Annotated in this window: 60 protein-coding genes, 5 pseudogenes and 2 riboswitches (2 of these 67 cut by a window edge); of the genes and pseudogenes, 56 read left to right on the forward strand and 9 right to left on the reverse strand. The window is 30.9% G+C overall.

The window, feature by feature from the left end:
* The 10 genes and pseudogenes from DWZ53_RS00270 to DWZ53_RS00330 form a co-directional block, all read left to right on the forward strand.
* Positions 1 to 57: the 3' end of a hypothetical protein gene (locus DWZ53_RS00270; protein ID WP_227158437.1), read on the forward strand. 219 nt of this gene lie to the left of the window's left edge; only the last 57 of its 276 coding nucleotides appear in the window; its start codon lies beyond the left edge, outside the window; its stop codon occupies positions 55 to 57.
* Between the two features lie 722 nt (positions 58 to 779).
* On the forward strand, positions 780 to 2,699 hold the full coding sequence (gene tet(32), locus DWZ53_RS00280) for a tetracycline resistance ribosomal protection protein Tet(32) (RefSeq protein WP_017144211.1): 1,920 nt from the start codon (positions 780 to 782) through the stop codon (positions 2,697 to 2,699).
* Positions 2,700 to 2,780: 81 nt separating this feature from the next.
* Positions 2,781 to 3,236, forward strand: coding sequence for an XRE family transcriptional regulator (locus DWZ53_RS00285; protein ID WP_008788595.1), 456 nt, complete (start codon positions 2,781 to 2,783; stop codon positions 3,234 to 3,236).
* Positions 3,237 to 3,746: 510 nt separating this feature from the next.
* Positions 3,747 to 4,514, forward strand: a complete 768-nt coding sequence (locus DWZ53_RS00295) for a class I SAM-dependent methyltransferase (protein WP_008788596.1) — start codon at positions 3,747 to 3,749, stop codon at positions 4,512 to 4,514.
* A 71-nt stretch (positions 4,515 to 4,585) separates the two neighbouring features.
* Positions 4,586 to 4,734: pseudogene (locus tag DWZ53_RS11235) on the forward strand (sigma-70 family RNA polymerase sigma factor); the annotation flags it as partial.
* Between the two features lie 99 nt (positions 4,735 to 4,833).
* Positions 4,834 to 5,034: a hypothetical protein gene (locus tag DWZ53_RS00305; protein ID WP_008788597.1), complete on the forward strand. Its 201-nt coding sequence runs from the start codon at positions 4,834 to 4,836 to the stop codon at positions 5,032 to 5,034.
* A gap of 134 nt (positions 5,035 to 5,168) precedes the next feature.
* The gene (locus tag DWZ53_RS00310) at positions 5,169 to 5,528 is read left to right on the forward strand and encodes a nuclear transport factor 2 family protein (RefSeq protein ID WP_008788598.1); all 360 of its coding nucleotides are present in this window, start codon (positions 5,169 to 5,171) and stop codon (positions 5,526 to 5,528) included.
* 103 nt (positions 5,529 to 5,631) lie between these two features.
* Positions 5,632 to 6,060: a GNAT family N-acetyltransferase gene (locus DWZ53_RS00315; RefSeq protein WP_008788599.1), complete on the forward strand. Its 429-nt coding sequence runs from the start codon at positions 5,632 to 5,634 to the stop codon at positions 6,058 to 6,060.
* A 104-nt stretch (positions 6,061 to 6,164) separates the two neighbouring features.
* A pseudogene (locus tag DWZ53_RS11240) lies at positions 6,165 to 6,980 on the forward strand (Cof-type HAD-IIB family hydrolase).
* A gap of 12 nt (positions 6,981 to 6,992) precedes the next feature.
* Positions 6,993 to 7,517 (forward strand): hypothetical protein, encoded by a 525-nt coding sequence (locus DWZ53_RS00330; protein WP_008788602.1) that lies wholly within the window; start codon positions 6,993 to 6,995, stop codon positions 7,515 to 7,517.
* A 743-nt stretch (positions 7,518 to 8,260) separates the two neighbouring features.
* Here the strand turns inward: DWZ53_RS00330 and DWZ53_RS11470 are convergent.
* Positions 8,261 to 8,650, reverse strand: coding sequence for an AAA family ATPase (locus tag DWZ53_RS11470; RefSeq protein WP_335673699.1), 390 nt, complete (start codon positions 8,648 to 8,650; stop codon positions 8,261 to 8,263).
* Between the two features lie 87 nt (positions 8,651 to 8,737).
* Positions 8,738 to 8,965 (reverse strand): annotated as a pseudogene (locus tag DWZ53_RS11475) (AAA family ATPase); the annotation flags it as partial.
* A 260-nt stretch (positions 8,966 to 9,225) separates the two neighbouring features.
* Here DWZ53_RS11475 and DWZ53_RS00340 point away from each other — a divergent pair.
* From DWZ53_RS00340 to DWZ53_RS00385, 11 genes and pseudogenes are all read left to right on the forward strand, one after another.
* Positions 9,226 to 11,094 carry a DUF2075 domain-containing protein gene (locus tag DWZ53_RS00340; protein WP_118430872.1) on the forward strand — a complete coding sequence of 623 codons (1,869 nt, stop codon included), beginning with the start codon at positions 9,226 to 9,228 and terminating at the stop codon, positions 11,092 to 11,094.
* Positions 11,095 to 11,135: 41 nt separating this feature from the next.
* Positions 11,136 to 11,456 (forward strand): nucleotide pyrophosphohydrolase, encoded by a 321-nt coding sequence (locus DWZ53_RS00345; protein ID WP_118430874.1) that lies wholly within the window; start codon positions 11,136 to 11,138, stop codon positions 11,454 to 11,456.
* Between the two features lie 137 nt (positions 11,457 to 11,593).
* Positions 11,594 to 12,382, forward strand: a complete 789-nt coding sequence (locus DWZ53_RS00350; protein WP_199588995.1) for an ATP-grasp domain-containing protein — start codon at positions 11,594 to 11,596, stop codon at positions 12,380 to 12,382.
* A gap of 484 nt (positions 12,383 to 12,866) precedes the next feature.
* Positions 12,867 to 13,106 (forward strand): acyltransferase, encoded by a 240-nt coding sequence (locus DWZ53_RS11480; RefSeq protein ID WP_255415276.1) that lies wholly within the window; start codon positions 12,867 to 12,869, stop codon positions 13,104 to 13,106.
* A gap of 55 nt (positions 13,107 to 13,161) precedes the next feature.
* Positions 13,162 to 13,554: pseudogene (locus DWZ53_RS00360) on the forward strand (cupin domain-containing protein); the annotation flags it as partial.
* Between the two features lie 124 nt (positions 13,555 to 13,678).
* A complete protein-coding gene (locus DWZ53_RS00365) occupies positions 13,679 to 14,266 on the forward strand; it encodes a TetR/AcrR family transcriptional regulator (protein WP_118430882.1) in 588 nt (195 codons plus the stop codon).
* Positions 14,267 to 14,279: 13 nt separating this feature from the next.
* Positions 14,280 to 16,199 (forward strand): ubiquitin-like protein, encoded by a 1,920-nt coding sequence (locus DWZ53_RS00370; protein WP_118430884.1) that lies wholly within the window; start codon positions 14,280 to 14,282, stop codon positions 16,197 to 16,199.
* 43 nt (positions 16,200 to 16,242) lie between these two features.
* Complete coding sequence (locus DWZ53_RS00375; RefSeq protein ID WP_118430886.1) at positions 16,243 to 17,013, forward strand: hypothetical protein; 771 nt, start codon at positions 16,243 to 16,245, stop codon at positions 17,011 to 17,013.
* Between the two features lie 166 nt (positions 17,014 to 17,179).
* Positions 17,180 to 17,398, forward strand: a complete 219-nt coding sequence (locus DWZ53_RS11400; RefSeq protein WP_255415267.1) for an SDR family oxidoreductase — start codon at positions 17,180 to 17,182, stop codon at positions 17,396 to 17,398.
* Between the two features lie 110 nt (positions 17,399 to 17,508).
* Positions 17,509 to 17,658 carry an SDR family oxidoreductase gene (locus DWZ53_RS11405; protein WP_255415268.1) on the forward strand — a complete coding sequence of 50 codons (150 nt, stop codon included), beginning with the start codon at positions 17,509 to 17,511 and terminating at the stop codon, positions 17,656 to 17,658.
* Positions 17,659 to 17,735: 77 nt separating this feature from the next.
* Positions 17,736 to 19,676, forward strand: a complete 1,941-nt coding sequence (locus DWZ53_RS00385) for an oleate hydratase (protein WP_118430888.1) — start codon at positions 17,736 to 17,738, stop codon at positions 19,674 to 19,676.
* Positions 19,677 to 19,691: 15 nt separating this feature from the next.
* Here the strand turns inward: DWZ53_RS00385 and DWZ53_RS00390 are convergent, their stop codons facing one another.
* Complete coding sequence (locus DWZ53_RS00390; protein ID WP_255415269.1) at positions 19,692 to 20,333, reverse strand: alpha/beta fold hydrolase; 642 nt, start codon at positions 20,331 to 20,333, stop codon at positions 19,692 to 19,694.
* A gap of 5 nt (positions 20,334 to 20,338) precedes the next feature.
* Entirely contained in the window at positions 20,339 to 20,617 is a 279-nt protein-coding gene (locus DWZ53_RS11410; protein ID WP_255415270.1) for a serine aminopeptidase domain-containing protein, read from the reverse strand.
* 209 nt (positions 20,618 to 20,826) lie between these two features.
* Here DWZ53_RS11410 and pnuC point away from each other — a divergent pair, with 209 nt between their 5' ends.
* The 3 genes from pnuC (at position 20,827) to DWZ53_RS00405 (ending at position 23,459) form a co-directional block, all read left to right on the forward strand.
* The gene (pnuC, locus tag DWZ53_RS00395) at positions 20,827 to 22,053 is read left to right on the forward strand and encodes a nicotinamide riboside transporter PnuC (RefSeq protein ID WP_118430889.1); all 1,227 of its coding nucleotides are present in this window, start codon (positions 20,827 to 20,829) and stop codon (positions 22,051 to 22,053) included.
* A gap of 81 nt (positions 22,054 to 22,134) precedes the next feature.
* The gene (efp, locus tag DWZ53_RS00400; protein WP_118430891.1) at positions 22,135 to 22,692 is read left to right on the forward strand and encodes an elongation factor P; all 558 of its coding nucleotides are present in this window, start codon (positions 22,135 to 22,137) and stop codon (positions 22,690 to 22,692) included.
* 17 nt (positions 22,693 to 22,709) lie between these two features.
* On the forward strand, positions 22,710 to 23,459 hold the full coding sequence (locus DWZ53_RS00405) for an SDR family NAD(P)-dependent oxidoreductase (protein ID WP_118430893.1): 750 nt from the start codon (positions 22,710 to 22,712) through the stop codon (positions 23,457 to 23,459).
* A 26-nt stretch (positions 23,460 to 23,485) separates the two neighbouring features.
* Here the strand turns inward: DWZ53_RS00405 and DWZ53_RS00410 are convergent, their stop codons facing one another.
* Entirely contained in the window at positions 23,486 to 24,745 is a 1,260-nt protein-coding gene (locus tag DWZ53_RS00410) for a methionine gamma-lyase family protein (RefSeq protein ID WP_118430895.1), read from the reverse strand.
* Between the two features lie 170 nt (positions 24,746 to 24,915).
* Between DWZ53_RS00410 and DWZ53_RS00415 the strand changes: the two are divergent.
* The 6 genes and pseudogenes from DWZ53_RS00415 to DWZ53_RS00440 all read left to right on the forward strand — a co-directional run bounded on the left by DWZ53_RS00415 (position 24,916) and on the right by DWZ53_RS00440 (position 29,773).
* Positions 24,916 to 25,779: pseudogene (locus DWZ53_RS00415) on the forward strand (aldo/keto reductase).
* 1 nt (position 25,780) lies between these two features.
* Positions 25,781 to 26,455, forward strand: a complete 675-nt coding sequence (locus DWZ53_RS00420; RefSeq protein ID WP_118430897.1) for a dihydrofolate reductase family protein — start codon at positions 25,781 to 25,783, stop codon at positions 26,453 to 26,455.
* A gap of 109 nt (positions 26,456 to 26,564) precedes the next feature.
* Positions 26,565 to 27,008 carry a MarR family winged helix-turn-helix transcriptional regulator gene (locus DWZ53_RS00425; RefSeq protein WP_118430899.1) on the forward strand — a complete coding sequence of 148 codons (444 nt, stop codon included), beginning with the start codon at positions 26,565 to 26,567 and terminating at the stop codon, positions 27,006 to 27,008.
* Positions 27,008 to 28,351 carry an MATE family efflux transporter gene (locus DWZ53_RS00430; protein WP_118430901.1) on the forward strand — a complete coding sequence of 448 codons (1,344 nt, stop codon included), beginning with the start codon at positions 27,008 to 27,010 and terminating at the stop codon, positions 28,349 to 28,351. Before DWZ53_RS00425 ends, DWZ53_RS00430 begins: the two co-directional genes overlap by 1 nt.
* A gap of 35 nt (positions 28,352 to 28,386) precedes the next feature.
* A riboswitch (SAM riboswitch) is annotated at positions 28,387 to 28,472 on the forward strand.
* An 80-nt stretch (positions 28,473 to 28,552) separates the two neighbouring features.
* Positions 28,553 to 28,888, forward strand: coding sequence for a hypothetical protein (locus DWZ53_RS00435; RefSeq protein ID WP_118430903.1), 336 nt, complete (start codon positions 28,553 to 28,555; stop codon positions 28,886 to 28,888).
* 588 nt (positions 28,889 to 29,476) lie between these two features.
* Entirely contained in the window at positions 29,477 to 29,773 is a 297-nt protein-coding gene (locus tag DWZ53_RS00440; protein WP_118430905.1) for an HIRAN domain-containing protein, read from the forward strand.
* 53 nt (positions 29,774 to 29,826) lie between these two features.
* Here DWZ53_RS00440 and DWZ53_RS00445 read toward each other — a convergent pair whose 3' ends face one another.
* Positions 29,827 to 30,825, reverse strand: coding sequence for a WYL domain-containing protein (locus tag DWZ53_RS00445; protein WP_118430907.1), 999 nt, complete (start codon positions 30,823 to 30,825; stop codon positions 29,827 to 29,829).
* A 125-nt stretch (positions 30,826 to 30,950) separates the two neighbouring features.
* On the opposite strand from DWZ53_RS00445, the gene DWZ53_RS00450 reads away from it, so the two are divergent.
* Entirely contained in the window at positions 30,951 to 31,835 is an 885-nt protein-coding gene (locus tag DWZ53_RS00450; protein ID WP_118430909.1) for a PIN domain-containing protein, read from the forward strand.
* 11 nt (positions 31,836 to 31,846) lie between these two features.
* On the opposite strand, the gene DWZ53_RS00455 is transcribed toward DWZ53_RS00450, so the two are convergent.
* From DWZ53_RS00455 to thiC, 3 genes are all read right to left on the reverse strand, one after another.
* Positions 31,847 to 33,253, reverse strand: coding sequence for a uracil-xanthine permease family protein (locus DWZ53_RS00455; protein WP_118430911.1), 1,407 nt, complete (start codon positions 33,251 to 33,253; stop codon positions 31,847 to 31,849).
* 63 nt (positions 33,254 to 33,316) lie between these two features.
* Positions 33,317 to 33,964, reverse strand: coding sequence for a hypothetical protein (locus DWZ53_RS00460; protein WP_118430913.1), 648 nt, complete (start codon positions 33,962 to 33,964; stop codon positions 33,317 to 33,319).
* 60 nt (positions 33,965 to 34,024) lie between these two features.
* Positions 34,025 to 35,335 carry a phosphomethylpyrimidine synthase ThiC gene (thiC, locus tag DWZ53_RS00465; protein ID WP_118430915.1) on the reverse strand — a complete coding sequence of 437 codons (1,311 nt, stop codon included), beginning with the start codon at positions 35,333 to 35,335 and terminating at the stop codon, positions 34,025 to 34,027.
* Between the two features lie 55 nt (positions 35,336 to 35,390).
* A riboswitch (TPP riboswitch) is annotated at positions 35,391 to 35,501 on the reverse strand.
* Positions 35,502 to 35,650: 149 nt separating this feature from the next.
* Between thiC and DWZ53_RS00470 the strand changes: the two genes are divergently transcribed.
* From DWZ53_RS00470 to DWZ53_RS00590, 25 genes are all read left to right on the forward strand, one after another.
* On the forward strand, positions 35,651 to 36,622 hold the full coding sequence (locus DWZ53_RS00470) for a GGDEF domain-containing protein (RefSeq protein ID WP_118430917.1): 972 nt from the start codon (positions 35,651 to 35,653) through the stop codon (positions 36,620 to 36,622).
* Positions 36,623 to 36,624: 2 nt separating this feature from the next.
* Entirely contained in the window at positions 36,625 to 37,515 is an 891-nt protein-coding gene (locus tag DWZ53_RS00475; RefSeq protein ID WP_118430919.1) for an ROK family protein, read from the forward strand.
* Between the two features lie 52 nt (positions 37,516 to 37,567).
* Positions 37,568 to 38,014, forward strand: a complete 447-nt coding sequence (locus DWZ53_RS00480; protein WP_118430921.1) for a GNAT family N-acetyltransferase — start codon at positions 37,568 to 37,570, stop codon at positions 38,012 to 38,014.
* Positions 38,015 to 38,117: 103 nt separating this feature from the next.
* Entirely contained in the window at positions 38,118 to 39,095 is a 978-nt protein-coding gene (locus DWZ53_RS00485) for a hypothetical protein (protein WP_118430923.1), read from the forward strand.
* A complete protein-coding gene (locus DWZ53_RS00490) occupies positions 39,076 to 39,789 on the forward strand; it encodes a C40 family peptidase (RefSeq protein WP_118430925.1) in 714 nt (237 codons plus the stop codon). Before DWZ53_RS00485 ends, DWZ53_RS00490 begins: the two co-directional genes overlap by 20 nt.
* Before the next feature lie 122 nt (positions 39,790 to 39,911).
* Complete coding sequence (locus DWZ53_RS00495) at positions 39,912 to 40,853, forward strand: GTP 3',8-cyclase MoaA (protein ID WP_118430927.1); 942 nt, start codon at positions 39,912 to 39,914, stop codon at positions 40,851 to 40,853.
* Between the two features lies 1 nt (position 40,854).
* Positions 40,855 to 41,334 carry a cyclic pyranopterin monophosphate synthase MoaC gene (moaC, locus tag DWZ53_RS00500; RefSeq protein WP_118430929.1) on the forward strand — a complete coding sequence of 160 codons (480 nt, stop codon included), beginning with the start codon at positions 40,855 to 40,857 and terminating at the stop codon, positions 41,332 to 41,334.
* The gene (locus DWZ53_RS00505) at positions 41,319 to 42,257 is read left to right on the forward strand and encodes an MOSC domain-containing protein (protein WP_199588997.1); all 939 of its coding nucleotides are present in this window, start codon (positions 41,319 to 41,321) and stop codon (positions 42,255 to 42,257) included. The genes moaC and DWZ53_RS00505 overlap by 16 nt, the downstream gene beginning before the upstream one ends.
* A complete protein-coding gene (gene modB / locus DWZ53_RS00510) occupies positions 42,250 to 42,927 on the forward strand; it encodes a molybdate ABC transporter permease subunit (RefSeq protein WP_118430931.1) in 678 nt (225 codons plus the stop codon). Before DWZ53_RS00505 ends, modB begins: the two co-directional genes overlap by 8 nt.
* Positions 42,928 to 43,575, forward strand: a complete 648-nt coding sequence (locus tag DWZ53_RS00515) for an ATP-binding cassette domain-containing protein (protein WP_118430933.1) — start codon at positions 42,928 to 42,930, stop codon at positions 43,573 to 43,575.
* A complete protein-coding gene (gene modA, locus DWZ53_RS00520; protein WP_118430935.1) occupies positions 43,572 to 44,354 on the forward strand; it encodes a molybdate ABC transporter substrate-binding protein in 783 nt (260 codons plus the stop codon). The genes DWZ53_RS00515 and modA overlap by 4 nt, the downstream gene beginning before the upstream one ends.
* An 11-nt stretch (positions 44,355 to 44,365) precedes the next feature.
* The gene (locus tag DWZ53_RS00525; RefSeq protein WP_118430937.1) at positions 44,366 to 45,379 is read left to right on the forward strand and encodes a molybdopterin-binding protein; all 1,014 of its coding nucleotides are present in this window, start codon (positions 44,366 to 44,368) and stop codon (positions 45,377 to 45,379) included.
* 3 nt (positions 45,380 to 45,382) lie between these two features.
* Positions 45,383 to 45,730: a winged helix-turn-helix domain-containing protein gene (locus tag DWZ53_RS00530; protein WP_118430939.1), complete on the forward strand. Its 348-nt coding sequence runs from the start codon at positions 45,383 to 45,385 to the stop codon at positions 45,728 to 45,730.
* Positions 45,723 to 45,950: a DUF3343 domain-containing protein gene (locus DWZ53_RS00535; protein ID WP_158568137.1), complete on the forward strand. Its 228-nt coding sequence runs from the start codon at positions 45,723 to 45,725 to the stop codon at positions 45,948 to 45,950. The genes DWZ53_RS00530 and DWZ53_RS00535 overlap by 8 nt, the downstream gene beginning before the upstream one ends.
* A complete protein-coding gene (selD, locus tag DWZ53_RS00540; RefSeq protein WP_118430943.1) occupies positions 45,950 to 46,969 on the forward strand; it encodes a selenide, water dikinase SelD in 1,020 nt (339 codons plus the stop codon). The genes DWZ53_RS00535 and selD overlap by 1 nt, the downstream gene beginning before the upstream one ends.
* A 4-nt stretch (positions 46,970 to 46,973) precedes the next feature.
* On the forward strand, positions 46,974 to 47,543 hold the full coding sequence (gene yedF / locus DWZ53_RS00545) for a sulfurtransferase-like selenium metabolism protein YedF (RefSeq protein ID WP_118430945.1): 570 nt from the start codon (positions 46,974 to 46,976) through the stop codon (positions 47,541 to 47,543).
* Positions 47,543 to 48,358, forward strand: coding sequence for a selenium-dependent molybdenum cofactor biosynthesis protein YqeB (yqeB, locus tag DWZ53_RS00550; RefSeq protein ID WP_233541797.1), 816 nt, complete (start codon positions 47,543 to 47,545; stop codon positions 48,356 to 48,358). Before yedF ends, yqeB begins: the two co-directional genes overlap by 1 nt.
* Positions 48,345 to 49,466, forward strand: a complete 1,122-nt coding sequence (locus tag DWZ53_RS00555; RefSeq protein WP_118430947.1) for an aminotransferase class V-fold PLP-dependent enzyme — start codon at positions 48,345 to 48,347, stop codon at positions 49,464 to 49,466. The genes yqeB and DWZ53_RS00555 overlap by 14 nt, the downstream gene beginning before the upstream one ends.
* On the forward strand, positions 49,463 to 50,863 hold the full coding sequence (gene yqeC / locus DWZ53_RS00560; protein WP_118430949.1) for a selenium cofactor biosynthesis protein YqeC: 1,401 nt from the start codon (positions 49,463 to 49,465) through the stop codon (positions 50,861 to 50,863). The genes DWZ53_RS00555 and yqeC overlap by 4 nt, the downstream gene beginning before the upstream one ends.
* Before the next feature lie 134 nt (positions 50,864 to 50,997).
* On the forward strand, positions 50,998 to 52,401 hold the full coding sequence (locus DWZ53_RS00565; RefSeq protein WP_118430951.1) for a uracil-xanthine permease family protein: 1,404 nt from the start codon (positions 50,998 to 51,000) through the stop codon (positions 52,399 to 52,401).
* Positions 52,402 to 52,414: 13 nt separating this feature from the next.
* Positions 52,415 to 53,209 carry a xanthine dehydrogenase family protein subunit M gene (locus DWZ53_RS00570; RefSeq protein WP_118430953.1) on the forward strand — a complete coding sequence of 265 codons (795 nt, stop codon included), beginning with the start codon at positions 52,415 to 52,417 and terminating at the stop codon, positions 53,207 to 53,209.
* The gene (locus DWZ53_RS00575) at positions 53,210 to 53,689 is read left to right on the forward strand and encodes a (2Fe-2S)-binding protein (RefSeq protein ID WP_118430955.1); all 480 of its coding nucleotides are present in this window, start codon (positions 53,210 to 53,212) and stop codon (positions 53,687 to 53,689) included.
* Entirely contained in the window at positions 53,676 to 55,964 is a 2,289-nt protein-coding gene (locus tag DWZ53_RS00580) for a xanthine dehydrogenase family protein molybdopterin-binding subunit (protein WP_118430957.1), read from the forward strand. The genes DWZ53_RS00575 and DWZ53_RS00580 overlap by 14 nt, the downstream gene beginning before the upstream one ends.
* On the forward strand, positions 55,954 to 56,541 hold the full coding sequence (locus DWZ53_RS00585) for an NTP transferase domain-containing protein (RefSeq protein WP_118430958.1): 588 nt from the start codon (positions 55,954 to 55,956) through the stop codon (positions 56,539 to 56,541). Before DWZ53_RS00580 ends, DWZ53_RS00585 begins: the two co-directional genes overlap by 11 nt.
* A 124-nt stretch (positions 56,542 to 56,665) precedes the next feature.
* On the forward strand, positions 56,666 to 57,671 hold the 5' portion of the coding sequence (locus DWZ53_RS00590) for a glycoside hydrolase family 1 protein (RefSeq protein WP_118430960.1). Its footprint extends 395 nt past the window's final position; 1,006 of the gene's 1,401 nt are visible here — the first part of the coding sequence; it begins with the start codon at positions 56,666 to 56,668; its stop codon lies off the right edge, out of view.

Below are 57,671 nucleotides of genomic sequence, written 5' to 3' on the forward strand. Positions count from 1 at the left end.
ATATTTAGTTTAGTAAAAAAAGTACAAATACAGAGGTTCAAAAAATACAGTGACTAACAAAATGATCCTCTGTATTTTGAAAATATTTAAAAAGGTAACTCAGAGTAGTGATTACTGTATTAGCAAGCAACGAAATACAGACCACAACCACACAAAGTACCGAAATCACGAACAGGAGCGATAATATTAAGAAAATTATTGACAATATATATATCACACAATAATCGTAACAGGTTTACGTTTGTAAAAAGACGTAACTATACAGGGAGAAAGCAGGCTATTCTGGCTTTACGGTTGAAACCTTATACGATACATTTATACAGACAACACCCCGAATCAGCTTTTGGTTGGACAATTCCAACCAAACACCACAGCAAACAGCAGAGACTATTCTGAACGCCAAGAAGCCGGTATGATATGTTACATATAAGGGGAAGAAAAATTTCTTTTAGGTACTTGCTTTCCTAAAACTGATGTGATAGAATAATTTTGTTCTAGAAAAGGAGTGAAAAATATGCATCAAGGTATTCTTAAATAAAACTATAATCAAATAGTAGGAACAAAGAATTATGATAGTCCATTTCGTGGGGGGCTTAGTTTTTGTATCCAATTTTAAGAATACTTTTACCTTATCAATTTTGACATATCCAAAAAACAGCAATCATAAATAGGTGTATGCTGTATATGTGTATGTCCGCAAATTATAATCCCCAGTGGTAAAAGTACTTTACTGCTGGGGATTTTTATGCCCTTTAGGGCTGTAAAAGGAGGACAATCACATGAAAATAATCAATATTGGCATTCTTGCCCATGTAGACGCAGGAAAAACAACATTGACGGAAAGCCTGCTATACACCAGTGGAGCGATTGCGGAACAAGGAAACGTGGATAAAGGAACTACAAGAACAGACACTATGATTTTGGAACGGAAACGGGGAATCACCATTCAGACAGCGGTTACTTCTTTTTGCTGGAATGATTATAAAATCAATATCGTGGACACTCCTGGTCATATGGATTTTTTAACCGAAGCATACCGCTCTTTATCTGTCCTTGACGGAGCTGTTTTAGTCATTTCGGCAAAAGACGGCGTACAGGCACAGACCCGTATATTATTCCATGCGCTTCAGAAGATGAACATCCCGACAATTATCTTCGTAAATAAGATAGACCAAAATGGAATCGACCTGCAGCGTGTTTACCAAAGCATTAAAGATAAACTTACCAGTGATATGATTGTCATGCAGGAGGTTGCCTTGTCGCCAAAGATAACCATAACCGATATTTCTGATTTGGACAAATGGGATATTATTATTTCTGGAAGCGATGAACTATTAGAACGATATGTTGCAGAGGATTCTTTGGATATACAGGAATTACAATATGAAAAGTGCAAAAGAACCAGATGCTGCTCTTTGTTTCCTGTTTATCATGGGAGTGCAAAAGACAATTTAGGAACAGAAAAACTGATTGAAGCGATTACAGAAACTTTCATTACAGAAACAGACGATATTCAGTCTGAATTATGTGGATATGTTTTTAAGGTTGAGTATACAGACCGGAAAAAACGGCTTTCTTATTTACGCCTGTATCATGGGACGCTCCATTTACGGGATGCTCTGCCACTGTCAAAAAAGAAAAAAATAAAGATTACAGAAATGTGTATTCCGTTAAATGGTAAAATCGTCCCGGCTGACCATGCTTATCCGGGAGAAATTGTTATTTTAGCTGATGATACTTTGAAACTGAACGACATTCTGGGGAATGAAAAACTCTTACCTCAAAAAACACAGATTGATAATCCCATGCCATTACTTCGGACAACCGTAGAGCCGCAAAAGCCGGAGCAAAGGGAAGCCCTGTTAAATGCCCTCGTAGAGATTGCTGATACAGACCCTCTTTTGCATTTTGAAATTGATACTGTTACCCATGAGATTATGTTATCTTTTTTGGGAAAAGTACAGTTAGAAGTTATTTGTTCGCTATTAGAAGAAAAATATCATGTGGGCGTGGTTATGAAAGAGCCTTCGGTTATTTATCTGGAAAGACCGCAAAAAAAAGCAAGCTTCACGATTCATATTGAAGTGCCGCCGAATCCGTTTTGGGCATCTATTGGTTTGACTGTAACACCGCTTCCTGTTGGAAGCGGAACACAATATAAAAGCGAGGTATCTCTCGGATATTTAAACCAAAGTTTTCAAAATGCCGTCATGGAGGGTGTGTGTTATGGAATGGAGCAGGGCTTATATGGCTGGGGAGTGACAGACTGCCAAATTTGTTTTGATTATGGAGTTTATTACAGTCCAGTCAGTACCCCCGCTGATTTTCGTTTTCTTGCACCTGTCGTGTTGGAGCAAGCATTGAAAAAAGCAGGAACACAGCTGTTGGAACCATACCTTTCCTTTACTCTTTTTGCACCGCAGGAATATCTTTCACGGGCTTATAATGACGCACTAAAGTATTGCGCAATAATTGAATCAACCAGACTTGAAAAAGATGAAGTTATTTTTAAGGGGGAAATCCCTGCCCGTTGTATCGGTGAATATAGGAATGATTTGAATTTTTATACAAATGGAAGAAGTGTTTGTATTACAGAATTAAAAGGGTATCAGGAAACTTCCGGCGAGCCTGTGTTTCAGCCACGCCGCCCGAACAGCCGTTTAGATAAGGTTCGCCATATGTTTCAGAAGATAATGTAATGTCTTGCGCAATGCAAGTGTTCATTGCTTGCTATTGCGAAATATCATTGATAAAATTAGTATCAAAGAGGAGGAACTATTTTGAACCAGAAACAGAGGGATATTACAACAGGAAAGCAAATACGCCATCTGCGGACACAAGCGGGAATGACGCAAGAAGAATTAGCTAGAGAATTGAATGTCACTCGGCAGGCATTATCGAATTGGGAGAGAGATGTTAATGAACCTGATTTAAATATGTTGAAAAAAATTTGTTTTCTTTTTGGCGTTTACATGGACGATTTTGCGAAGGGGGTAATAACAAAAATGGAAACATATGAAAAAAAGGAGAAACAACAATTTAATAGGTACGATATGGCAATTGGACTTTTTTATGCTGTTGGTATATTTCTTGGCATTGGTATTTTCTTTGTTGGCGGTTTTATGACAATGTCGGGTGCAGGGTGGGGAGCATCACTATTTGGCGGTGGCTGTTTTTCTCTTGTATTTGGCTTGATATGCCATGCAGTTATTACATTGAGAAGAAATGACAAATGATGACATATCCTGCTTTCTTAAAAAGAAGCATGGAATGCTGTATTCCCGGAGGCTGATATTTTTAGAAAAGTGCACTGTGCGGCAATTTAGACTTTTCGGCCATATCGCGCAAAAAAGCCGCTACTTTTGGTTTTCCAATAGCGGCGGCCTAATGTAGGTTGGCTCTATTTTTGAGTGTCGATTTATTATACCCTTGTCAAATGTACTAACCTATTTTAAATAAATACCAGATAAATACACCAAATAAAAAACAAGGACTTTCAACATACATTGAAGCATATAAAGAACACATTATGTATACCGTTAATGCTTTTTGCAAAGCTGTTATTCGCTATGCCGCTATTAACTCATAGCGTGACAGGGGCAAACGGCGACAAAGGGAAATATACTTTGAATACCTTACAGAAGAAAAGTTTTACAGTATTACAAAAATAAAAGCCTATACCATTTTGGGAAGAAAAGATATATAATAGCCGAGACGACAACAATCAGAAGTTATGGAGGGTAACAATGGAATATAGTAAGGAAGATTTAATTGAAGCAAAAAGGCAAATTTTGGGAGGGAGAGAGAACATGGGAACAGAGGAAAGTAAAAAAATCTGGGAGAAAAACGCACAATTTTGGGATAATGCAATGGGTGACGAATCTAATGAATTTCACAGAGAGGTAGTACGTCCCAAAGTAACGGAACTTCTATCTCCTAATCCTGCGGATTACATTTTGGATATTGCGTGTGGCAATGGAAATTATTCTTCGTATCTTGCACAAAGAGGCGCTTCGATTGTCGCTTTTGATTACAGCAAAAAAATGATAGAGTTGGCTAAAAGACGGCAATCACAATATGCAAAACAAATTGAATTTTGTGTAGCGGATGCGACCAATAGAGAAAGTATATTAGAATTAAAAAGAAATCGAGCCTTTACGAAAGCAGTTTCTAATATGGCAATTATGGATATTACGGATATTGAACCACTTCTTATGGCTGTTTATGAACTGTTGGAGGAAAGCGGAATTTTTGTCTTTGCAACGCAACACCCTTGTTTTATCACGTTGACTGAAAAATATATGACACCGCACAGTTACTATGGTATAGCGATTGAAGGGCAACCGGAGGAGCAGATTTATTATCATCGTTCCATACAAGATATTTTTAACCTTTGTTTTAGAGCTGGATTTGTCATTGATGGATTTTATGAAGAATGTTTCAAAAACAACAAAGAAATTCCTATGGTAATGATAGTAAGGCTTAAAAAGGTAAAACGTGATAGCTTAAAATAAATTCAAGTTTGTTGGGTAAAAAGCAACTACCAACCAGCCACAGCCCTTTTGGGAGGAAAGGGGGATTTTCCATGACCTGTACAGAAGAATATCGGGAACCATATCGAGTACACTTTCCATGCCTTTTGCAAAGTCGTTATCCGAAATGCAACGATCAACGCAGCGAGGACACGGAGCAGGAAGCACAAAAGAAATATCCCTTGAATACCTTACAGAAAAAAGTTTTACAGTATTACAAAAATAAAAGCCTATACCATTTGGGGAAGAAAAGACATATAATAGCCAAGACGACAACAATCAGAAGTTATGGAGGGTAATAATGGAATATACTAAGGAAGATTTAATTGAAGCAAAAAGGCAAATTGATTCAACATTGCATAAATTACGGGAAACAATAATAACCTTTGAAGCAAAAGAAAATCCAGAGAGATATAAGTCACAAATCACTTTGGCGAAAAGACGAATAAAGGCTTTTGAAATAGCAAATTACTTTATAGGAAACGAAATTGAAAACAGTTAGTAAATTCAAAACTCTGGTTTCGCGGCAAGTGAAATCGTTAGGCAGTATAAATTAAATTTGCAAAGTCAGTAGTGATAGTTAATAGCAAGATGAAAACCAATGGTATTTCTAATCAAAAAGGAGGATAACAATATATGCTAAGTCCGAAAGAAGTAGTAAATAAATGGGTAGACGCTTTTAATGCCAGTGATGTGGACATGATTAGTAGTCTGTATGATAATAATGCAACAAACCATCAAGTTGCAAATGAACCTGTTGTAGGAGTTGTGGCTATTAGAGAAATGTTTGCAAATGAGTTTGCAACTGCAAAAATGGTTTGTATTGTGGAAAATATTTTTGAAGATGGGCAATGGGCTATCTTAGAGTGGAAAGACCCGTTAGGATTACGTGGGTGCGGATTTTTCCATGTTGTAAATGAAAAGATATTATTCCAGCGTGGATATTGGGATAAACTTTCTTTTTTAAAGCAACATAATCTCCCTGTAAAAGAATAATGAGAAGAAAGTTAAAGTATAAGAAAGGGTACAAAAATTGATAAGTTGTTTAACAAGGGACGGTTGCAGGAATAATATTGCAGTTGTAAAGGAGTAGCTGGCTATGAAATATAGCAAAATAATAATATTAAAGAATGGTATGGAATGTTGTTTGAGAAATGCAACTGAAAGTGATGGACAGCTTGTATTAGATAACTTCACTTTAACTCATACCCAAACCGACTATTTACTTACATATCCCGATGAAAACACTTTTGATGCAGCACAAGAAAGCCGGATTCTGAAAGAGAAGGAAAATAGTGAAAATGAAATCGAGATTATTGCTATAATTGATGGCGCAGTTATAGGGACTGCTGGAATCGAGGCAGTAGGGGCGAAATACAAGGTACGGCATCGTGCTGAATTTGGTATTAGTGTTCTGAAAAAGTTTTGGGAACTTGGAATTGGACAAGCATTGATGGCTTCATGTATTGAATTACTATATATTAAATATAAGATGTATCTTAGTGGTGAACATTTTCCCATAAAATGAAAATTTGTACTAAAATTGAACATATTTTTTAAAGGATGTCAAAATATTGATGTCCTTTTTTTTGAATGATATGATAATTTTGCTAGCAAGAAAGGAAGAGAAAATTGTACAAATTATTAATACTTGATATAGATGGAACACTTAGGGATGAAGTGCAAGGAATTCCAAAATCTGCAAAAAAGGCGATTCATTTATGTCAAAGAAATTATTGCAATGTTGTCATTTGCACAGGAAGAAGTATGGGTACAATACAAGATGATGTTCTGTCATTGGGGGTAGATGGATATATCGCAGGTGGTGGTAATTACATTATCTATCACGATAAAATACTCTATAATCAATCATTTGAACAAGACTTGATCAAAAAAGTTGTTCATTTATTAAAAAATAGAAATGTGGCTTTTTCAATTGAAAGTCAGAAGAAAGTTTTTATGAATCAAAAAGCTAAAGAAATTTTTGAATCAATGAATCAATTTAAAATAAAGCATTCAAGTACAAATAAACAGTTCATTACAGAAAAAATAATTTATAAAAATAATATTGATGAGTATGAACATTAAGATATACATAAGATTTGCTTATGCTCTAATCAAGAAATATTTAGTGGAGTTAAAACCATATTACAAGACAATATGCAATTAGCACAAAGTGATGCAGATCATCAATATTATGAAATTATTCAAAAAGATTGTGACAAAGGAAAAGCAATTCAACGATTACAAGAAAGATTAAGCATAAAGCAAGAAGAAACAATTTGTTTTGGTGATGGACAAAATGATATAGTCATGTCACAAGTAGCTGATATTGTAGTAGCTATGAAAAGAAGTCATCAAATGTTAAAGAATGTCGCAACTTCGGTATGTGAAGATGTTTTTGAACATGGTATTTATAAAGAATTAAAAAGAAGAAGTATTATATAAAGGAGTAAGATATTGAAAAGAAATGGTGTCTATAGTGGATCTGCATTTGTAGAAAATAATACAATCTATTATTTTTATACAGGTAATGTTAAATTAACAGATAGGAATGGCTATGATTATATTCATGAAGGAAGAGAACAAAATACGATTTGTTGTAAGAGTGAAGATGGTTTTTCTATAGATAAGAAAGAGTTAATCATGTCAAATAAACATTATCCATCAAATATTTCAAAACATGTTAGAGATCCAAAAATTATTAAAAAAGATGAAAATTATTATCTGATTCTAGGTGCAAGAACAAATGATAATCAAGGATGTGTATTGCTTTATAAAAGTCAAGATTTGAAGAATTTTGAATATTTTAACACTATAACAACGCCAAAAAGATTTGGATATATGTGGGAATGTCCTGATTTATTTGAGTTAGATGATTATTTATTTTTAGTTGTCTGTCCTCAAGGAGTAAAACAATCTCATTTTAATTATGAAAATATTTATCCATTATGGACAAGAAGTTATGACTACAAGAGTATATGATGCGATAAGAGAAAAGCAATTAAAATTTTTATCAAAGAATCATGGAAAAATAATTTTTTATACTTTAAATAGCTATAAGATAATTTAATGCTAAATACAATCTTTTGGTAATGGACAAGGAGTTTTTAATTTATATAACTTGATTATGACTACATGATAAGGAGTATTGTGGACAAATATTGATAGTATATTTTTATCATAATATATGAAAAATTACACTGAATCATTTTTATCAAATAACATACCAAAAAAATACCAAAATATTTCAAGTAAATGATAAATAACAAAAGATAGAATAAAATAGAAATAGTCTAAAATGCTTGAGTTTACAAGTATTTGTCATTATAAAACATGTACTTAATAATTAAAATAATCTAGATAAATAAATTCGATAGTAATGAAAGGGATGATTAATATCGTTAAAGAGCAAAAAAGTTAGATTAGTGTAATTGATTATAATTATATGATATAGAATATTATATGATACTAAGCATCTTGAAAAAATGCTTCTAATTTGATACTATTAGTTCATCAAAAGAATAGAGCAAACTAAAAAACATGGAAAAAATAGCTGATTTTTATAAAATCACTAACCTAAATAGGTTAGTAAAAATGTATTCTTAAGTGAGTTTGAATAGAAATAACTAAAAAAAGACACAAACCAAATAAAAAGGTAATGTGTCTTTTTCTATTGGAATACTAAAAAGTATCGTTTATTTTTATATATTTGCATTTGTTAAACATTAAACATCAGATAACAACCATCGAAGCATATCATCTTTATTGTTGATGAACATCTTCATGACTTGATAGGCTTCAGTTTCTTCATATGAACAAGAATGAATTATTGTATCATCAAAGCAATAAATTCTTGCTCCAGGTATTCCTAATAAGATGGGTGAGTGGGTTACAATAATAAATTGTGACCCATTTTTTGCATATTCATAAATTTCAGCGAGTAAAGAAAGCTGTCTTTGAGGTGAAAGTGCAGCCTCGGGTTCATCAAATAAATATAGACTATCTGAATGTAAATAATTTCGAGCTAATTTAAAAAAACTCTCACCATGAGATCTTTCATGATATTTTTGAGAGGGATGATTAGGATCTGCATAATCCATTTCTTTTGTTGCCACATTATAAAAGCTTTCTGCTCTTAAAAAATATCCTAATTTTTCTTTTCTATAACTTTTTATTATTTTAATTGCTTCATATAGATTTGAATGACTATCATATGTAGAAAAATAATAATTTTTTGTGCCTCCTTCGGGATTAAATCCATGAGCAATAGCAATGGCTTCTAGTAATGTTGATTTTCCACTCCCGTTTTCACCAACAAAGAAGGTAATAGGTGTATTTAAATCAATTTTATCAATGTCTTTAAATGCTTTTATTCTTTTTAAATAACTATTATTACTTATTTTATCCCAATCAAATCTTATTTCTTTAATAAACTATCATTCATAAAAACATCTCCTTTGCTATAATTATTTAATTCTATTATTACTGATATAGTTTTGTAATACCTACTTATATAAGTAGGTATAGTATGTTTCTTAGCGATGTGTTTACAGCATTAATATATTATATTTAAATACAGGATAATATTCATAACTTGTTTGAAATATACGAAACGAAATAAAATAATGTATGTTATAATAATACATATTTATAAAATAACTAAAGAATTAGTCATAGGAAGGCGATGTGTATGATAGTTTATGACGGAAATAAAACGGATTTTTTGCATAGTGTAGAAAGAGATACCATAGCAGTTGAGATTGAAAACAATATTTATAATAAGATGAAAAGACGAACTGCCGCTAATGAATTCCGTTCATGGGAAAACTCTCTTGAATATATGTATAAAGTTTTAAATGATCGAGAAATACCTGATGACTCGGGTATTGCGATTGAATATAATATTCCTCAAACATCTAAGCGTGTAGATTTTATTATTTCTGGTTTTGATCATCATGATGATCCTAATATAGTGATTATTGAACTTAAACAGTGGGATAAAATTAATGCTATAGAGGGACAAGATGGTTTGGTAGAAACTTATACTGGAAATACTATGAGAAAGGTTGTTCATCCTTCTTATCAAGCTTGGTCTTATTCTATGATGATAAAAGATTACAATTCATCTGTACAAACCAATAATGTCCAGTTATGGTCATGTGCATATTTACATAATTATAGAAGAAAACCAGATGATGATTTAGATAAGCCACAATATGAAGAGTATCTTAAAGATTCACCTGCCTTTACTAGAGGAGAAGTTCCTCAACTAAGAGAATTTATTAAAAGATGTATTAGAAAAGGCGATAATAAAGAGCTCATTTATCAAATTGATCAAGGAAGAATAAGACCATCTAAAAGTTTGCAAAATGCAATAACAAGTATGCTTAAGGGTAATAAAGAATTCATTATGCTAGATGAACAAAAAGTAGTATATGAAGAAATATTACTAACTTCAAGAAAATGTATGGAAGACAACAAGAAAAGAACTATTATTATGACGGGTGGACCAGGTACAGGAAAGACAGTTGTTGCTGTTAATGCTTTGGTAGAATTGACCAATGATGGACAATTTGCTCAATATATATCAAAGAACAGTGCACCAAGAAATGTTTATTTAAAAAAACTAAAAGGAAAAATAAAGAAGAGTACAGTTGATAATATGTTTAAAGGATCTGGTATTTATACGGAAACTGAAAAAAATGTAGTGGATACTATTTTGGTTGATGAAGCGCATAGACTGAACGAAAAATCTGGAATGTATAAAAATAAAGGTGAAAATCAAATTAAAGAAATTATTCATTCTTCTTTATGTAATGTATTTTTTATTGATGAACATCAAAAAGTTACATTAAGTGATATTGGTAGTGTTGAAGAAATAAAGAAATGGGCTAAAGTTGAAAATTCCCAAATAATAGAAACAAAACTATATTCACAATTTAGATGTAATGGATCAGATGGCTATTTAGCATGGATTGATCATGTTTTGGAAATTGAAGATACAGCCAACTATGATTTAAAAGATATTGATTATGATTTTCAAATTTGTGACTCACCAACAGAAATGCAGAATCTTATTGTGGAAAAAAATAAAAATGCTAATAGGGCTAGAATATTAGCAGGTTACTGTTGGAATTGGATATCTAATGGTAGAAATGATTCCAAGGTGCATGATATTAAAATTGGTGATTTTGAAATTAGTTGGAATTTAGGTAATAGTACAACCTTTGCTATTGATGACAATTCTATCAATGAAGCTGGGTGTATACATACATCGCAAGGGCTTGAATTTGATTATGTGGGAGTTATTATTGGGGATGATTTAAGATACGAAGATGGGCATATTGTTACTGATTTTACAAAGCGTGCAAAAACTGATCAATCATTAAAAGGTATAAAAAAATTGTATAAAGCAAATCCAGTACTAGCAAATCAAAAAGCAGATGAAATCATAAAGAATACATATCGCACATTGATGACACGAGGAATGAAGGGATGTTACGTGTATTGTGTAGATGACGGATTGCGTAACTATTTAAAAGAAAGAATAAAAATATAAAAAAAGAGAAATATAATGATTTAAAGAAGAAGGTAGAAATAATGAAACAAGAAACAATAGACAGAATCAGAAAATTCACAATAGATCGTGATTGGGGGCAATTTCATTCTGAAGGAAATCTTGCCAAATCAATTTCAATTGAAGCAAATGAGTTATTAGAATGTTTTCAGTGGAGTGACACAGAATATGATTTAGAACATGTAAAAGAAGAACTTGCAGACGTTATCATTTATTGCCAAGATTTACTTGATAAACTTGAATTAGATGTAGATGAAATTGTAAATAATAAAATGAGTAAAAATGAAGCAAAATATCCAGTTGACAAAGCTAAAGGCAGTGCTAAAAAATATGACGAATTATAAAAATTAAATTATTTCACAGTATTAAAATGATGAAACACCTTCTTATATAAGAGGGTGTTATTTATTTGATTTATATATAATGTATTTATATAAAATATTTTAGGCTATTTATTAGATTGATAAATAGGAGGTAAATGATGAACATATATGTGAAATGTAAAAAGAACTCTAATTCTGGATTACTTGTTGGACATAGTGAGAATTTTACTAAAGCTATATATGGATTTAGCGAGCTGGGTGCCAAAATTATACCTTATCAATCGTTAGATGATATTTATGATATTGTTACAAAAGAAGATATTGTTATTGATTATATACAACAATGTGATGCGATATTTGCTAAATTTGGTTATCATAATGTTCATGTGGATGATTATCCAGAATGCTTGAAAAAGTATCTAGGAAGAAATATTTGGTATGACACAATTAATTCAATTTCATCAAAGAAAGAAAAATGGTCTGCAGGATGGTTTGTAAAGCCGGTTAAAACAAAGGTGTTTACTGGTAAAGTTATTCAATCTATACATGACTTAATAGGTTGTGGTCATTGTCAAGAAGATTATGAAGTTATTTGTAGCGATGCTTTAGATATTAAAAGAGAATGGCGTTGCTTTATTTATTATGATGAAATTATTGATATAAGACCATATAAAGGAGATTATCATTACACATATGATTCTAGTGTAATTGATCATATAATGGATGATTTTAAAAAGTGGGATAAAAGACCTATGGCATGTTCTATTGATATTGGTGTGACCTCTGATAATAAAACTATTCTTATTGAATGTAATGATGCTTATGCATTAGGTTCCTATGGACTTGTTGATTTTCGATATGCTAAATTTATTTCTGCTAGATGGGCACAAATTATGGAAAGAGAAGATGAATTTGATTTTAGGAAATACGGTTCAGATAAATGCTAAATTATTATACTTAAGTATACCGATAATGCGAAGATTAGATTTTTAGCCTAATTTCGTATATCGGTATTTTTTGTTTGATAAGTAAAACTTATCAAATACCCTTTTTAATTAAAATTGATAGTAAAGTATATCAAAGTATAATTAATTATATAGAAGGAGTGGGATAATGAGTGATATTTTTGAAAAGTTAAAAAATGGTGAACCAGTACACATGATCAATGATAAAGATTATCATGCTATTGCTCATCAAGAAATGGACTACTGTAGAAAAATGTGTTTTACCATCAATACAACATATCCTAATAAGGAAGAGATATACCAACTTGAAAACAAGTTGTTTAAAAATCGTTTACCGCAAACAGCTTTCTTTACACCACCATTTCAAGTAGATTTTGCATGCCAAATGGATATAGGCAATCATGTCTTTGCTAACCATGATCTAACATGTATGGCAGCTGGTGGCATTACCTTACAAGATGGTGTCATGTTAGGACCACATGTATCTTTATTAACAGTCAATCATGATTTTAATGATCTTCAAATTTTAAAATGTAAAGGGATTGTTATTAAAAAGGGAGCATGGATAGGTGCTAATAGTACTATTTTACCAGGAGTGACCATCGGCGAAGGTGCAATTGTTGGTAGTGGGTCAGTTGTTACAAAAGATGTAGATGCTCATGCGATTGTTGCAGGTAATCCTACTAAATTAATACGTTATAAATAAATATATAAAAAAGGAGATATTATAAATGGATAAAGAGTTATTTGATCAACAAAATATATTTGGTAAAGGAAATATAAGTGAAGAATATGCTAAGTATTTTATTGGTACATTTTATTTAAATCCACTTACCAATAAAGAATGTCCTTTATCATTAGCTAATGTTATTTTTGAACCAGGATGTCGAAATAACTGGCATATTCATCATGCTAAAAGTGGTGGTGGACAAATTTTAATATGTGTTGCTGGCTTAGGTTGGTATCAAGAAGAGGGGAAAGACCCTATCAGTTTAGAACCAGGGAAAATCATTGCAATTCCAGCTAATGTAAAACATTGGCATGGAGCCAAAAAAGATTCATGGTTTTCACATATTTCTATTGAAGTTCCGGGTGTTGAAACGTCTAATGAATGGTGTGAACCTGTTAGTGATGAAATATATCAGCGTTTATAATAAGTAGTAAAAAGGAATCGTAAGGATTCCTTTTTTAAAATAAAATTGTTTCATGGTTTGCTAATGAAGTATTTATATATTATAATTAACTTAACGAACGATTAGTAAGTAAAGGACATGGAATATGAAAAAAAGAGCAAGAAGTGAAACTGATTTTGAAAAAAGAAAAATAGAGATCATGGAATGTTGTTTTGATTGTTATTGTGAAAATGGTTTTAATGGTACAGGAATTAAACAGCTTGCTAAAAGCTGTGGATGTACTTCAGCAAACTTATATGTATATTTTGAAAATCTAGATGACTTAATCATTCAATCAACTGCACATTGTATGAGCAAAGTAGAAGATGATTTTATGGAACGAGCGCCTAAAAATGCACAGGATATCGAAAGATTTATTAATGAGATTCCTTATTGGACCGCAAAAAAGCATGGCAAAAAATATCGCTTGATGTATCAAGTTTACACGCACCCAAAATATCGAGAATATGGTAAACAGTTTTTTAAAGGGGTAGATCAGCGATATAGTCAATATGCTCAACAATTAGAAAGTCAAATAGGTATACCTGCAGATATTTTAAGACCAATGATTTTTGTTTTAATACGTGCTTGTGTACATTTTGCTTTATTTGAAGATGAAGTATACTTACAGGATCAATTAAAGTTATTAAAACTAAGTATTCAATTATTCATTGAAAAATTTAATTCAAAATAAAGGAGGAATAAAAATGAAAAAGAGATTTTTCAGAGGTTTATTGACATGTTTTTTAGTATTAGGAATAAATATCATCAATGTAAAAGGAATGGAACTGTATGTTGATTTAGCTATTGTAGGTGAAAAAACATTAAAGTTTGAAGTAGAATCAGGGGATAGTATTGATAATATTAAACATTATATTTTTAATAAAACCAGTATTCCTTCAAGTATTCAAACGTTAAGCTTTCATAATAAAATTCTAAATAATGGCAGAACTCTAGCTGATTATAATATTCAAAAACAAAGTACAATTACTCTTAATATTATGGATGCAAAAGAAGTATCTACATCTCAAGAATTAGTATCTGCAATCGATAATAATTATACTCGTATTCAATTAACATCTGATATCGTACTTGATCATCCTTTAGATATCGATAAAGGTCTTTTACTTGATTTAAATGGTCATATTTTGACTTGTAAAAATGAAAATATCGATGATCGTATTATTTCTGTTCATTCAGACGCTGAATTAACAATTAAAGATAGTCAACCAGATGCCACACATCCTCATACAAATATAAAAGGTGGTATTGTTTCGGGTAGTCATCATGATCAAGGTTCTGCTATCTCAATTGATCGAGGCTTTTGTCATATGTTGGCTGGTACAATTGCAAACTGTCAAAGTAAAAAAGGGGCTGTTTATATAGGAGAATATTCTTCTTTTATGATGGCTCATGATGCAAAAATAGAAGATTGTCATGCTGGTGGGAATTTTGCCGGTGCTATTTATATTGATGAAAATGGTACTTTTACAATGAATGGAGGAAGTATTAGTAACTGTACTTCTATGCATGGAGGGATTTATAATAAGGGAACTTTTAATGCAAATGATGGTATTATCGATTGTAGAGTAACTAATGATGGAAGTATTTATTGTACAGGTTCTTCTATGTCACATTTTAAAGATAATGTAGAAAATCGTTCAATTATTCAAGGTGGTATTTTTTATAAATTATTAGTCTTAGAACCTGGAAGTCATCTAGATGGTTATACGATAACTTATCAAAATGATAAAAATCATTATGCACGACAAGTCATACCTTATCATCAAAAGGCTATTATGCCATTTATGCCAAGTTTAGATGGATATATTTTTGATGGTTGGTATCAAGGAGATACGCTTTATAATTTCAATCAAGAAGTAAGTTCTGATTTAACATTAATTGCTAAATGGCAATGTAACCATGACTATTCATGGAAAAATGTAAATGGACAATATTGGAAAGAATGCAACATCTGTCATAATAAAACAGCAAAGCAGACCATTCCTGAAATTTTTATTAATGGAAAAGACAAAGTGTGTAAAACACAAAACTATATATTTAGTTTTTCACTACCACTAAATTGTAAAAATCCAACGTATAGTTATATAGATGATAATAATCAAGAAGTATCTCATATTCCAGAATTAAAAAATGGCGTCTATACAGGAAATATTGACGCTCGTTTATATCAAAATCTAAATCAATTTAGGTTTACTCTTAATGCAGAAACAAATGATGGTTTTAAGTTTACTACAGTTAAAATATTCTCTGTTCAAAGTCACCATAGTGGCGGACAAGCAACTTGTATTACACCAGCTATTTGTGAAACTTGTGGTTTAACGTATGGTAGTGTAGATAGTCAGCATCATACAAATTTACAACATGTAAAAGCTAAACCTGCTACTTACAATGCTGTAGGATATAAAGAACATTGGTATTGTAAAGATTGTCATAAGTATTTTTTAGATGATCAAGCAAAAACTGAAGTAAATAAGGAAAGTCTTGTAATTCATAAATATGTTAAAACAGGAGATGAAAATAATCATGTTTTTTATGTTTGTTTATTGATTATGAGTCTTTTGACTATTTTGTTTCTTTTCATAAAAAATAAAAAGAATGTTTAGTTATATAGTAAAATGATTTAAATAAATAATAGGAGTAGTAAATATGAGTGAATCAAAAAAATTTGTTTCTAAAGCTTTAGAAGAATTACAACATTATGTTTATGTCTATTCAGACCCAGATACTAAAAAACCTTTTTATATTGGTAAGGGTAAAGGAAATAGATGTTTTAATCATTTGTTTGAAACTGGTGAAACGGAAAAAATAAAGAAGCTAGAAGAAATTAAAGCAAGAGGAAAAAGTCCTTTAATAGAAATTCTTGTTCATGGTGTTGACGAAGATACAGCCTATAAAGTAGAAGCTGCAACTATTGATTTAATCGGTATTGATAATTTAACCAATATGCAAAAAGGACACCATTCACAAATGTATGGACGGATTGATGTTGATGAATTAAATGATCGTTTTTCTAATAAGGTGATTCGTAGAGAAGACATTGATGAAAATGTTTTATTAATTAGAATTAATCAACAATATCATTATGGTATGACAGATTTTGAACTATATGAGGCAACACGTATTAGTTGGGTAGTGAATAAAGAAAGAGCAAACAAACTCCAATATGTTTTTGCCGTATATAATGGAATGATCAAGGAGGTTTATCAAATAACAGCATGGTTACCTGCTTTTTCAACTATGAATACTTTAACAGTTGATGAAGAAATTATAAGGAAAGATAAAGAAAAAAGAATGGAATTTGTAGGAGTTATTGCACCTGATGAAATAAGAAATAAATATCTAGGTGGTATTGTTTCTAATTTATTTGCTCATGGCAATTCAAACCCCATTCTCTATGTGATGAATAATAAAAAATAGAGCAATCTATTTTTTGATATTACTTCAGGAACAACGAGAAGTAAAATAACACTGATACAAAAGATCGTTTCAATTAATGTAAATCTTTGTTGTTGACGAATATGTTTATATCATAGATATTTTAGATAATGATTATTTTGTTGGCAGTGTTGGTAACAAAGATGATTTGACTGCTTTTTGTAAAAAAGTAATTGATGATTGTAGCTATGAAGAGTTTAATGAGGCGTTACAAGTAGGAGTGACAGGACCTTTTATGCTCATTAAGTTATTAAATGATCAGGTTTGTATTACTAATATTTCTTCTTCAAGAGATCGTATGAGTCAACCTCAAAGTGAAAGTTATACGGCAGCTAAAGGTGGCATTCATGCTTTGACTCTGCATTAGCTGTCTCTCTAGCTGGAAAAGCAAGAGTGAATAGTATTTCACCTGGATGGATTGATACACAAAACAAAATATATGGAGGTGCAAATGCTAATTAGCATTTAGTAAAAAGAGTGGGGAAAGTTGAAGATATAGGACATGCTGTTTTGTTTTTATGCAGTGATGAGGCATGCTTTATTACTGGAGAAAATTTATGTATTGATGGTGGAATGAGTAAATTAATGATTTATCATGATGATCATAGTTGGAAATTAGATGATTGAAATAGAACATTTAAATATGTTCTATTTTTTTGACTTAATTTTAAGAATCAGGGAAAGATAAAAAAGAGGTGATGTGTATGATTAATTATAGGAAATTACTGATGGGCGTTTTGTCTTTATCTGCTTTTATGTATATCTTAAATAAGAAAAACAATCAATCTTTTCAAATGAATGAGACAAATGACTATCATCAAAATGAAAGAAAGCAATATGAAAAAAACAGTAAAGGCATTTATTATGCCAGTGGAAATTACGAAGCTTTTGTTAAAACAAAGAAACCTGAAGGCGTTGAAAATAAACAAGCCTATCTCATTGGAAGTGGCCTTGCAAGTTTAGCTGCTGCTTGTTTTTTAGTAAGAGATGCTAAAATGCCAGAAAAGAATATTCATATATTAGAAGCTCATGATTTAGCTGGCGGTGCTTGTGATGGTATTTTAGATGCAAGTAAAGGATATATCATGAGAGGTGGTAGAGAGATGGAAAACCACTTTGAATGTTTATGGGATTTATTTAGAAGTATTCCTTCATTAGAAATTAAAGATGCCAGTGTATTAGATGAATTTTATTGGTTAAATAAAGAAGATCCTAATTATTCATTATGTCGAGCAACAGTGAATAGAGGACAAGATGCTCATCATGATGGTAAGTTTGGATTAAGTCTAAAAGGATGTAAGGAAATTATGAAATTGTTTATGACTAAAGATGAAGATCTTTATGATAAAACAATTGAAGATATTTTTGATGATGAAGTATTTGACTCTCCATTTTGGATGTATTGGCGTACAATGTTTGCCTTTGAAAACTGGCATAGTGCTTTAGAAATGAAACTTTATTTTCAAAGATTTATTCATCATATTGCTGGACTTCCTGATTTTAGTGCTTTAAAGTTTACCCGTCATAATCAATATGAGTCGTTGATTTTACCAATGAAAAAATATCTTGAAGATGCTGGCGTAGATTTCAAATTTAATCATGAAGTCACAAATGTTATATTTGATATTCAAGAAAATCAAAAACGAGCAAAAGAAATCAAATGTAAGGTAAAAGGAAAGGATAAAACAATTGTTTTATCACAGGATGATTATGTTTTTATTACAAATGGAAGTTGTGTTGATGGAACAATTTATGGTGGTCAAGATCATGCTCCAAGTTATGATGTAGATGTCAAAAAAAGTGGTAGCTTTGATTTATGGAAGAAAATTGCTAAACAAGATCCATCATTTGGTCATCCTGAAAAGTTTTGTGGTGATATTTCTAAAACAAATTGGGAATCAGCAACAATTACAATTTTAGATGATAAAATTATTCCTTATATTACAAGAATCTGTAAACGTGATGTACAAACAGGTAAAGTTGTTACTGGTGGGATTGTGAGTATTGAAGATTCATCTTGGCTTTTAAGTTGGACGATTCATCGTCAAGGACAATTTAAAAAACAAGAGCCAAACAAAACCTGTATCTGGGTTTATGGTTTATTTAGTGATGCTATTGGGGATTATGTTCAAAAGCCAATGAAAGATTGTACTGGTAAGGAAATTACGATGGAATGGTTGTATCATTTAGGTGTTCCTGAACAATATATTGAAGAATATGCAACCAATAGTGCTCGCTGTGTACCAACAATGATGCCTTATATTACTGCTTTCTTTATGCCTAGAAGTGCAGGAGATCGTCCCGATGTCATTGTTGATGATGCTTTAAATTTTGCTTTTTTAGGACAATTTGCGCAAACACCAAGAGATACTATTTTTACTACCGAGTATTCTGTTAGAACAGCAATGGAAGCTGTCTATGGTTTGTTTCAAATTGACCGTGCTGTACCCGAAGTTTGGCCTAGTGTCTACGATATAAGAGAATTACTAGATAGTTCTGTGGTATTAATGGATGGAAAGTCACCTTTAGAAGTTGATTTAGGTCTTTTCAACATATTAAAAAAACCGCTTATTGCTTTGATTAAAGAAACGGTAATTGAAAAACTGTTATATGATCATCGTATTTTAAAAGATGGGATGAGATGATACAAAAAAGAACACTCAAAATGAGCGTTCTTTTTGCCATTTTATAAGGGTATCACTCATATATTGATAGACAAGATGGTGATCATTTTCATTGAGTATTTCATGACGCATGTTGTCGAATAAATAAGATGTGACGTTTTGATAACCTTTTTCTTTCATGTAATAAACGGCTTCATTAAATCTTTTTTCATTTGTGATACAAGGGTCTTCTTTTCCGGCAATAAACAAAATAGGTAAAGATGGATTGTTTAAAGACCAGTTTTTAGAATGATAGGTTTTTCTAACTAATTTGAATAAAGTTTCAAAACCATTAGCACTAAAAGTAAAAAAACATAAAGGATTATTGTTGTATTGACTGACTACTTGTTTGTCGCTACATATCCAACTGTTGGGAACGTTTGAATCAAATTTTTTATTAAAGGATTGAAAACTTAATTTTTGAATCAATTGCGGACGATAATGATCACCTTTAATCAAGGAATAAAGATGACTCATAAAAATGCCAGTACCAGCAAGAGGATTATCACTAGGACTACCACAAACTATAAGTCCATCAATGTCATGGTCATATTGTTGAATATAACAGCGGACTACTAAAGATCCCATGCTATGACCGAAAAGATAAAGAGGAAGGTGAGGATAAAGTTGTTTGATCATAAGTGTCACTTGGTGTAGATCTTCAACAATACCAACACTACCATCTTGATAAAGTAACCTAAATCATCTCTATTTTTAACACTTTTACCATGACCGCGATGATCATGGATAACACATAAATAACCTTGATGAGCTAACTCGTTCATAAAGTCTAAATATCTTTCTTTATGTTCACACATTCCGTGAGAAATTTGAATAATGGCTTGAGGATGGTCATGACTTACTATCATGCCATCTAGAACCAAGCCATCATGATTTGATTTAATTTGAAAGTTTTTTTTCATTTTTATCACCTGTTTCGATTATACATAATCAAGATGAATATAAGAAGTAAATGCATATAGATTGTTAACTTGATTTATTTTTATTAAAATAACGTAAAAAATAGTGTATTTTGTATAAAAATTTATTATAATAATGAAGCATTCTGCAAAAAAATAAGTTACCAATCTTATTTTTTGTATTTTTGATGTAGTAGGGAGAGATTTATAGAATGATTCAATTTTTTAAGAAAAATATTGAACCAAATAAAAAGCTAAGACTTGCAGAAACGATTGTGCTGGTTTTACTTGCTATTTGTTCAATTGTTTCAATTTGTTATGGTCTTTTTGAAATCCATAGTGATGTTGGACATATTCAATATCTTCAAAGTGTACAGATGCAAAGAGATCAAGATGATGAAGATTATGATTCAGATAACACGGTATGTGAAGTGACATATAGAAAAGGTGATGAAAAGTTAGTTGTTTCTTATTCATATGAAGAATATGTTAAATTAAAAAATACATCAATCAAATCATATGAATATCAAACTGATAAGGGAAAAAAACTTTATTTTGACCATAAAGGTGTTAACCATCAAGAGGCTCAACATACATATAAAGAAGTTATGGCTGAAAAGACATTACCTATTTTTAACTTAGCAAGTTCGTCTTTTATTTTACTTTTATCAGTAGTTATCATGATGTTATTTTCTAGACAGTTTACAACTTATGAAAAATCATGGTTTATGACAATCATGGTTTTAGCTACGATTTTTTCAGTATTATTTCCAGAAGAGAGTGCAAATGGTGTAAATGGTATTCTTATCATGTTACTTTATTTGCTTGATACTTTCTTAAATATATTATGTGAGTTATTGATATCAAAACAATCTCGATATAATTTCTTGATTTCAGTATTAGTAGAAATTGTTGAAATTGTAATAAGTATTGTACTGATGTATCGTTTTGCTACGATGGTAGTAACATTATTCTTCTGGTTACCAATTGATATTATCAGTTATATTAACTGGTCTAAACATCGTGATGATGAAGAAGACGAGTTAACAATGGTCAGAAAATTAAAAGGTTACCAAGAAGTTCTTGTTATTATTGGAATTATTGTTTGGACAGTTGTTGTTGGTTACTTTATTAGTGGTTTAGATATCGCAACTGATTTTTATCATAATAAAACATTAGAAACATTTATTGTTTATATTGATGCTTGTGCTTCAGCAGTAGGTATTGCTAATGGATTATTTATTTTCTTTAGATTAAGAGAACAATGGATAGCATGGTATATTTGTGCTTTTCTTGAAGCGGTTATTAATGTTTTATCAGGACAATATGTTTTATTGATTTTAAAAATTGGTTACTTTACGAATACTACATATGGCTATATTAAATGGAGTAAATATATTAAAGAACATCAACAAAAAGAAAAAGTATCTTTATTTTAATTTGCAGTGACTTGAGAATAATGATATAAACTGTTACAATATAGCGTGTAAATTATTAAATAAAAAATAGGAGAGAGAATTATGGCAATTAGTGCAGGAGATTTTAGAACAGGATTAACTTTAATCGTTGATGGTGATCCTTGCCAAGTATTAGATTTTCAACATGTAAAACCTGGTAAAGGTGCAGCTATCTTAAAAACAAAAATGAGAAACTTAAAAACTGGAGCTATTCAAGAAAGAAACTTCAATGCTTCAACTAAATTTGATCAAGCTAATATTTCTAAAAAAGCAGCTCAATTTTCTTATGAAGCTGATTCAACATATTATTTTATGGATATGGAAACATATGATACATATGAATTAACTGAAGAACAAGTAGGATTTAATAAATATTTCATCGTTGAGGGTTCAGAAGTTTACTTAATGTTCTTTGAAGGATTATTATTATCAGTATCCGTTTCAGAAAAAGTTGAATTAACTGTAGTAGAAACTGATCCAGCTATCAAAGGAGCACCATCTAACCAAACTAAAGATGCTGTTACAGATACAGGTTTAACACTTAGAGTTCCTCAATTTATTGAACAAGGTGAAAAAATTGTAGTCTTTTCAGCTGATGGAAAATATGCAGGAAGAGCTTAATCAAGCTCTTTTTTATCATGAAAAATAAAGTTGTTTTGATTACTGGTGGTGCTCAGGGAATTGGAAAAGCCATTGCTTTAGAACTAGCTAAAAATCATTATGATATCGTTATTAATTATCTTACTTCAAAAAATGGAGCTTTAGCTTTAAAAGAACAGATTATCAAGGACTATGGTGTCAAATGTCTTATATTACAATGTGATGTTTCTAAAGAAAAAGATGTTGATCAAATGGTATCAATGATTGAAGAAAAATTAGATGGCGTTGATATTTTGATTAATAATGCAGCTATTGATTTATCAAATTTGTTTCATTTAAAAAATGCTGATGAATTTAGAAAAACATTAGATGTCAATGTAATAGGTGCTTATAATTGTGCCAAACGTGTTTATCGAAAGATGTTAGAAAAAGAATATGGTAGAATTATTAATATTTCTTCTACAAATGGTATTAATACTTATTATCCAATGTGTATTGATTACGATGCTTCTAAAGCAGCTTTAATTTCATTGACTCATAATTTGGCTTTTGAATTTGCCCCATATATTCATGTTAATTGTATTGCTCCTGGGTTTATAGGTACAGAAAATGAACTAGCGGGATATGATGAAGAGTTCTTGAAAGAAGAACAAGAAAAAATCATGGTTGAAAGATATGGAAAACCAGAAGAAGTAGCTTATCTTGTTAAATTCTTAATAAGCGATGAAGCAAATTATATTAATAATACAGTTATAAGAATTGATGGTGGACAAAAGGGAAGTGTATAAAAAAGAGATTTCAAAATGAAATCTCTTTATTTATTTTCTTTTTTCATATTAGTGAGTGCAAGTAAAATTGAAAGTTTACCATATTCAAGTGAAAGACCACCTTGCATATATAATGTATAAGGTTCAATTACCGGAGCATCAGCACTTAATTCAATGGTACTACCTTGAGTAAAACTACCACTTGCCATGACTTCATCAAAAGGATATCCAGGCATAGGAGCTGGTAAAACATGGACAAAAGAATCAATAGGACTTGATGATTGAATACCTTGAGTAAAATCAACAAGTTTTTCTTTTGTTCCTAATTCTAAAGTTTGAATGATATCTGTTCGTTGTTCGTTATAACGAGGTGATACATTTTTATAGCCCAATTTTTCTAGCATATAAGATGTAAAAATAGCAGTTTTTAATGCGTTTTTAACAGCATTAGGTGCCATAAAGATGCCTTTAAAGAAAGCATTGTTTAAATTAAAGTTTGCACCTAAATCTTTAGCAATACCTGGGGCTGTTAATCTTTCAGCAACGGCATAAATAAGATCTTCATTACCGGCTACATATCCACCAGTAGGAGCAATACCACCACCTAAGTTTTTCATTAATGAGCCAACAACAATATCAGCGCCTATGTCACCAGGTTCTCTTTTTTCGACTAACTCACCATAACAATTATCTACCATGATAATAACATCTTGGTTTACTTTTCTAATTTTAGTAATAACATGTTCAATTTTATCAAGTGTTAATGATAAACGATGAGAATAACCTCGCGATCTTTGAATCTCTACTAATTTAACATTATTTTCTTTTAATCGTTCAACGATTTTATCTTCATCAAATTCATTATTAATTAAATCTATTTGTTCGTAGTGTACACCGTGAGCTTTTAATGACTGACTAGAATTACCACTTAAACCTATCATTTCTTGTAAAGAATCATATGGTTCACCAGTAATTGAAATCATGGTATCACCATGTTTTAATAATGCTGATAATGTAAGAAATAAAGCATTTGTTCCAGACATAATTTGAGGTCTAACTAAAGCGTCTTGACATCCTAGAATAGAAGCAAATATCTTTTCTAGTTTATTTCTTCCTTCATCATAGTTACCATAACCATTTATATCAGTAAAATCAGAGTAAGATACTTGATTTTCAATAAATGCTGATAAGATTTTATTTGAATTATGTAAACAGATTTCATCTACTTCTTTATAAATATCTTTTAATTGTTCATCTGATTGATGAGCTAATGTTAATAAATCTTTATCTATTTGTTCTAATATCATAAAACGAATTCACTCCTTTAAATATTCCATACATTATTATACATGAAAAACTGTTAAAAGTTTAATGTTTATTTACTTTTAAACTGGTGAATATAAATATCGATGAAAACTATTGACATAAAGTTAACTTTAAGACTTAAGATGGTTCCAGATGAAAGGAGATTATATAAATGTATAATAAATATTTAACATTAAATAATGGTATTAAAGTACCACAATTAGGATTAGGTACTTGGTTTATTGATGATAATCAAGTTGCTACATCAATTAAAGCTGCAACACAACTAGGATATCGTCATTTTGATACAGCTCAAGCTTATGGCAATGAAAGAGGAATCGGAGAAGGAATCCGTACTTGTGGTGTTGCTAGAGAAGATTTGTTTGTTGTAAGTAAGGTAGCTGCTGAACATAAAACATATCAAGAAGCAAAAGATAGTATTGATCAAACATTAGAAACAATGGGACTTGATTATTTGGATATGATGATTACTCATAGCCCTCAACCTTGGGATAAAGTTAATCAAAGTGACGATCGTTATTTTGAGGGTAATCAAGAAGCGTTGAGAGCATTAGAAGATGCTTATAAAGAAGGTAAATAAAAAGCAATTGGGGTATCTAATTTTCAAAAAGAAGATATTGAAAATATTTTAAAAGCATGCAAGATTAAACCAATGGTCAATCAAATTTTACTTCACATTAGTAATACTCCATTAGATTTAGTAGACTATTGTAAAGAACAAGGTATTGTTGTAGAAGCGTATTCACCAATTGGTCATGGAGAAATTCTTAAAAAAAAAGAAATTCAAACAATGGCTGATAAATATGGTGTTTCAGTAGCTCAATTATGTATTCGTTATACCCTACAGTTAGGTACTATTTCTTTACCTAAAACAGCTAATCCTCAACATATGAAATCAAATAGTGATGTTGATTTTATGATTAGTGATGAAGATATGGAAACATTGAAACATTTTAAACATATAGAAAACTATGGCGAAAGCAGTTCTTTTCCTGTCTATGGAGGAAAACTATAGGATGAGTAAACCTTATATTATTTGCCATATGATGATGTCAGTTGATGGGCGTGTTGATTGTGCTATGACATCAAAATTACCTGGAGTAGAAGATTATTATCAAACTTTAGATGAACTTAATTTACCTACTACTGTTAGTGGAAGGGTAACAGCTGAATTAGAAATGGCTAATCCTGGATTCTTTAAACCAAAAAATCAAGAAATATTTGGTAAAAGCGGCTTTTCAAAGAAAGTTGATGCTCAAGGATATGAAGTTATTTTAGATACAAAAGGAAAACTTTTGTGGCCAAATGCATCTTCAATGAAAAAGCCATATCTTATTATTACAAGTGAAAGAGTATCAAAAGAATATTTAGATTATCTTGATCAACAAAATATTTCATGGATCGTATGTGGTCATGAACATATTGATTTAAAACAAGCTTGTGATATTTTATCTCGTGAGTTTCATGTAGAAAGAATGGGAATTGTAGGTGATCCTGCTATTAATACTTCATTTTTAGACCAAGGTTTATTAGATGAAATTAGTTTATTAATTGGTTCAGGAATTGATGGTAGAAAAGAAATGCCTTCCGTATTTGATGGATTAAAGATAGATCATGATTTAATTCATTTAAAATTATTAGATGTTAATCAATTTGATAGCGACGCCATCTGGCTTCGTTATCAAGTATAGGAGATATATTTATATCTTCTTTTTTTATTGAGATGAACCTTGACATTATCCTTTATTATCATATAATTACCTATGGTAATTAACATGGGTAACTATATAGGAGGATACAATGAACAGCGAGAAAGTTAAACAAATGTTAGATTCATTTTATATGGCAAAACGAATATTAGATTTATTGCCTCAACTACCACAAGGTGTTTTACCATCTTACATTCGATATTTAGAAGCAATCATTGAATTAGAACAACAAAATAAAAAAGTAAAAATTTCAGATGTAAGTGATTATTTAAATTTACCTCGTCCGGGTGTGACAAGAACAATTCATACAATGGAAGAAAAAGGTTTTTTAAAGAAAATAGCCGCCAAACATGATGGTCGTATTACATACATTACAGTTACATCCAAAGGGCAATACATCTTTGAAAAATTTAATCAAGAATATTTTAGTGATTTAGCAAAAAGTTTAGATTTTTTAAATGAAAAGGATATTGATTGTACAATAAAAACAATCAATGAATTTTATAAAGTTATGAATGAAAGGGGGAGAAAATAATGAATCAACAATCAGATTTTACACAAGGGAGTATTTTAAAAAAATTGGTTTCATTTATGATGCCTATTTTAGGAGCATTGATATTACAGGCTGCTTATGGTGCAGTTGATTTATTAGTTGTTGGTCACTTTGGGACAACTGCTGGTCTTTCTGCAGTATCAACAGGAAGTCAGGTTTTAAATTTAGTTACTTTTGTGATTACCCAATTTGCGATGGGTTTAACAGTTTTAATTGCAAGATATATAGGTGAAAAGAAACATGGTGCTATTGGATCTTTAATTGGTGGATCAACTCTTGTTTTCACTGCTGTTTCATTTATTTTGTTCGTTGTTATGATTGTTTTTGCTCGACCTATCTCTACACTCATGCAAGCACCACACGAAGCAATTACACTTACATCTCATTACGTTCGTATATGTGGAGCAGGGATTTTCTTTATTGTTGCATATAATCTTTTATCTGCTATTTTTAGAGGATTAGGAGATAGTAAATCTCCTTTACTATTTGTTATGGTAGCCTGTCTTGTTAATGTGGTGGGTGACTTGTTTTTGGTTGCAGTTTTAAAATTAGATGCATCGGGAGCAGCCATGGCTACTGTGTTTGCCCAAGCAGTCAGTGTTGTTTTTGCATTGTTATTGTTATTTAAAAGAGACTTACCTTTTACAATTACGAAACATGATTTTAAAATGAATTCTCATTGTATAAGAGCGTTAAAAATAGGATTACCTTTAGCTTTACAAGAATGTTTAACTCAAATTTCATTTTTAGCATTATGCGCTTTTGTTAATAGACTTGGATTAGAAGCTTCATCAGGTTATGGTGTGGCTTGTAAAGTGGTTAATTTTGCAATGTTAGTACCTAGTTCACTTATGCAGTCAATGGCTTCTTTTGTTGGTCAAAACGTTGGCGCTGGAGATGAAAAAAGAGCAAAACAAGCGATGTTTACCGGTATAAAAATAGGTTTAGTTATTGGTTTTGTCGTCTTTATATTTGTTTTCTTTAAAGGAAATCTATTAACTGGAATCTTTACTAATGAACAGGTTGTTATTAATAAAGGATATGACTATCTAAAAGGATTTGCTTTAGAAACTATTGTTACAGCGATTTTATTTAGTATGGTCGGATATTTCAATGGTCATGATCAAACATTATGGGTGATGGTTCAAGGTTTAGTACAAACCTTATTAGTGCGTTTACCATTAGCTTATTATATGTCTATTCAACCACATGCAAGTCTTACTTATATTGGTTTAGCTGCTCCAATTGCAACAATAGCGGGTATTGTTTTAAATGTTATCTTTTATATTTATCTAAATAAAAAACTAAATTTACAAAATTCATAACTTTACAATACATGATAAAAAGTATAAAATGAATTTACCTATAGAGAGTGTGTAAGAGACAAGCTCAATGATCACACAGCAACCTGCAATATGTAAGGTGCTAAAGCTTGAATGATGGGAAATGAATATATGAATTTCAATCTCATCATAACGATGGGATTGTTTTTTTATCCTCTTTATAGATTTAAGGAGGAAAGAAAGATGAATAATATAGAAAAAGTATTAAAAGAATTTGAAGGGAAAAGAGTTTGGTTTTATCTTAAAGATGATGTTCAAGCAAGATTTAAAGATGAACTTTTAAAATTACATGGACGATGGTTAGATGGCTCATTGTTAACTAAGCAACATCATTTATCTCATTTTATAGCTGTTCATGAAGACTATTGTATTGCTTTTATATCAGCCTATATCTGGGCGCATCCTTTATCTAAACAAGACAATAAGATCATTAAAATAGATTATCAAAAATTAATGAATCATCAAAATGATTATCAAATTATTAATGATCAATCAAAATATATTATTCTAAATGAATAAAACTAACAGACAATATGTAAAAAACAAACGAAATCATTGAATCCCTTATGACTTTTAAATATGATTATAGTTTAATCAAAATAATTCTTGGTGATAGTCAATCTCGTATCTTATTTATTATTAAATGACTAGAAATGTAAATATATACTTATTCTTGCTAGTTATACAAATTTTTTATTGTATATAAAAATACTAATGATTTAGATCTTATGATTAAATACGGTTCTCGAGAAACGCAATCAAGGGGATAATCGCAGATTTTTAATCTATCATGTTGAATTATTAAAAAAGCATTATAGTAAACAATTGTATCAAGACTTTTATCAATGCTTCTATACGATTTTAAAACAAGGTAAAAAGAGAGAAATATATCGCGATGCGTGTGTTTATGTAAAAGGCATTGCTCAACTTAACTAAGGAAAAGAATTAGTTGAAAAACTGGTAACAGAATTACAAGATTCATCCTATGCTAAATGTTCTGCATTATTTGATGAGATAAATAAAACAATAAAATACCGTCTTAAATAAGACGGTATTTTATTATCTGCCCAACTATAATACAAGTAATCAATGATAGGAGGGCTTACGATGAAGACGATATATTTTACTTTAACTGGTACAGGATATTATTTTGGACATCAATTTTTAGAAAAAGGAATGAAAGTGATACTAGTTAAAGAACCGGATAATGACTATGATAAAGAAGCCATTCAAGTAAAAATTGAAGGACTAGGGAAAATTGGTTATGTTGCAAATAGTCCAAGTACTGTTTTAGGGGAAACAATGTCAGCAGGGCGTATCTATGATAAAATAAGTGATCACGTTGAAGCTAAAGTATTGATTGTGACTGATAGAGGCATTATTTGTGAATTAAATTGTGAATAAGTGAATAATAAGTGAACAATGTGAATAACCGTCTGTATTAATAATATGGACGGTTATTCATTTAAAAAATGATTTTGTAAGAATTCTTTAAAACGATTTATTTGTTGTTGATTACCAGATATTTGAATTTGTCCACCAAAACCAATAATCCATGAATAAAAAGTGCTATTGATAATATGATTAACTTGCACACGATATAATTGATTGTTGATTTGAGTAGGGTGAATGTTTTTACCAAATTTATCAATCATATTTGAATAAACAGCAGGAGTAAAATCTAATTCTATCGGTTCTAAATGTCCTTCTCCATACATATAAGACATATGATTTATTTTTTCTTGGAAAGATTGTAGTTGAAAAGCATTGAATGAAACTGTGCTGTCTTTGACTATTTCTACATTTTTAACATAATCTAATCGATATTGAATGCAGTCATTGGGATTTTTAGCGCCTTGACAAAGTAAATAATATTCATTATTAGAGAAAATAGTATCAATTGGAGCGAGTTCGGTTTCTTTAAAAGGTTGTGCTGTATTTAAAGAAGGTTTGCAATATTGAAAACGTATCTTCTTTTTTTCGTGTATTGCTTTAACTATCATTTCTAATTCATTGTAGAAAACACTAGCATCTTCGTTTTTAACGACGTGTAAATTTAAGTTTTTACGAAAATAGGCTTGATAGTGAATACTGAACATATCTTGTATTCTTTTTTGATAATTTTCTTTAGTTTGTAAAGTGAAAAAATGAGAACTGTATACTAAATCTAAGATGGCCTTTGCTTCCATGATATCTAAACTTGTATTAACATAGTAAAAGTAAATATTTCTTCCTTCTTTATAAGAGACAATCACATCATCATGATAATATTGGTTATAGTTTTCTACAAATTTTTTGATGATCCGATAATCAATTTGAAAATCTTGGTCTAACTCATATATCTTTTCTTGAATATCTTTGACAGTTAAGGGGTGTTTTTCATCACTATATTTAATAATAATGTCAATAACTGCAATAAATTTAATATAAGAATCACTATTTTTATTTCTTTGCATTGCTTGTCCTCCTTTTTCTTTATACTACAATACTAAGAAATAAAAAACAATAATACCACCTTATATAAGATGGTATTGAAATGAGGGGATGAATATAATGATGTTGAAACAAAGGAGGAATAACAATGATATTTAAACGATTGATTAAACGATTTCAACATCGTCATATAAAAGAAATTATTTTAGTAGATAGTGAAAATGTGGGATATGAAATAGCAAAAAACATTCCTAAAACAACTTTAGTTTATATGTTTGTAAGTGATATTTATGTAAAAGATAAACTTATTGAATATACTCAATACAAAAATATAAAAATCATTGATATTTCTTCTATTAGAAGTCGTTTTTATACGAAGAATGCTATGGATTTTTGTTTAATGGCTAAATTGACAGAAACTGTTACTTGCTTTTCTAACAAAGTAAAAATTGTTGTATGCTCAAAAGATAAGGGCTATGATCCAGGTATCTATTTTTTAAAAGAACGTTATCAAGATATGGATATTTTAAGATATCCAGGTTCGCTTTATTTTTATTATTGTGATTTAAACGCTGATTTAGTAAAAATATTACAAAATACAACACATGAAGTGAGGGAACTTGTTTCTAGAAACAGTAATATGGAAACCCTCAAGATGCTTTTGCCTAAATCGCAAAGAAAAATATTTATTATAGAAGAATATACGAATCTTGTTGGTATGGTTAAAACCTATGTTGAATTAGATGTTTATACAATGCAATATGAAGTGCATTATTCAGGTAATCTTGTTTTGTCGACGAAGAGTAGGGACGAAGCATTTGAAGGTTTTTATCATTATCAAGAAAAATTACACCATATCTATGATAAATATCAAACGCATGAAAAATTTAAAAAATCTAATGAATTACAAATAAGACAATATATTGAAGAAGCTGATTTAAAGAAGTTACCGTTAGAACAATGTTTAATTAAACATTTAGGTGCAACTATAGGTCACCAAAAGTATGTGCAGTATAATCAAATAAGATGTTAAAAAAGCAGGAATTAACCTGCTTTGTCTTTCTTTTCTTTTGGTAATATCCAACTTAATATCAATGATACAACAAAGACCCCAGCAACAGCATTACCATTAAAGATATCACCGATTTCATGAGGAAATGCTGAAAAGAAGTTACCAGATGTTTGTGTTAATCCAACACCAATACAAAAGGCAAGAGAAATAATAATCATAGTGCGATCATCAAATTCAAGTGCTTTTAACATTTTAATTCCTTCAAACATAATTGATCCAAACATCATTACAGTACAACCACCCAATACTGCTTGTGGTAGCGAATTAAAGAAGGCACCTAATGGTGGGAAAAGAGATGCTAAAATTAAAATAAGCGCACCCATTAAAATTGTAAAACGATTGATAACACCGGTCATTGTTACTAAACCTACATTTTGACTGAATGATGTTAAGGGAATACAGCCAAAACATCCAGAAATCGTGCTTGAAAAACCATCAACAGCTAAAGAACCTTGTAGTTCTTCCGTTTTAATATCACGATTTAAGGCACCCGTACAAACGGCAGTTGTTGCACCCGTTGTTTCGGCTGCTGAAACTAAAAAAACAATGGCAATAGTTAAAAAGGCACCTAAATTAAATACTGGTGGGTGTTTTGTAAAGAAAGCCAGCTTAGGAATACTAAAATAACCAACTTGAGATATTGTTTTATTGATATTACTAAAATTAATAAGTGGAGCAATATTCATAACTGTAAAAATAATTGATAAAATATAACCACTTACTAAACCAACTAAGATGTTTAAATTTTTATATACACCTTTTAATTTATATCTTGAAATAAGACATACAATCATTGTAAAAAAACCAATGACAATATGATACCAAGCCCCAAAATCTTTAGCACCATTACCACCACCCCAGGAATTCATACCAACAGATAGTAATGATAAACCGATTGCTACAACAACACATCCTGAAACAACTGGAGTTAAAAATCTTTTCCAGTATTTGGCGCTAAGACCTACGAAGCCTTCAAAGATACCACCTAAGATAACGGCACCAATCATTCCTTCATAACCTAATTTAGAGTTTGTGCAAATAACAAGCAGACTACCTAAAAAAGTAAAACTTACTCCCATAACAATAGGAAGTTTAGATCCAATTTTCCAAACTGGATAAAGTTGCATAATTGTACCAATTCCAGCGACAAACATGGCGCATTGTAAAATTTGGGTGATTTCTGCACCTGTTAAATGTTGTCCGGTATTTCTTGTGATGGCTGCGCCACAAACAATTAATACAGGAGCTAAGTTTGAAACAAACATGGCTAAAACATGTTGTAACCCAAAAGGAATAGCTTTGCTTAAAGGAACTTTACCATTTAGCTTATAAATATTTTCTACGTGAGTAGAAGTAATCATTGTTTCTTTATTTTCCATATTCTCTCCTTATCGATAGGATTATAGCATACTTTTATTTTATAAATAAAGAAGATTATTTCGTCATTTGATATGATAGTCTAAGCCATCAAAACTTAAAATGGAAAAGTGTAGATAATAATGGATATAAATGATTTTCTTCTTTTTGTTTTTTAAAGTTAACTGATATTGATTAGTATCAATAATTTTATATGATTCTATTTTACCTAATAATTTTTCAACGATTTTAAGGTAGTCCTGTAAATTATCTTGTTTAGCTAATAGATAATCTACTTTGTTATCGAATATATAATGAAAATAGGGTGTTTTCTTTTGATAAATAAAGTAATCCGAGGTATCAATAAGGTCATAATCTTTATTTTTCAATACAATACAATTTACGTAGGACTTTGTAAAATATAGATAATTTGTTTGTTTAAATTGTATATAGAAAAAACCAGAAAGAATAATAGATATAATAAGACTTGAACAAAGAATTCGAGTATAGTGTTTTTTTACAAAAGGGAAAAGATAACTTAGGATAATAACAAAATAAAAGATGAAGACATTAAAATTGAAGATTGTTAGATAATGCCTTTTGTAAAAGGCGTAAATAAAAAAAGGCAAATAAACAATAAGAATAATATTGCCGTATTTATCATGAAGATAACAATATAAATCATCAAAAATGCTTCTTCTAAAAACCCATCTTCTTCTATATCTGTCTTTCATAAAAACACCCTCCTTAATCAAATTTTATAATGATTATAAAGAGGGTGTCAATGTCATGAGTTATAGTATATCAATGTAATCGCCAGCTAAAGCTTTGTTGATACTGCGTACGGCACAAAATTTACCACACATACTGCATGTATCACTGTGGTCTTCTTCTGGTAAACGACTATCTCGAATTGCTTTAGCGGTTTGTGGATCCAAAGCGCAGGCAAACTGTGCATTCCAGTCTAATTTTTGACGAGCAGTTGCCATTTTATCATCTTGATCTCTGGCTCCAGGAATCCCTTTAGCAATATCAGCTGCATGTGCTGCAATTTTTGAAGCAATGATTCCTTGTTTTGTGTCTTCAAGATTTGGCAAGGCTAGATGTTCGGCAGGAGTGACATAACATAAAAAGGCTGCACCACTCATTGCTGCTACTGCACCACCAATGGCTGCTGTAATATGATCATAGCCAGGAGCAATATCAGTAACAAGTGGTCCTAAAACATAGAAAGGTGCTCCCATACAAATGGTTTGTTGAATTTTCATGTTTGCAGCAATTTGATCTAATGGCATATGTCCTGGACCTTCAACCATGACTTGTACGTTATGATCCCAAGCTCTTTTTGTTAGTTCTCCTAAACGAACAAGTTCTTCTATTTGACATACATCACTGGCATCAGCTAAGCAACCTGGACGGCAAGCATCGCCCAAAGATATTGTAACATCATATTCTTCACAAATATCAAGAATTTCATCATAGTATTCATAAAAAGGATTCTCATTTCCTGTCATTGACATCCAAGCAAAAACAAGACTGCCTCCACGAGAAACAATATTCATTTTTCTTTTATGCTTTTTAATTTGTTCGATTGTTTTTTTAGTAATTCCACAATGAACAGTAACAAAGTCTACGCCATCTTGAGCATGCAAACGAATAACATCAATGAAATCTTTTGCTGTTAAAGTAGCTAAATCTCTTTGATAATGAATAACGCTATCATAAACTGGAACAGTACCAATCATAGCTGGGCATTCATTAACTAGTTTTTGTCTGAATGGTTGTGTATTTCCATGACTTGATAAATCCATGATGGCTTCTGCTCCCATATTAACGGCACTCATTACTTTTTCCATTTCAAGATCATAATCTTTACAATCTTTTGATATTCCTAAGTTAACATTAATTTTAGTTTTTAACATACTACCAATCCCTTCTGGATTAAGGCAATGATGCTTTTTATTGGCTGGAATGGCAATTTTTCCTTCAGAGACAAGTTGCATAATTTGTTCAACAGGTCTTTTTTCTTTTTTTGCGACAGCTTCTATTTCTGGAGTGATTATTCCTTTTCTCGCAGCATCCATTTGGGTTGTATATTTTTCCATTTTATCCTCCTTCTTCATGTAAACAAAAAGCAAGGCTACCAAAAGATAACCTTGCAAAACATTTTTGTTTGATCCCTCCGTTGGCATTATCCAAATCAGGTTATGGGTCGAAGTGAGATTACACTTCCTCTCAGCTAACATCTCGTTGGCTCCCCCTTGATATTTACATGTTTTCTATATTTTATCATGTGTTCTTTGGTTAATCAATTTATTATCGATGATATTATTTTTTTGTTATGGAAATACCTATTATTAACAAAAAGAAACGGTTTACATTTTAGCTTTTTAAAGATAAAATTATAATGGTGATGTGGAATGGAATTTGAAGAATTGTTTACGAAATTAAAGATGGATCCTAAACACTTAATTGAGACATTAGTGTGTGCAAAAGATCAAAGCGTTATTCTTTTTAAGAATACAAAAAGTGAAATTATTTATGTTAATGAACAGTTTTATAAAAAACACCCTCAATTTACTGATTGTCGAGATGATGTTATTGGAAAAACTGATTTTGATTTATTTCCTGGATCGGATCATGCAAAACAAGCATATGAAGACGAACAAAAAGTCATGCAAACAGGAAAGTCAATTAATTTAATTGAGACTGAGGGTAAAGATAGTCAAGGTAGAACAATGATTGCTCATACTAGAAAATATCCTTTAAAGGACGCTAATGGAAAAGTGGTAGGGGTTTTTGTTATTACCGAAGATATGACAAGTGATGTTGCTACTCTTAGAGAAAATCAGGAAAAAGCAAAGATTTTAACACAACTTAATATTGAGTTATCTCAAGAAAATGCAACGGACACTTTAAGTAAATTATATAATCGTCGTTTTATTCATGCTGAACTTGATCGTTTACAAGATGAATATGTCTCAAAAGGAACGCCATATTCTCTTATTTTAATGGATTTAGATCATTTTAAAAGTATTAATGATACATATGGACATAGTATAGGTGATGAAGTCATCCGCTATATAGGAAGTGTTTTAAATAATATTAAAAGACAGCGTTATCCTTCAATGGAAGGATGTCGTTATGGTGGTGATGAATTTTTAGTTATTCTACCTGCTTATGAAAAAGCAGGGGCTGTATCTATTGCTAAAGATATAAAAGAAGCGTTCGATAATTCGAAATTACATGTTGGAAAATTAAATCAAAAAATATCTGTTAGTATGGGTGTAGCGGGAATTAAAGATGATGAAACGATAGAAGTGGTATTGAATCGTTGTGATCAGCGCTTATATCACGCTAAAAACTCAGGAAGAAACCAAATAGGAGTATAAAAATGAATTATTTAGTCTTAGATGTTGGGGGTAGTTCAATCAAATATGCCCTGATAGATGAAAAATTGAATATTAAAAATAAAAACAGTGTGCCTACACCAATGGATACACTTGATCATTTTATTGAAACAATTGGTCAAATATATGACCAATACAAAGATCAAATAAAAGGAATGGCGTTAAGTATGCCTGGTGTTATTGATCCTCAAAGAGGTTATCAATATACAGGGGGTTCTTTACGATATATTGATAAATTAGAGACAGTTAAAGTTTTACAAAAAAGATGTCCTATTCAAATAACAATTGGAAATGATGCAAAATGTGCTGCTAATGCAGAAATTGGTTATGGTAATTTGCAAGATATTCAAGATGGTGCAGTTGTTATTTTAGGTACAGGAATAGGTGGTTGTTTAATTAAAGATCATCAAGTTCATACTGGACGCCATTTTAGTGCAGGAGAGTTTTCGTTTATCAAGACGAATGCAACTGATCCTTTAACATGGAATTGGGCTTGGTCTACACGTAATGGCATTCAAGGACTGTTAGAAAGAGTACAGGAGAGTTTACATACTGATGAACATTTAACAGGTATTGAAATTTTTGAAAAAGCAAACCAAGGCGATGAAAAGGTCATTGCTGGTATTGATGCTTTTGCAAAAGAAGTAGCTACACAAATTTATAATGTGCATATTATTTTCGATTGTGAGAAAGTAGCGATTGGTGGCGGAATTAGTGCACAACCATTACTCATTGATTTGATTCAAAAAAATTTAAATAATATTTTTGACCATTTAGGATTTGATATTGCGCGTCCTGAAATTGTTCCATGTCATTTTAGAAATGATGCTAATTTAATAGGTGCTTTATATCAACATCTACAAACATTTAAATAAATGACTCTGTGAGTCATTTTTCTTTATAATATTTTTTAATTGGTTTTAAATAATGAATGAAAGGGAAAGAGTAACCATGATATGTCAAGCAACGATGGATGATTTAGATGAGATTTATCATCTTATCTGTTTATTAGAAAATAAAAAAATGAATAAAGAACATTTTAAAAAATGTTATCAAGAAGGACTGGAAAATAGTGATGTACTCTTCTTGGTTGAAAAAAATGAAAAAATAGAAGGATTTATAAGTTTTTATATTCATCATTATCTCCATCATCATCATGATACTGGAGAAATTGTTGAACTAGTTGTTTTACCTGATCAAAGGAATAAAAAAATAGGACATCATTTAATTGAAGCCATTATTCAATATGCAAAAAGTAGAAATCTTGAACAAATTGATTTATCAACTTCAACATATCGTCATGATGCACATCGTTTTTATGAGAACCATCATTTTGAAAAATCACATTATAACTATACATTAGATATTAAATAGATGTATTTTGTTACAGCGAAAGTAACAAAATTTTACAATGACCTGTGATATAGTATTTTTAATTTATAAAGATGGACATAGATTATATATGGAGTGATTGAAATTGAACTTTAATAAAAGAAAATGTAACTTGATAAAATTTGTTGTCTTTTTTTCTTTGATTGCTGTAATAACACTTAATACTACATTTGCTAGTGAAAGTGATAAAATGACGCAAGCTGAAAGAGAATTGTCGTCATTGACTCAAATTACCGAAGATGACATTAATCAAAAAATGTCACAATTTTCAAAATACTACATAGAAAATGAAAAGAAAACCGCAGCTGTTATGAATGAAATCAACGATGATTTTATCAATGAACATTCTTATTATCAATATCAGCTTTCTAATAAAAGTTATGAACAAATAAAAAAAGAATGTAGAGTGATACCAGATCCAACAATGAATACTATTTATGCAAAAGATTATTCATTACCTACTTATAGTTATCATCATGAAAAAATTTCAAAAAAACAACTTACTAAAAAAATAATTTATGATACACCAATATATAATACACAGCTTACTCATAACTATTGGAAAGAAGCTTATAGTGCTTATAAAACTTATAGTCAATATGATGAAAAGTCAGGACTTAATGATAATGAAATATTTAAAAATTACTTTTCTCAATTTTTAAATTCATTAAAAAATAAAGATGAGTTTTTTGAAACTTCTATAAAATCACATGTCGATAATATCTATTATCGAGTGAATGGACAAACAAAAGAAGAAACAACTCAAGAAGCATTTGAAAATTATAAAAATGACTTATTAACACAAAGCAAAGCACAAGCGTTGTTGGATGAATACAATGAAAAATGTAAGGTATATAAACACAATTATTTATCACAAGTAGGTTATGAAAAGTATTTAAGATCAATTAATAATACAAAAGATACTTGGAAATTTAGTGAATATTGTCGTCTTGCTAGAAAAGGACTACTAGCAGGTATTCCAGAATATCCTACAAAACCTCATCATTATACTCAGTTGAAAACACAGGCAAACAAGATATTAGATGAACAAGATATTAGATGAAGTAGAATGGCACCAACAAATAACGTATACTTTATGTCAAAGTGAAACACCACAAATGATAACTTCATTAAATGCGTTTAAAACGCCCAAAGATAAAATATTATCTTGGACATATACAACATTAGATTCATTATATAAAAAAGATATCTCATTTAATGAGCCTGTTTTGACAACTGAAAATAAAAATACATATAATGATATTTTAGAAATTGATTATGATAGTCAATTTGTTGATCAAAGAAATACCATTATTAATTCATTGAAGAGTAAACTTGCTGAAAAATATAAATTAAAAGATTTTGGTGATAAGATTAGTGAAAATGCTCAATCTAAGTTAGGGTGTCGTTATTATTGGGGAGCGACAGGCGAAGATATGTTTGATTGCTCAGGTCTTGTTTATTGGGTTATGAATCATAGTGGTATTAAAATTGATCGTTTAACAGCAAATGGATATGCCTCTTTAGGTACAAAAATTAGAGATATTGATGATATGATTCCAGGTGATGTTATTGCTTTGGGTAATGAACAAAGTTATGGACATATTGGTATTTATATAGGAAATAGTAAAGTAGTAGAAGCAATGGGTGAAGGTGAAACTTGTAAAGGTAATCATCCTCAACACGTTGTCAAGATAACAGATTTAACTCATTTTATACATGAAGATAAAAAATATGAAATAAGAAGATTATTTTAAATAATCTTTTATAACAAAACGAAAATTCAACAAATTATTTTTGATTTGTTGAATTTTTTTTATTTATCGTTTAAATTATTAGGTGATGGTTATTCTTGAACGAGAATAACGGAAGGAGCACTATGAAGGATTCATTTCAAAGAGAAATAGATTATTTACGCATATCGATTACCGATCGTTGTTATTATCAATGTTCATACTGCAAAGTTGATTACCCATCTCATTTATCTCATCATGATATTTTAAGTTATGAAGATCTCATTAAGATTGTTAAGGCGGCTATTAAAGTTGGAATTACTAAATTTAAAATTACTGGTGGTGAACCGACACAAAGAAAAGGGTATCTTTATTTAATTTCCTCTTTGAAAAAAATAAAGGGTGTTCAATCAGTAACTTTAACTACAAATGGTTCTCTTTTTACTAAACAAGATTTAAATTATTTAAAAAACATAGATATTGATGCTATTAATTTTTCACTTGATACACTAGATGAAAATGAGTATTTTTTGCTAACAAAACAGGATTGTCTTCAAAAAGTCCTTGATAACATTCTTTATGCTTATCATATTCAAATACCTGTTAAAATTAATTGTGTTGTAGATGATACATTTCATCTTAAAAGATTACAATCGCTATTATCTTTTGTTAAAGATAAAGATATTTGTTTAAGATTTATTGAAATGATGCCGTTAAATCAAGAAAAGAGAACAAATCATTACCAACAAATAATAGATTATTGTCATCATTTTCAATACCATGTAGTGAACCAACAATTAGGTAATGGACCTGCTTATTACATTAAACTTCAAGGATATCTAGGTTACATTGGCTTTATTGATGCCCTCAACCATAAATTTTGTTTCAACTGTAATCGTATGCGACTTACAAGTACAGGTCAACTTAAGCCATGCTTATTTTATAACAACACTATCGATTTGAAAGGCTTTGTTGATAATGAAGAAGAATTAATTAGACAATTTAAAAAAGCAATTAATTTAAAGCCTAAAGAACATCATTTTGAAGAGGGTAAAAGTTTAACAAAAATGAATGAAATAGGAGGTTAATATGGAATTTAGTCATTTTGATAGTCAAGGAAATGCAGTCATGGTAGATGTTTCACCTAAACAAGTTACATCACGTCAAGCATTAGCTTGTGGACAAATTAGAGTTAATCAGGACATTATTGATAAAATTGAAAACAATTCAATGAGTAAAGGGGATGTTTTGTCAGTTGCTCGTATAGCAGGAATTATGGGCGTAAAAAAAACAAGTGACCTTATTCCTTTGTGTCATCCTTTAATGATTAATAAAGTATCAATAGATTTTCATATTTATCATCAAAGTCAGACTATTGAAGCAATGTGTTTAGTGGCATGTGAGGGTAAAACCGGTGTCGAAATGGAAGCTCTTCATGGTGTCAGTGTCGCTTTGCTTACTATTTATGATATGTGTAAAGCCGTAAGCAAAGATATGGAAATACAAGATATTCATCTTGTAAGCAAAAGTGGTGGAAAGAGTGGTGATTATCATTGGAAAAACAAGTAATGGCTTTATGTGTTTCTAAAAAGAAGGGAACTGCAAAAATACCCGTTGACCAAGTACGTTTTATTGAAAATTATGGTTTGGATGGTGATGCTCATGCAGGCAATTGGCATCGACAAGTTTCATTGTTGTCTTATCAAACCAGAGAAGAATTTAAGCAAGAGGGAGCATTGGTTGAAGATGGTGCCTTTGGTGAAAATATGTTAGTTTCTGGTATTGATTTTACAAAACTAACGGTGGGTACTCGAATTCAAATAGGAGAAGTTTTATTAGAATTGACTCAGATTGGAAAAAGTTGCCATCACCATTGTGCAATTTATCATCAAGTTGGCCATTGTATTATGCCAACTCATGGTGTTTTTGCTAGGGTATTGCTTGGAGGAATGGTTCATGTTCACGATAAAATAAAGGTTATTGAAAATCATGATGAACGATTTCGAGTGGCAGTTGTGACATTATCAGACAAAGCAAGTCAAGGGTTGAGAGAAGATTTAAGTGGTCCCTATATTCAAGATTATTTAACTAAGCATGGCTATTTGGTCACAAGTTTACAAGTTTTACCCGATGAACAAAAAATAATAGAAAAAGAACTTATTAATTTGAGTGATCGCTGTCAAAATGATTTAATTATCACTACTGGTGGTACAGGGTTAAGCGTGCGCGACGTTACTCCTGAAGCAACACGAGCTATCGCTACAAAAAATGTACCTGGAATCAGTGAAGCATTACGCTATGAATCAATGAAATATACACCACGAGCAATGTTATCTCGGGGGGTAAGTGTAATAAGGAATCAAACATTGATTGTTAATTTACCCGGAAGTTTAAAAGCTGTAAAAGAAAGTCTAGATATTATTGAATCATCTTTAAAACATGGATTAAATATTTTGAAAGATAGAGAGCATGAGTGTGGTCGACATGATTGATTTATCACCATTTTGGATTTCTTTAAAAACAGCAACTATAACGATTATTATTACATTTTTTTTAGGATTGTTTTTAGCAAGGTGGACATTAAATCGTAAATATGATTTAACTAAGATTATTTTGGATGGTTTATTTACATTGCCTTTAGTTTTACCACCAACAGTTATGGGGTTTTTCTTATTAATGATTTTTGGTGTTAATCAACCAGTAGGCAGATTTTTTATACAAGTTTTTCACTATAAAATTGTATTTAGTTTTTCAGCTACAGTCATTGCAGCTGTTGCTATTTCTTTTCCATTAATGTACCGTAGTGCTAAAGGTGCTATAGAACAGGTTGATCAGGATTTGATTGATGCTGGTAAAACATTAGGCATGTCACAAAGGAGAATTTTCTTTACAGTTATTCTTCCTGATGCTATGCCTGGCATCATTAGTGGAGGTGTTTTAGCTTTTGCTAGAGGACTAGGAGAATTTGGTGCGACTGCCATGCTTGCTGGAAATATTGTTGATAAAACAAGAACTTTACCTTTAGCTGTTTATAGTGAAGTGATGTCAGGAAACATGAATGAGGCAAGTATTTATGTGTTTATTATTGTTACGATTTGTTTATTAGCTGTAGTTCTTGTTAATATTTATCAGTATTATGTCAAGAAAAAAAGGAGTTATTAAATGAAACTAGAAGTAAAAATTTTTAAAAAACTTGCTGAATATGATTTAGATGTTAATTTCACTGCCTGTGAAAATTATTTAGGATTAACGGGACCTAGTGGAAGTGGTAAAAGTATGATTCTAAAGTGCATTGCAGGAATTATGAAACCTGATGCTGGAAGAATTGTTTTAGATGGTCAAGTTTTATTTGATAGTGAACTTAAAATTAATTTACCAGTTCAAAAAAGAAAAATTGGTTATATGTTTCAAAGTTATGCTTTATTCAATAATATGACGGTTTATCAAAATATAGCAGCTCCTTTAAAGGCTCATCATGAAAAAAAAGCAATCATTGATGAAAAAGTTAAACAAATAATGAAAGATTTTCACATTGAAGCACTTTCTTCGAGATATCCACGTCAATTAAGTGGAGGACAAAAACAAAGAGTTGCATTAGCTAGACTACTTGTATATGATACAAAACTTGTTTTATTAGACGAGCCTTTTAGTGCTTTGGATGCCGAACTAAAGGAAACACTACTAAATGAAACTAAATCCAAATTACAGGGATATCATAAACCATGTTTGTTTGTTTCACATAGTCCTCAAGAGATGGAATTCATGTGTAGCAATATATTAAAAATAAAAAAAGGGAGATTAGAGAAATGAAAAAAGTATTAAGTTTAATGTGTAGTTTATTATTGATTGTGACTTTATGTGGTTGTTCTACAAAATCACAGTCTAAGCAAAAAAAGGTAACTTTGACTTTAGCCGCAGCAGCAAGTCTAGAAAATATATTTGAAGATGAGCTTATTCCTCAATTTGAAAAGGAAAATCCTCAAATTAAAATTCAAGGTGTTTATGATAGCAGTGGAAAATTACAAATTCAGATTGAACAAGGATTAAAAGCAGATGTTTTCTTTTCTGCAGCAACAAAACAAATGAATGCTTTAGTTGATGAAAAATACATTGATTCTAAAGATGTTATTAATTTATTAGAAAATAAACTTGTTTTAATTACTGGAAAAAAAACTGAAACAAATGTAAAAGATTTTAATGATCTTACTAAAGCAAGTACCATAGCAATTGGAGATCCTGATGTAGTTCCTGCTGGTCAATATGCAAAAATGGCATTAACTCATTTAGGTGTCTATGATCAATTAGTTAGTCGTTATAGCTTAGGTGGAAATGTAACAGAAGTATTAAATTGGGTTGCTAACTCCTCAAGTGAAGTAGGTATTGTTTATTCAACTGATGCTAAAAGTACCAATGATGTTAAAGTTCTTGCTACATGCAGTAACGATTTATTAGATGAACCTGTCATTTATCCAGTTTCTCAATTATCTACAAGCAAACATTCAAAAGAAGCTAAAAAGTTTGTTAAATTTATTCAAGATAAGTCATCTTTAAAATTATTTGAGAAATATGGTTTTACTATCAATAAATAGAGGTTATGGATATGAAACAGATTAAAACTGTTGACGCAATTGGACATGTATTATGTCACGATATAACACAAATTGTTAAAGACCAAGTTAAGGGTCCACGTTTTAAAAAAGGACATATTATTAAAAAAGAAGATATTGAGGTTTTATTAAATTTAGGAAAAGAAAATCTTTATGTTTTTGAAAAAAATGAAAATATGATGCATGAAAATGATGCTGTTGAAGTGTTATGTAAGTTATGTTTTAATGATTATATGGACAAAAGTGACATCAGTGAAGGAAAAATAGAACTGACAAGTCAAATAGATGGTTTATTTAAAGTGAATCGTGAAGAATTGCTTAAAGTCAATCGATTTGGTGAAATGATGATTGCGACAAGAAGGGGTAATATGCCTGTTAAAAAGGGAGATAAACTTGCTGGAATGCGTATTATTCCTCTTGTTATCGAAAAAAATAAAATGGAAGAAGTCAGTTCCTTGATTAATCATCCTATTTTACAAATCAAACCCTATAAGTTTAAAACAGCGGCTATTATCACAACTGGTTCAGAAGTTTATAAAGGAAGAATAAAAGATACTTTTACACCTGTTATTATTGACAAATTAAAGGAATATGATGTTGAGGTGGTTTATCATAGTTTATCTTTAGATGATCATCAAATGACTACAAGTAAAATCAATGAAGCTTTAGCACAAGGAGTTGATATGGTTATTTGTACTGGTGGAATGTCAGTTGATCCAGATGATAAAACTCCTTTGGCTATCAAAAATAGCGGTGCCAAGATAGTAAGTTATGGCGCACCAGTTTTACCTGGAGCAATGTTTTTACTAAGTTATAAAAATAAAACACCTATTTTAGGATTGCCTGGTTGTGTTATGTATTCTAAAAGAACGATATTTGATATTGTTTTACCACGTATAGTAGCAGATGATCCCATTACGAGTGATGAACTAGCATCCCTTGGAGAAGGTGGGCTATGTTTAAATTGTCCTGTTTGTACATTCCCTCATTGTGGATTATCAAGGTAAAATATGTATAAAAATCCTAAACATTTTGATTTAAAAATAAGAATTTATAATGAGCATCCTGATTTTGGCAAAGGAGTTGTTCAATTAATGAACAAAACAAAAGAGTTTGGTTCATTATCTGGTGCTTATAAAGATATGAAAATGTCTAATTCTAAAGCGTGGAAAATATTAAATCGAGCAGAAAAAGATTTAGATATGGATTTGATATATCGTGTTACAGGTGGTAAAAATGGCGGGAGTAGTAGATTGAGTGATGAAGGAAAAGTGTTGTTAGATAAATATCAATTGTTTGTAAATGATGTTGAAGATTATGCAAAACAAAAGTTTAAGGAGATATTTGAAGATGAATAAACAAAAATATTTACTTATTACTTTTTATTCACTAGATCAAGCAATGGCTTTAGATGCCATTGTCAATCAAGATCAAGGTCGCCTTATACCTAAACCAAGTATTGTTGATGCAGGTTGTGGTATGTGTTTTTCATGTCACTATCATGACAAAATTGCATGGCAAAAATATTTAAAAGATCATCAGATAAAATATGGAAAAATAGTTGAGGTGATGTTTTGATGAAAGATAAATTGTATTGTAAAAGTGGCGGTTGCAGTGCTAAGTTAGGTGCTAAAAAATTAAGACATATTTTAGAAAAAATAGATAAGTATCCTAGTGATCAATTATTAGTAGGATTTGATAGTCATGATGATGGTGCCGTTTATCAAATTAATGAACATCAGGCGATTGTTTCTACACTAGATTTTTTTCCGCCTATGGTAGAAGATCCTTATTTATTTGGACAAATTGCTGCTACAAATGCATTAAGTGATATTTATGCAATGGGTGGGACACCGCTGACAGCTTTAAATATTGTTTGTTTTAATGATCATGATGATCTCAATATTTTAGGTAAAATCATTGAGGGTGGTAATGACAAGTTAAAAGAGGCTCATGTTACCTTAGCAGGTGGTCACTCAATTCGTGATGAGTCAACAAAATATGGTTTAAGTGTAACGGGGATGGTTGATCCGCACCGTATTTTGTCTAATAAAGACGTCCAAGAAAATGATGTTTTAATACTAACAAAGAAATTAGGCGTAGGATTGACCCTCAATGCTGCAAGATTAAATGATGCCAGCAAAGACATGCTAGATGAAGTTTATCAAAGTATGACGCTTTTAAATAAATATGCCTATGATTTATTGAAAAAATATCGTATTCATGCTTTAACTGATGTTACCGGATTTGGTTTGTTAGTTCATCTAGATGAGATGCTCAATCATCAAAAAAGTGCTGTTATAGATAAAAATAAGATTCCTTATTTTAAAGATTGTCCGTATTATGTTAATGAATTCTATTTGACAGGTGCAGCCCAACAAAATCGGCATGCTGTTGAGGACAAAGTTTACTTTGATAAAGAGAATTTTATTTTGGAAGAAATTTTATACGATCCGCAAACGAGTGGGGGCTTGCTTGCTAGTGTACAAGAAGAAGATGTAGATATGATTATTGAAGACTTTAAAAAGAAAGGCTATCAGTGTTATATCATTGGAAAAGTAATTAAAAAAGATCAATTTGATATATATGTGAGGTAGAATAATGAAATTATTAGATGCAAGAGGACTAGAATGTCCTTTACCTGTTGTAAAAACAAAAGAATTATTAAAAGAAAATCAAGAAGTCAAAGTATTGGTTGATAATGAAATAGCAATAGAAAATTTAACTAAATTTGCTAGAGTTCGTCAATATCAAATACAAACTGGTAAACAAGAAAGTGATTATTTTGCAATCATTTCAACAGGAAAGATTGAAGGAGATATTATTGAAAATAAAGTAACTGGAAATATTATTGTCTTTTCAAGCCATGTTATGGGAAGCAACGCAGAATTAGGTGCTATTTTGATGAAATCTTTTATTTTTGCATTAACTAAACAAGATCAATTACCTAGTGAGATGATTTTCTATAATGAAGGAGTCAAGTTAACAACAACAAAAGGGGACATTTTAAATGATTTAAAATATTTAGAAAGTCAAGGTGTAGAAATTGTAAGTTGTGGAACATGTTTAGATTTTTTTAAGCGTAAAGAAATGTTAGCGGTAGGAAGTGTTACTAATATGTACGACATTGTTGAAAGGATGGAAAAGGCAAAAAAAATCATTAAGCCTTAATGAATATGAATAACTTGATTATTGTAAGAGGTGGTGGCGATATTGCTACAGGAACAATTTATAAGCTTTATCAATGTGGTTTTGATGTTTTAATATTGGAAGTTGCTAAACCAAGTGCAATTAGAAGAAATGTTGCTTTTTGTGAAGCTATTTATGATACAAAAAAAACAGTTGAAAATTTAACCTGCTATTTAGCGCATGATAGAGATGAAGTAAAGAGCCTATTATCAAGACATCAATTAACTTTGTTTATTGACCCTGAAGGAACAATTATTCAAGAACTCAAACCTTTGGCTGTTGTGGATGCTATTCTTGCCAAAAAGAACTTAGGAACTAAAAAAGATATGGCGCCAATTACCGTTGGTTTAGGACCAGGATTTGAAGCAGGCAAAGATGTAGATGCAGTGATCGAAACAATGCGAGGACACCAATTGGGTCGTATTATTTATCAAGGTACAGCGATAAATAATACCGGGGTACCAGGATTGATTCAAGGTTATGGAAAAGAGCGTGTCATTCATTCTCCATGTAGTGGTAAAGTAAAACATGTAAAAAAGATAACTGATATTGTAAAAAAAGGCGAGATCATTGCCTATGTTGACAAAACACCTATTTATGCAACTTTAGATGGTTTATTACGTGGTTTAATTAAAGAAAATTATGTGGTAACAAAAGGATTTAAAATGGCAGATATTGATCCAAGGGTTAACGAATATCAAAATTGTTTTACTATTTCTGATAAAGCAAGATGTATTGCAGGTGGTGTTGTAGAAGCTATTTTACATTTAAAGAGGGAAAAATATGATTTATCTTGATCATGCGGCAACCAGTTTTCCTAAAATAAATGAAGTTCAACAAGCTGTTCTTAATTGTATGAATACTTGTTCTAATGCCAACCGTTCTACTTTTCAATCATCTTTACAAGCAAGTCGTTTGCTTTATCAAACAAGACAACAAGTAAAAAAATTATTTCATGTTCCTTTACAGGGATTTGTTATTTTTAATAGTGGAAATACTGAAAGTTTGAATACTTGTATTAAAGGAATCTTAAAAAAGGGAGATCATGTTATTACAACTTATGCTGAACATAACAGTGTTTTAAGACCTTTATATCAATTACAATCTGATGGCTTAATTCAACTTTCAATCACAGAACCTAAAGTTGATAAAATCAAAAAAGAAATAAATGACACTACCAAACTTATTATTGTGACTCACAGTTCAAATGTAACAGGTGAGTTTTATCCAATAAAAGAAATTGGACAATTAGCTCATGAAAATCAAATTTTAATGATGTGTGATGTAGCGCAAAGTGCAGGGCATATTGATGTTGATATGGTTAATGAAAATATAGATATATTATGTTTTAGTGGACATAAGGGTTTATTAGGTAATGCTGGTATTGGGGGGATTTGTTTAAGTCATGCCATTGACATAGAGCCATTATTATCTGGTGGGTCAGGTATGAATTCATTTGATCATTTTCAAAGTCATTATTATCCAGAAAAACTAGAAGCAGGATCTTGTAATATTACAGGAATTGCTTCATTAAATGCAGGAATAAGTTATTTTTTAAAGCATAGAGAAATGATTTATGAAAGGGAAAATAAACTAATTAAATTATTAGAACAGGAATTAAAGAAAAATGACTCTGTCATTCTTTATAGTGATTTATATCATAATCATGCTCCTATTGTAGCTTTTAATATTAAAGGAATGGATAGCTTAAAAGTTGGTGATCTTTTGAGTGAAAAATACCAGATTGCTGTCCGTTGTGGAGCCCATTGTGCACCTTTGATGCATCAACGTTTAAACACGGTCAAAACGGGCATTATTCGCGTGTCGCCTGCATTTGTTAATACTGAAGAACAGATTAAGGTATTTATTCAAGCAATTAGAGAAATAAGTGAGGATTTAAAATGATTATTAGTGTGATTGGTTCTGGTGGAAAAACAACTAAAATTAAAGAATTAAAAGATCAATATATAAGTGAAAATAAAACGGTATTAATAACAACATCGACTCATATGAAGATTGAAGAAGATACTTTGGTTAATCCAACCTATCAACAAATCATGTCATGTATCAATGAAAAAGGATATTGCCATGCGGGACAATTATCAGAAAATAATAAAATTACCTCACTTGATCATAATTTGATTAATCAATTAAAAAATGAAATAGATATTATTTTAATAGAAGCAGATGGTTCTAAAGGATTACCAGCAAAGTATCCAAGAAATGATGAGCCAGTTATTCTACCAAATACAGATACAATTATTTTAATAACTTCTTTTTTGGCATTAGGTAAGCCAATTAAAGATGTTATTCACGGTTACGAACAGTTTTTAAATGAAACAAATTATAACGAAAACGATTTAGTTACGATTTTCATGATTGATCAACTTATTAAAATATATTTAAAAAAGCTGGCACTAATGAATAAAAAGATTCTTATTCAAGTTAATGAGGCTAATGGTTTATATCAAAAAGTCATGGCAAAAATGATTGAAGAACAATACGATTTAAGTTTGATTAATTCAAATTGGTTTGTTGCACAGCCACATTTAGTTATATTAGGGGCGGGACATGTTTCACAATATGTTTGTCAAATAGCACAATTGTTAGATTTTTATACAATTGTTATTGATGATAGAATTGAGTTTGCTAATGAAAAATTATTTCCGGAAGCGAATGAAGTTCATTGTATTTCTTACCATGATGCACAGCGTTATTTTCCAAATGAGAAAAATACATGTTTTGTCATTGTGACGAGAGGTCACAAAGATGATAAATTATGTTTAAAGAAAGTTATTGATATAGAAAGCCTATATGTAGGAATGATTGGCAGTCGAAAAAAGGTCAAAAAAACATTTGATGATTTATTAAACGAAGGATATAGTCAAGATTTAATAAATCGTGTTCATGCACCTATTGGCTTAGATATTCATGCTGTCACACCTGGTGAAATAGCAATCAGTATTATGGCAGAAATTATTGATATAAAAAATAAATATCAATATTCAAGTATTTCTAAAGAGTTATTAAATGTTCATCAAGATGGTGTACTTTGCATTATTACGAAGAAAACAGGATCAACACCTCGAAATGTAGGAAGCACGATGTTTGTCACTCAAGATACTTCCATTATTGGTTCAATTGGCGGTGGCAGTATTGAACATCAAGTTATTTTAGATGCTTTAAAAACGCAACATATTACTAAAAAACACTATGAACTAAATAATAACGAAGGTGCTAAATTAGGCATGATTTGTGGTGGAAGTAATGATGTGTTATTTATTCCACTTTATTTTAGTTAAGAAATGTACATGATGTATATTTCTTTTTTTATTTAAAATGAGCATTTTAATAAAATGCTATCTTGATGAAAAAAATAGTATGTGCTACAATTTTTACGTTTTATGGAAGGTTAGTGTAGATTTGGGAGGTTTATATGGAAAAAAAAGAGTATACAAGTCCTTATGAGTTTGAAGGAAAGATTCCTTTAAAACAAGCAATTGTTTTAGGTTTACAGCATGTTTTGGCCATGTTTGTAGGAAACTTAACGCCAATTTTAATTATAACTGGTGCCTGTGCGGCTATGCATGATGCTGCAGTATTTTCCAGCATTCAAATTTCGTTATTACAAAATGCCATGCTTATTGCTGGTATTGTCACACTTGTTCAATTATTTTCAATTGGACCAATTGGTGGGAAAGTACCTATTATTATGGGAACAAGTTCTGGATTTATTGGTGTTTTTCAAAGTGTAGCTAATGTAATGGGCGGTGGTGTTTTAGGATACGGTGCCATTATGGGAGCAAGTATTATAGGTGGTTTATTTGAAACGGTTTTAGGTTTTTTATTAAAACCATTAAGACGTTTTTTCCCTTCAATTGTTACAGGAACGGTTGTTCTTTCAATAGGTTTATCATTAATTAGTGTTGGTGTTGGTTCGTTTGGTGGAGGAAGCACTGCTAAAGATTATGGATCTGTTGAAAATCTATTAATTGGTTTATTTGTTCTTGTTGTGATTCTTGCGTTAAAACACGGAACTACAGGAATGCTAAGTAATTCGAGTGTTTTAATTGGTATTATTTGTGGATATGTATTGTGTATGATTTTACCGTTATTTATTTCAACGAAAGGTGTGGCTAGTGATGGAACTGTGTTTGTTAAATCATGGGTATTAAATTGGGATAAAGTGGCACAAGCAAGCTGGTTTGCATTACCAAATTTTATGCCTGTTAAACCAATTTTTGATTTAAGAGCCATTTTACCAGTCCTTATTATGTTTATTGTTACTGCAGTTGAAACAGTTGGTGATATTTCAGGTGTTATGGAAGGTGGTATGGGACGTGAAGCTACTGATAAAGAACTATCTGGAGGCGTTGTTTGTGATGGTTTAGGTTCTTCTTTTGCTGCTATGTTTGGTGTTTTACCAAATACTTCGTTTTCTCAAAATGTTGGTCTAGTTACAATGACAAAAATAGTAAATCGCTTTGCTTTAGCGTGTGGTGCTATTTTCTTAATTATTTGTGGGTTATTTCCTAAATTAGCAGCGTTAGTTTCTATTATGCCTCAATCAGTATTAGGTGGAGCCGCTGTTATTATGTTTTCATCTATAGTAATGTCAGGTATTCAATTAATTACAAAAGAACCACTAACACCAAGATCAATGACGATTGTCTCTGTTGCTTTAGGATTAGGATATGGTATTGGTGCTAATAGTGCGATTCTTGCTCATTTACCTCAAGCATTTCAAATGATTTGTGGTGAATCTGGAATTGTACCTGCAGCTTTTGTTGCCATTATTTTAAACGTTTTGTTACCTAAAGATAAAAATACTGTTAAATAAGGAGGTTTAATCTTTGCTTACTATTAATAATTATGTTCGTCCAAAAACAATAGAAGAAGCTCATGATTATGCTGTGAAACCTAAAAGCGTTATTTTAGGAGGAATGCTTTGGCTAAAAATGATGAATCGTGAAGTGGATTACGCTATTGATTTAAGTGATTTAAATTTAGATCAAATTGAAGTAAAAGATGATGAAATACATATCGGGGCTATGGTTAATTTAAGAGATTTAGAAGTTAATCCGCTATTAAATGAGTATACTCACGGCGCTATCAAAGAGGCAATGAGACATATTGTTGGAGTTCAATTTAGAAATTTAGCAACTATCGGTGGTTCTCTTTTTGGACGTTTTGGTTTTTCTGATGTTTTAACTATTTTTATGGCTATGGATGCTTATGTTGAACTTTATCCTACAGGGATAGTCCCTATACGTGAATTTGCTAACATGAAAATGAGCAAAGATATTTTAGTACGCGTTATTGTTAAAAAAACACCACTTCATATTGTTTATTTATCACAACGAAACAGTGAAACAGATTTTCCAGTATTAACATGTGCAGTGAGTCATTTTAATAATGAATATTATTGTATTATTGGTGCACGACCATTAAAAGCGATTGACTTTATAGATGAAAATCATTGTTTTGAAGAAGGTATTAATGAAGATTCAATTAATAATTTTGTTAATTATGTCATACCACAACTGGTTGTTGGAAGTAATTTAAGAGGATCTAGTGAGTATCGAAAAAAGATTGCTAAAGTCTTAATAAAAAGAGCTTTTCTACAGTTAAAAAAGGAGGAAGCTTAGATGAAGATTACACTTAATTTAAATGGTCAAGAAATCACAAAAGATATAGAGCCAGATTTATTGCTAATAGATTTTTTAAGAGCACAAGGGTGTTATAGCGTGAAGCGTGGTTGTGATACAAGTAACTGTGGTTTATGTACAGTTTTATTAAATGACCGTCCTGTTTTATCGTGTAGTGTTCTTGCTGTTAGAGCTTGCAACGGTACTGTTTTGACTTTAGAAGGTTTACAAGAAGAGGCTAAACCATTAGCTACTTTTATTGCAAGTCAAGGTGCTGAACAGTGTGGCTTTTGTAATCCAGGATTTATGATGAATACACTTGCTTTGTTAAAAGAAAAACCAAATCCAACCGATGAAGAAATTAAAGAGTTTTTGGCAGGAAATTTGTGTCGCTGTTCAGGATATGAAGGGCAGCTTCGGGGAATTAAAGGGTACATTGCTTACTTAAAGGAAGAAGGTAATCATCATGAGTCAATATAAACATATTAAAAAACCTGTAATTAAAAAAGATGCAATGAACTTACTTTTAGGTAAACCTGCTTATGTTGATGATATTGTTAATCAAAATTGCTTAATTGTAAAAGTATTGCGGTCACCACATGCTCATGCCCTTATTCAAGAAATAGATACTTCTAAAGCTTTACAAATGGAAGGGATAGAAGCGGTTTATACATATAAAGATGTCCCTCAAGCTCGTTTTACAATGGCGGGACAAACAGCACCAGAACCAAGTCCATATGATCGATTAATTCTTGATCAAAGGGTTCGTTTTGTAGGAGATGCTGTAGCCATTGTTGCTGGTGAAAATGAAAAAATTGTTAATAAAGCATTAAAAAACATTAAAGTTAAATATGAAGTTTTAACACCTGTTTTAGATATGAACAAAGCCAAAGATAATGAAATATTAGTTCATCCAGAAGATAACTGGAAATCATTATGTCCTGTAGGTGCTGATAATAAAAGAAATTTAGTTGCAACAGATACATGCAGTGATGGTGATCTAGATCATGTTTTTGAAACGTGTGATCAAGTTATTGAAAGAACATATCATACCCGTGCTAATCAACAAGCTATGATGGAAACTTTTAGGACATATTGTGAAATTGATCCCTATGGGCGTTTACATGTCATTTCTTCTACTCAAATTGTTTTCCATTGTCGCCGAATTTTAGCAAATGCGTTACAAATTCCCAAGTCTATGATTCGTGTAGAAAAACCACGAATAGGAGGTGGTTTTGGTGCCAAACAAACTGTTGTCGCCGAAATTTATCCTGCTTTTGTTACTTGGATGACTAAAAAGCCATCTAAAATGATTTATACACGCACTGAATCACAAACAGCAGCGACACCTCGTCATGAAATGCAAGTGACTGTAAAATTAGGTGCAATGAATGATGGAACAATTCGAGCTATTGATGTTTATACATTATCTAATAGTGGGGCATATGGGGAACATGGTCCTACAACGGTGGGATTATCTGGTCATAAATCAATTCCGCTTTATACAAATAATTTAGAAGCTTTTAAATTTTCATATGATGTTGTTTATACAAACTGTCAAGCTGCCGGAGCGTATCGAGGATATGGAGCAACGCAAGGAATATTTGCACTTGAATCTGCAGTAAGTGAAATGGCAGGAATTTTAAATATAGATCCTGTTGTTATTAGAGAAAAAAATATGGTAAGACAAGGGCAAAAAATGAGTGCTTACTATAATGAAATAGCTCATGCTTGTGCGTTAGATCGTTGCATGGAACACGCTAAAAAACTATTTGATTGGCAACATAAATCAAAAGTTCGTATCATGGATAATGGAAAAATAAGAAGTGCAGGTGTTGCTATGGCTATGCAGGGTTCAGGAATTTCAGGTGTCGATGTGGGTTCTGCAACTATTAAATTAGACGATGAAGGTTTCTATACGTTGCATATTGGCGCAGCGGATATGGGAACAGGATGTGACACTATTTTGGCTCAAATGGCTGCAGAATGTTTGGATTGTGATGTTGAACAAATTGTAGTTTTTGGTGCTGATAGCGATATTTCACCTTATGATTCAGGCTCTTATGCTTCTTCAACAACTTATGTAACAGGTAAAGCAGTAGAGAAAGCTTGTGAAAAACTAAAAAACAACCTGTGTCATATAGCTTGTTCAATTTTAAACTGTTCCATGGAAGATGTTGTTTTTAATCAAAAGGGAGTAACGAATCTAAAGACAAATGAATTTGTTTCATTAAAAGAGATTTCACTTAAATCAATGAACGGAAATAATATTGAGACCCAAGTTACTGTCACTCATTCTTCACCTTTTTCACCACCACCCTATATGGTTGGAATGGTAGAAATCGAATTAGATAAAGAAACAGGACAAGTAGATATTCTTGATTATGTTGCTGTTGTTGATTGTGGTACTGTTATTAATACTAACTTAGCTAAGGTTCAAACAGAGGGTGGATTAGTCCAAGGTATTGGTATGGCTTTGTATGAAAATGTTCAATATTCTCCTAAGGGAGTTATTGCCGAAAATTCATTTATGCAATATAAAATACCAACACGATTAGATATGGGAAAATTACGAGTAGAATTTGAAAGTAGTTATGAACCAACAGGACCTTTTGGAGCTAAATCAATAGGGGAAATTGTCATTAATACACCTGCTCCAGCTATTGCTAACGCTATTTATCGCGCTACAGGTGCCTATTTAACGGATTTACCTATGACACCTGAAAAGGTATTATTTGCTATTGATGATGAATAAAACATATATCATATATTTAGCTGCTGGTAACAGTCAACGTTTTAAAGAAAATAAATTATTATATCCAATAAATGGTCAACCGCTTTATCTTTATGGTTTAAATACAATTCGTAAATTATTAAAGATACGTCAAGATGTTGAAGTAGTCATTGTAGCAAATGATTTTGTCATTGATGAACCCCATATCATTACTTTGAAAAGTCCTAAAAGTTATTTAGGTGTTTCTTATTCAATTAAAACTGCTTTAAATTATTTAAGTTTGAAAACAGGAATTTTTCAAATGCTATTTATGGTTAGTGATCAACCGTTTATTAAGCCATCAACTTTAGACAAGATGATTGACGCTTTTAATCAATCGTCTTGTTCTATATGTACTTTGGCTTATCAAAATGAAGTAGGGAATCCAGTTCTTTTTTCAAACAAGTATTATCATGAATTATATACTTTAAAAGGAGACCAAGGCGGAAGAAAAATAGTCAATCAGTATTTAGATGATTGTTTACAATACTATACAGATGATAAATTAGAATTGTATGATATAGATAAAAAATCTGATTTAAAAAATATTGTTCTTTGAAAATAATTTTCATTTTTTCTTTTTATAAGAAAAAAATGTGAAATTCAAAGAACTTTTTTTGTTATTTATTTACTTTATATTTGTTCATCAAGTATAATTAAATTAATTGAATAGGAGGAATAGTATGACAATTAAATTACCTAAGGATTTCTTTTTTGGAGCAGCTATGTCTGGGCCTCAAACCGAAGGAGCTTGGAATGTAGGTGGAAGATTAAGATCATATTGGGATATGTATTCTGATATGGAAATTAACGCATTTTTTAACAATGTTGGTTCGTATGTTGGAAATGATATGTATCATAAGTATGAAGAAGACATTAAATTATTAAAAAGTTTGAATTTTAAATCATTTAGAACATCTATGCAATGGACTCGTTTATTAGACCAAGATGGTAAACTAAACCCTGAAGGGGCTGCATGGTACCATAAATTGATTGACTGTGCAAATGAAAATGGAATTGATATCTTTATGAATATGTATCATTTTGATATGCCTGAATATTTAGTTAAACGTGGTGGATGGCAAAATAGAGAAGTTGTTGAAGCTTATGCTAATTTTGTTAAAATTGCTATGGAAGAATTTGGAAGTAAAGTTAAATACTGGTTTACATTTAATGAACCAATTGTTGAACCAGAACAACAATTTTTACATGGTGTTTGGTATCCTTATCAAAAAGATTTTAAACAATCAATTAATGTTCAATATAATATTACATTAGCACATTGTTTAGCAGTGGCTAATTTTAGAAAATTAAAGGCTGAAGGTAAGTTATGTGATGGTGCTAAGATTGGTATGATTAACTGTTTTGCTCCACCATATACAAAAGAAAATCCTAGTGCTGATGACTTAGAAGCAGTACGTATGACAGATGGATTACACAATAGATGGTGGTTAGATGTTGTTGCCCATGGTCATTTACCACAAGATGTTTTAGATACAGTTGAAAATGATTGGAAAGTTGAAATCAATCGTCGCCCTGGAGATGAAGCAATTTTAGCTCAAGGTAAAGTAGATTGGTTAGGATTTAACTATTATCAACCAACTCGTGTGCAAGCACCTGATAGCAAGTTTGATGAAAATGGATTACCTTGTATTTCAAAACCTTATATTTGGCCTGAAAGAAAAATGA

The organism is Coprobacillus sp. AF33-1AC, assembly GCF_003475785.1.
Classification (GTDB): Bacteria; Bacillota_I; Bacilli_A; order Erysipelotrichales; family Coprobacillaceae; genus Faecalibacillus.

Excerpts from the sequence above, each read along its gene's own strand:
- DWZ53_RS00580 (WP_118430957.1), top strand. The coding sequence starts at position 53,676 with ATGAGTCAATATAAACATATTAAAAAACCTGTAATTAAAAAAGATGCA.
- DWZ53_RS00315 (WP_008788599.1), top strand. The coding sequence starts at position 5,632 with ATGAAATATAGCAAAATAATAATATTAAAGAATGGTATGGAATGTTGT.
- DWZ53_RS00480 (WP_118430921.1), top strand. The coding sequence starts at position 37,568 with ATGAATGAAAGGGAAAGAGTAACCATGATATGTCAAGCAACGATGGAT.
- DWZ53_RS00305 (WP_008788597.1), top strand. The coding sequence starts at position 4,834 with ATGGAATATACTAAGGAAGATTTAATTGAAGCAAAAAGGCAAATTGAT.
- DWZ53_RS00575 (WP_118430955.1), top strand. The coding sequence starts at position 53,210 with ATGAAGATTACACTTAATTTAAATGGTCAAGAAATCACAAAAGATATA.
- DWZ53_RS00585 (WP_118430958.1), top strand. The coding sequence starts at position 55,954 with ATGATGAATAAAACATATATCATATATTTAGCTGCTGGTAACAGTCAA.
- DWZ53_RS00390 (WP_255415269.1), bottom strand. The coding sequence starts at position 20,333 with ATGATCAAACAACTTTATCCTCACCTTCCTCTTTATCTTTTCGGTCAT.
- DWZ53_RS00450 (WP_118430909.1), top strand. The coding sequence starts at position 30,951 with ATGATATTTAAACGATTGATTAAACGATTTCAACATCGTCATATAAAA.
- DWZ53_RS00365 (WP_118430882.1), top strand. The coding sequence starts at position 13,679 with ATGAAAAAAAGAGCAAGAAGTGAAACTGATTTTGAAAAAAGAAAAATA.
- DWZ53_RS00490 (WP_118430925.1), top strand. The coding sequence starts at position 39,076 with ATGAACAAGATATTAGATGAAGTAGAATGGCACCAACAAATAACGTAT.
- DWZ53_RS00295 (WP_008788596.1), top strand. The coding sequence starts at position 3,747 with ATGGAATATAGTAAGGAAGATTTAATTGAAGCAAAAAGGCAAATTTTG.
- DWZ53_RS00310 (WP_008788598.1), top strand. The coding sequence starts at position 5,169 with ATGCTAAGTCCGAAAGAAGTAGTAAATAAATGGGTAGACGCTTTTAAT.
- selD (WP_118430943.1), top strand. The coding sequence starts at position 45,950 with ATGAAAGATAAATTGTATTGTAAAAGTGGCGGTTGCAGTGCTAAGTTA.
- DWZ53_RS11410 (WP_255415270.1), bottom strand. The coding sequence starts at position 20,617 with ATGAAAAAAAACTTTCAAATTAAATCAAATCATGATGGCTTGGTTCTA.
- DWZ53_RS00420 (WP_118430897.1), top strand. The coding sequence starts at position 25,781 with ATGAGTAAACCTTATATTATTTGCCATATGATGATGTCAGTTGATGGG.
- DWZ53_RS00525 (WP_118430937.1), top strand. The coding sequence starts at position 44,366 with ATGAAACAGATTAAAACTGTTGACGCAATTGGACATGTATTATGTCAC.
- DWZ53_RS00385 (WP_118430888.1), top strand. The coding sequence starts at position 17,736 with ATGATTAATTATAGGAAATTACTGATGGGCGTTTTGTCTTTATCTGCT.
- yqeC (WP_118430949.1), top strand. The coding sequence starts at position 49,463 with ATGATTATTAGTGTGATTGGTTCTGGTGGAAAAACAACTAAAATTAAA.
- DWZ53_RS00405 (WP_118430893.1), top strand. The coding sequence starts at position 22,710 with ATGAAAAATAAAGTTGTTTTGATTACTGGTGGTGCTCAGGGAATTGGA.
- DWZ53_RS00515 (WP_118430933.1), top strand. The coding sequence starts at position 42,928 with ATGAAACTAGAAGTAAAAATTTTTAAAAAACTTGCTGAATATGATTTA.
- yedF (WP_118430945.1), top strand. The coding sequence starts at position 46,974 with ATGAAATTATTAGATGCAAGAGGACTAGAATGTCCTTTACCTGTTGTA.
- DWZ53_RS00535 (WP_158568137.1), top strand. The coding sequence starts at position 45,723 with ATGAATAAACAAAAATATTTACTTATTACTTTTTATTCACTAGATCAA.
- DWZ53_RS11480 (WP_255415276.1), top strand. The coding sequence starts at position 12,867 with ATGTTAGGACCACATGTATCTTTATTAACAGTCAATCATGATTTTAAT.
- DWZ53_RS00460 (WP_118430913.1), bottom strand. The coding sequence starts at position 33,964 with ATGAAAGACAGATATAGAAGAAGATGGGTTTTTAGAAGAAGCATTTTT.
- DWZ53_RS00475 (WP_118430919.1), top strand. The coding sequence starts at position 36,625 with ATGAATTATTTAGTCTTAGATGTTGGGGGTAGTTCAATCAAATATGCC.
- DWZ53_RS00425 (WP_118430899.1), top strand. The coding sequence starts at position 26,565 with ATGAACAGCGAGAAAGTTAAACAAATGTTAGATTCATTTTATATGGCA.
- DWZ53_RS00350 (WP_199588995.1), top strand. The coding sequence starts at position 11,594 with ATGAACATATATGTGAAATGTAAAAAGAACTCTAATTCTGGATTACTT.
- modB (WP_118430931.1), top strand. The coding sequence starts at position 42,250 with ATGATTGATTTATCACCATTTTGGATTTCTTTAAAAACAGCAACTATA.
- DWZ53_RS00495 (WP_118430927.1), top strand. The coding sequence starts at position 39,912 with ATGAAGGATTCATTTCAAAGAGAAATAGATTATTTACGCATATCGATT.
- DWZ53_RS00410 (WP_118430895.1), bottom strand. The coding sequence starts at position 24,745 with ATGATATTAGAACAAATAGATAAAGATTTATTAACATTAGCTCATCAA.
- efp (WP_118430891.1), top strand. The coding sequence starts at position 22,135 with ATGGCAATTAGTGCAGGAGATTTTAGAACAGGATTAACTTTAATCGTT.
- modA (WP_118430935.1), top strand. The coding sequence starts at position 43,572 with ATGAAAAAAGTATTAAGTTTAATGTGTAGTTTATTATTGATTGTGACT.
- DWZ53_RS00445 (WP_118430907.1), bottom strand. The coding sequence starts at position 30,825 with ATGCAAAGAAATAAAAATAGTGATTCTTATATTAAATTTATTGCAGTT.
- DWZ53_RS00370 (WP_118430884.1), top strand. The coding sequence starts at position 14,280 with ATGAAAAAGAGATTTTTCAGAGGTTTATTGACATGTTTTTTAGTATTA.
- moaC (WP_118430929.1), top strand. The coding sequence starts at position 40,855 with ATGGAATTTAGTCATTTTGATAGTCAAGGAAATGCAGTCATGGTAGAT.
- DWZ53_RS00375 (WP_118430886.1), top strand. The coding sequence starts at position 16,243 with ATGAGTGAATCAAAAAAATTTGTTTCTAAAGCTTTAGAAGAATTACAA.
- pnuC (WP_118430889.1), top strand. The coding sequence starts at position 20,827 with ATGATTCAATTTTTTAAGAAAAATATTGAACCAAATAAAAAGCTAAGA.
- thiC (WP_118430915.1), bottom strand. The coding sequence starts at position 35,335 with ATGGAAAAATATACAACCCAAATGGATGCTGCGAGAAAAGGAATAATC.
- DWZ53_RS00345 (WP_118430874.1), top strand. The coding sequence starts at position 11,136 with ATGAAACAAGAAACAATAGACAGAATCAGAAAATTCACAATAGATCGT.
- DWZ53_RS00440 (WP_118430905.1), top strand. The coding sequence starts at position 29,477 with ATGAAGACGATATATTTTACTTTAACTGGTACAGGATATTATTTTGGA.
- DWZ53_RS00530 (WP_118430939.1), top strand. The coding sequence starts at position 45,383 with ATGTATAAAAATCCTAAACATTTTGATTTAAAAATAAGAATTTATAAT.
- DWZ53_RS00555 (WP_118430947.1), top strand. The coding sequence starts at position 48,345 with ATGATTTATCTTGATCATGCGGCAACCAGTTTTCCTAAAATAAATGAA.
- DWZ53_RS00470 (WP_118430917.1), top strand. The coding sequence starts at position 35,651 with ATGGAATTTGAAGAATTGTTTACGAAATTAAAGATGGATCCTAAACAC.
- DWZ53_RS00455 (WP_118430911.1), bottom strand. The coding sequence starts at position 33,253 with ATGGAAAATAAAGAAACAATGATTACTTCTACTCACGTAGAAAATATT.
- DWZ53_RS00430 (WP_118430901.1), top strand. The coding sequence starts at position 27,008 with ATGAATCAACAATCAGATTTTACACAAGGGAGTATTTTAAAAAAATTG.
- yqeB (WP_233541797.1), top strand. The coding sequence starts at position 47,543 with ATGAATATGAATAACTTGATTATTGTAAGAGGTGGTGGCGATATTGCT.
- DWZ53_RS00435 (WP_118430903.1), top strand. The coding sequence starts at position 28,553 with ATGAATAATATAGAAAAAGTATTAAAAGAATTTGAAGGGAAAAGAGTT.
- DWZ53_RS00340 (WP_118430872.1), top strand. The coding sequence starts at position 9,226 with ATGATAGTTTATGACGGAAATAAAACGGATTTTTTGCATAGTGTAGAA.
- DWZ53_RS00565 (WP_118430951.1), top strand. The coding sequence starts at position 50,998 with ATGGAAAAAAAAGAGTATACAAGTCCTTATGAGTTTGAAGGAAAGATT.